The organism is bacterium (genome assembly GCA_024228115.1).
Lineage (GTDB): Bacteria > Myxococcota_A > UBA9160 > UBA9160 > UBA6930.
In genome coordinates, this window is sequence record JAAETT010000102.1 from 1 (window position 1) to 45,775 (window position 45,775).

Consider the following 45,775-nt stretch of genomic DNA (forward strand, 5'->3'; position numbering starts at 1 on the left):
CGGAGCTGGCGATCCCGAGAGAAGGCCACCTTGAAAAACACACCCACAAAGGGCTAATCACACCACACCTGTCTTGGGCGGCTCCCTATGGCCGCTTTTCAGACGTTCACGTATGGCCGGTTTTGAGGTGTTCACCGAGGGATCTGCTGATCCGGCACAGTGGAGCAAACCACAAGCGGGAGACCATCGCGTTCTCGAAGCGCCGCCAATCGGCATTGGAACGGGTCGCGGTGTTCGCGGTCTGGGTGAATTTCCAGAAGAGCCGGCACGAGAAGGCACGGGACGCGACACCCGCCCAGTGGCTCGGCCTCGTCGATCGAAAGCTCACGACGGAGGACATCCTCGCCGCTCGCCACTTCCCCAGCCGGATTCCGCTTCCGTTGCGCTGGCGGCAGTACTACGAGGGGCGAATCCCTACCCGCGCGAGGCGCTGCGCTTCGCCTCCGTCCTACCGCTTCGCCACGTGAAGCGCCTGGAACCGCCTGTTCGTTCGTTGCTTTCCCCGAGATATCAACAATTTCCGGGACACAACCCAAGGATCATCCGCTACCTCGGCGCTTCCGGGGCTTTCGAGGAGCCAACTCCGCAGCCAGGCTGAGCGCGTCCTCCCGGTTCCGCACCTTCTGATCGAGTACCGCCAGACGAATGCGCTCGAGTGCGCGGCCAACCGCAGGGCCAGTGAGGCCCATCTCGAGCAGATCCTGACCGGAGACCGGCAGGCGAACGGCTCGATCTTCGCGACGCCAGCGAAGGATGCGGCGGCGCTCTGCCGTTGCTGCCTCGGCCGCCAGAGCCTGTAACTCCTCGGCCCCGACGCCTCGTAGCAGGGCATCGGTCGGGCCGCGCCCCCGGCCCCGGCCAAGCGCGCGCAGGATCCGGGCGGCGGTCCGCGGATAGGCGACGATCCGCTCTGCAGCTCGGCCCCGCACGGCGAAGCGCCGCAGCACCCGGCGACGGAGCGGCGCGGGCAACGGCCCCAGCCACAGCATGAAGCCCGTGAGCCAAGGCTGGAGCGATGCAGAGGCATCGACCAGATCGCGACCCAAGCGACGCAAAGGGGTTCGGGAGGTCTTCGGCAAATGAAGACCCGGCTCGAGAGCGGCCAACACGTGCCACTCATCCAGCAGCCGAAGCGCCCGAGAGGGATCCAGACCGTGTACGGGATCGGCAAACAACTTCTCGAACTCGGCGTGGTAGCGCTCGCCCTTCACGCCACCGAACGCCCCATCACGCAGCGCCCCACGCAGGGCGCTGCGGCTCGGTCGGGCCAGCGCCATACCGAGCCGCGGCGCCAGGCGAGCAGCCCTTAGCGCGCGGGTCGGATCATCCTGAAAGCTACCCGCGTGGAAGACCCGCAGGAGCCCACGATCCAGATCCGCCAGCCCCTCGCCCGGATCGATCAACGCCGAGCGGCCTTTGCGTGCGGTGGCGTTGAGCGGTGCAGCCATCCCGTTCACCGTGAAGTCTCGCCGCCGGAGGTCCTCATCGAGCCCACCGGCTGCGATCGTGGGGAGCGCGCCAGGTTTTTCGTAGACCTCCGACCGGACACTGGACACGTCCAACACGACGCCGTCCAACTCGATCCGCACCGTGCCGAAGCGCGGGTGGACGACGATCCGGGCGCCTTCCAGCTGCGCAGTCTTTGCCACGGCGGCTGCAGCCGAATCCGCCTGCTTCATCGTCTCGTCGCGAGGCTCGGCCACCAGATCCACATCCCGCAGCGGCCGGTCGAGAAGGAAATCCCGCACCGGCCCGCCAACCAGATGGATGCCCACGCCGAGCGAATCCCCGGCTTTTGCGATCGCCAGGGTCGCATCCCGTGCCGGCTCCGGCAGAGCCCGCCGCAGCAGATCCAGGCCGATCCGCTTCACACGCGCCTGCGGGGGATGCTCATCGCTCGCGCCTCGGACGTCCCGAGCCTCGCGGGTGATGTTCTTCCACGAGGTCGCGCAGACGTCCGCCGCTGACGTGCGTGTAGATCTGTGTGGTCGAAAGGTCCGCGTGGCCCAACATGGTTTGAACGGCCCGCAGGTCCGCGCCCCCCTCCACGAGATCGGTCGCAAACGCATGGCGAAGCACGTGGGGCGAGACCCGCTCGGCAGGCACGCCCGCACGCAGCGCCAGGCCCCGCAGCCGTTGGAAGAAGTTCTGGCGAGTCATGGCCTGGCCGCGTCGACCCAAAAAGAGTGCATCCACGCTGCGTTGGCCCTTGCCGAGCAGGACGGGGCGCGCCTCGTCCAGGTAGCGTTGGATGGCCAGCAGGGCGGGTTCGCCGAGAGGCACGATGCGCTCCTTCCGGCCCTTGCCCACGACACGCAGCCAGCCAGCACGGGCGTCGACCGCCGCCAGGGGAAGTCCGACCAGTTCGCTGACCCGCAACCCCGCGCCATACAGCACTTCGAGCATGGCGCGGTCGCGCACGCAGAGCGGGGCGTCGCCGCTCGTCGCTATCAAGAGCGCCTCGGTCTCGTCCGGGCGGAGCACCTTCGGCAGGGGGCGCCCCGTTCGCGGAGAGCCGACGCCCTCGCTCGGATCTTTCGCAAGTCGTCCGGTCGCAACGAGATGGCGCACGAACCTGCGCACGGATACGGCCATTCTGGCCCGGCTACGAGCCGCCAGGCCTTCCCGTTCGAGCGATTCCAGGAAGCCTGTCACGTGCCGCCTCTCGATCGCCTTCGTGTCCCGAACCCCATCTTGTTCGAGCAGGTCCGCGAACCGGGCCAGATCTCGCCCATAGGCTTCGAGCGTGTTCGGGCGAAGTCCCCGTTCCACGGCCAGATGACGGAGAAAGCGGTCGATCGCTGTGGACAGTTCAAGAGCCATTTCGGGGCTCTTCCGTGGCCTGGGCCTCACCTCGAGCGGCGAGGGTCAGCTCATCCTCGAGTTCCACCAGGTCGTCCGGGTTCGTGATCTTCTTCGCGGCCGGCCCCTTGATGTAGAACGTGTCCGCCACCTGGTCGAGCACGGTCGTCGCCTTGGAAATGAAGATCTCTAGATCGTGCCCGGCCAAGGTCCGGGTCAGGTCGTAGAGCAGGCCCGGACGATCGTCCGCCGTCACATCCACGACCGTGTAGAAATCCGACACATCGTTGCGGATCTGCACGTGGGCCGGAGCACGCGAGGGGGATTGAGGGCGACCGACGGGTCGACCACGCTGCGCGATCAATGTGTCCACGAGCGCCCTGCCCTGCAACACATCCGCTACGACCTCTTCGAGCCGGTCCCAGGTGACCTGCTGCTCGGCTTCGCCACCGTCGGGAGTCGACACCCGATAGATCTCCAGGGCCAGCCCGGTGCGCGTGGTGTAGACGTTCGAACCGAGAATGTTGATGCCGACGGCCGTCAACGAGCCGGCCACATCCGAGTAGAGCCGCCGGGCATCGCGGGTACACAAGATGTATTCGCTGAAGCCACCACGCATCGTGCGCACGGCGCTGGCCTGGGCTCGCTCCGGGCCCAACGAAAGAACGACCCTTGCGTGTCGAGCGATCTGACGCGGCGTGTGGGAGATGAAGTAGCGCCGCGGCATCATTTCGAAGAACTCGTGAACGCGCGCCTCGGCAACGCCCAGGGCCTGGAGCTCCCGCGCCGCCTGGGCTCGGCGGGTCTCGACCCGCGCATCGATCTGACTCTGGGCGAAGCGCGGATCGTCCCCACCGGATTCGAGGAATTCAGAGGTGCGCTCGAACAACTCCTTCAACAACTCGTAGCGCCACTCGGTCCAGGCCGAAGTCGACGAGGCCCGCATATCGGCAAACGTCGCCAGGTAGAGATTGTGCAAGTTCTCGCGGTCACCACAGGTCTGGGCCAGGTCGACGATCACCTTCGGATCCGCCAGGTCGCGCCGCTGCGCGACATGGGACATCAGCAGGTGCCAACGCACCACGAACACGACCCGCCGCGTGCGATCGGCATCCAAGCCGAGACGCTCGCAGCATTGCTCGGCCATGTCGGCACCCTTGTTCGAATGGTCACCGCCCATGCCCTTGCCGATATCGTGGAGCAGACAGCCCAGGTACAGCGCAGGCAAGTCCGGAACATTCCGGACCAACTCCGTCAACTCGGGAAGCGCCTGCTCGTATTTCCCTCGCCACAGCCGGCGCAGCTCTTCGACCAGGAAGATCGAATGCACGTCCACGGTGTAGGTGTGGTAGATGACGTGCTGCCAGCGGCAGACGATGTGTTCCCACTCGGGCAGATAGCGACCGAGAAGTCCGACCTCGTTCATCACCATCAACGTACGCATCACGCGGGTCGGCGCGCCCAGGATCCGGAGCAGCGCTGCAGCCGCCTCTGGATCCTTCTGGAAATCCTCATCGATGAGATGGAGATGTTCGCGGATATAGCGGCGGGCCGTTCGGGAGAGCGGAACGTCGTGGTCCTGGGCAATGGCGAAAGCCGTCAACAGGCGCACGGGATTCTCGCGGAGATGAGCAGCGTGCGGAATTTCGAGATGGTCCACCGCAACCCGGAAACCATCTTCGGCCGGTTTCGTCTCCGACGTACCGCGGTTGGGCCGCGTTCGGGCGGCGCATTGCTCGAGCACGATCTCCGAGAACGTCTGGACCGCTCGCGCATGCAGGTAGTACTCGCGCATGAACCGCTCGACCGGCAGCTCACCGCCCGGGCCCGGGCCCAAACCCAGGCCCAACCTCTCGGCGAGAGACTCCTGCAACTCGAAACTCATCTGGTCCGTCTTGCGCTTGGTCGAGAGGTGGAGTTGGTTCCGAACCCGCCAGAGGAACTGCAGGCCGTTCCGATACTGGGCCATCTCCGATTCGGTGAGCAATCCGACGTGCAAGAGGTCGTCGAGCCCCTGAAAGCGGGGCTCGGTTGCGCGCACGGCCCACCAGGCCGTGTGGTAGTCCCGCAAACCGCCGGCCCCCTCCTTGATGTTCGGCTGCAGGAGATACAACGAATCGCCGAACTTCGAGTGACGGGCCTGCCAGAGCTCTTGAAGCTCCTGAACGAACGCTCCGACATCGGGAATCAGGCGATCCCGGACGGCGGTCGTGAACTCGTGAAAGAGCGTCGCATCGCCGGCCAGAAAACGCGCGCCCAGCACGGTCGTCTTGGCCGTCAAGTCCTCCTGGCCCATCGCGATGGTCTCGTCCAGGTTTCGCAGGGCCGCGCCAACCTCGAGGCCCGCGTCCCAGAGGCAATACTGGATCCACTCGGCGATCCGCGCCGCATAGGGACTGACTTCGTCGCCGTCATGCAGGAAGAGCAGATCCACGTCGGAACCGATCGCCATCTCCCGTCGTGCGAACCCCCCCACCGCAGCAATACTCACTCGAGCGTCGAACTCCCCCTCGTCCGCGTAGTAGGTGAACTCCGCAACCTCGAAGAGGCGTCGGAGCAACCGGTCAATCGCGTCGGAGTGGAGGACGTTGACCGCGTTGCCCGAATCCCCTTGGCGTTGGCGCTCCGCGAGGAAAGCGCGCAGCTCGCCCAGATAGCCTCGGGCCGCCTCTGCGGTGGCGCGGGATTCGCGTTCCTCCCCCGACGTGTAGGGCGGAATGAACTGGTCCAGGGCCGGCTCGTCGCTCATGAAGATCCGTGACTCATGAGGCGCGCCTCGCGAGCTTGGCACTCCGCTCGCTGCGATAGGATGAAAGGCCCCGGGCGATCTGCTCGGCAAGGACGGCACGGTAGAAACGGCTTGCGAGGCGTTTCGCTTCCTTCGGATGGGTGACGAAGCCGGTTTCGATCAGGATCGACGGCATTCCCGAAAGAAAGAGCACGTGGAACGGCGCCTGCTTGACACCGAGATCCTTCACCGAGCCATGGGTCTTCCGGACGCCGGTCACCATCTTCCCGTGGACGGCGCGCGCCAGCGATTGCGACTGGATCGACATCTCGGAGACCTTGAGCCCAGCGACGGCACGCTGGAGCGCATCGAGTTTGTTGGGCGGTACACCGTTTTCTCGGGCTGCCACACGGAGGGAGTGGCGCTCGTGGCCTTTGTCCAGGAAGTAGGTCTCGATCCCGTTGGCTCCGCGCCGGCGAGCCGCGTTGGCGTGAATCGAGACGAAGACATCTGCGCCCTTGCCTTCGGCAAAGGCCGTGCGCGCCTCGAGGCTCACGTTCTGGTCTCGTTCGCGAGTCAGATGCACCTGGAAGCCGCGCTCCCGCAAACGCTGCGCAAGCTCCCGGGCGAGGCGGAGGGTCACATCCTTCTCGCGGACCCCTGCCACGCCAACAGCGCCCGGATCGTCGCCTCCATGGCCCGGGTCGATCACGACCGTGTGGATCGGGCGCAAGGAGGTCCGCGGGGACGGCGTCGCCCTGGGCGACGGAGCAGCTCCACGAGGCGGCTTCGTGGAGGACGGACGGCGCGCAGTGATCGTTCCGCCGTGCGGCCCGCGATGGGCGTAGACGTCCAGAACGAGTCGATCCGGCGAAGTGAGCTGGAAGAGGCGATGGCGCTCGTAGCGGTCGAGATCGATCACCAGCCGTGAGGCCGTGGCGCGATTCTGGCCGAGACGGATGCCTCGCAGTAGACCATCGCCGACCCGAATCGGATCCGCATAACGTGTCCCCACCCAGACATTGGGGAGATCCAGGTAGATCCGCTCGGGCTTCCCGGCCTCGCGATCCGCGGCGAGGCGCTTGACTTCGCTGCGTGCGGTCGGGCCAGAGAGCTCGACGACCACACGGGTGTAGTTCTTGTACGACCAATGCCGAACGTCCCGCACATCGGAAAGCCCCGGCGGCCGCTCGGCGCCCAGCAGCAGCATGGCGCAGAGGCCCAACCAAATAATGGCCCGAGGGCGCTTCACGACGGACCTTCGCCGAGCCGCTTTCGCCAGGCCGCAACGAACTCCAGGGCCTGGCGAGGCGTCGTGTCGTCGGGATCGAGGGCGCGTAGCTCCCGCAGCACCTCTTCTTCCGTCGGATCCGGGCCTGCGGTCGAGAACAGGGCCAGCTGTCCATCCTCTTGCGGGCCGTCGGCCTGAGCGGCCAACCGAGGGCGGCCATCGGGGGAGAGCTCGTCTTCCTCGAGCCGCGCCAGGATCTCCCTGGCCCGCTCGATCACGGCGGCAGGCAGCCCTGCCAGGCGCGCCACCTGGATTCCGTAGGACCGGTTCGCCGGGCCGGGTGCCAGGCGACGCAAGAACAACACCTCTTCCTTCCACTCGCGCGCTTCGAAGTGCGCGTTCTCCACGGCTTCGCGGGTGCGGGCCAGGTCTGCCAGCTCGTGGTAGTGGGTCGCAAACAGGGTTCGCGCACGAAGGCCGGGCGTGTCATGCAGATATTCCGCAACCGCCCAGGCGATCGACAGGCCGTCGAAGGTGCTGGTTCCGCGGCCGATCTCGTCCAGGATGATCAAGCTACGCGGCGAGGCCTGGGCCAGGATCTCTGCGGTCTCTCTCATCTCCACCATGAACGTGGATTCGCCACGGGACAGCCGATCCGAAGCGCCGACCCGGGTGAAGACCCGGTCGACGACACCGATGCGTGCTGCCTCGGCGGGGAGGAAGCTGCCCATCTGGGCCAGCAACACGAGGATGGCCACCTGGCGTAGATAGGTGCTCTTGCCGGACATGTTGGGACCGGTCATCAGGAGCAGTTGTGTTTCGTGCGGGTCGAGATCGGTATCGTTGGCGACGTATTCTTCCCCGGCTCTACGCAGGAGGTGTTCCACGACCGGATGTCGACCAGCCGTCACCGAGAGGCCCGTGCCCTCATCGACGACGGGCCGCACCCAACCATCCTGGCGTGCAACCTCCGCCAGGGATTGGAGCGCGTCGAGTTCACCAACGGCAACGGCCGCCTCGCGGATCTCAGCAGCACGCGCCAGCGCCGTCTGGCGTACCTCTTCGAAGATCTCGCGCTCGAGGGCAGCCGCACGCTCGGTCGCACCGAGAACGCTCCCCTCCATTTCACGAAGCGCGGGGGTCGTGAAGCGCTCGGCGCCCTTCAGTGTTTGTTTGCGTTCGTAGTCTTCGGGGACACGATCCAGATTCGCCTTCGTGATCTCCAGGGCGTAGCCATGCACCGGATGGAAGCGAACCTTCAGCGTTGGAATTCCAGTGCGCTCCTTCTCCTCAGCCTCGAGGCCCGCGATCCATTCCCGCCCTTTGCTCGCGGCCTCTCGCACGACATCCAGTTCACTTCGAAAACCAGCCCGGACGTATCCCGTCTCGTTGGCGCCACGCGAACCCCGCGGCAGGGGCTTCGGATCGTCTACGAGTGCGTCCGTCAGCAACTCATCCAGATCCGGTAGAGGCTTCGGCATCCGAAGCGCCGTCGGCGTGGCTACGAGCAGGGAACCATCCTGGCCCGCCAGGGCTTTGCCCACCCCAGGGAGGGCTGCGAGCGAGTCCCGGAGCGCCGCGACATCTCGAGGCTCTGCCCCAGGCCGCTGGCAACGAGCGAAGATGCGCTCCAGATCGCGGACACCGCCCAGAGCCTCTCGCAAACGATGACGGCCCCGATCGTCCTCGAAGAGCAAGGCGACACCATCCTGTCGCGCACCGATCGCGCTCGGATCGATCAGGGGGTAGGCCATCCAGCGGGCGAGACAACGTGCGCCAAGCGCCGTGCGCGTATCGTCCATGCGCTCGATCAGGGTCCCGCTGCGCGAGCGATCCTCGTGGCTCTCGAAGAGTTCGAGGTGTCGGCGCGTGGCACCGTCGAGCACCATGGCATCGGCCAATCCGTAGAGGCGAAGCCGGGGTGCCTGAGCCATGGCCGCGGGTTGATGGTCGGCCAGATAGCGAAGGGCCGCGCCCGCGGCAGCCATCCGGGGATCCGCGGCATCGGCCAGGAAGCCATGGGGATGGGCCGGCGCACAGTCAGGATCGAAGTGGTCGGCATCGACGACACGCAGCACGGTCGCAGGAATCCGCGCCAACGCGAAAGGCTCGACGGCCCCGCGCCAATCGGGCCCGACCAGGAGCTCCCGCGGTGCAACGCGTTCGAGTTCGTCGCAGAGGCTGCTTGGGAGTTGCCCATCCGGCGCCGCATCTGCAGCGGTGGCCCGAAAATTTCCGGTCGAGGCATCGAGCACCGCGAGCCCGAACGCCCCACCCAACCGGGCAACGACGGCGAGAGCCACCTCCTGGGAACCCGCGAGGCCCGTCGGATCTCCTACCAGGCCGGGAGTCACCACCTCGACGACCTCGCGCCGTACCAGCTTGCGGCCCACCGCTTGCTTCGCGTCTTCCACCTGCTCGCATAACGCGACCCGGTGGCCGAGATCCGCCAGCTTGCGGATGTATCCCTCCGCACTGTGCACAGGTACACCGCACATCGGGATCGGATCGGGCTTGTTCTTGTCGCGGGTGGTGAGCGTGATCTCGAGCAACGGCGCGGCCCGCTCGGCATCTTCGAAGAAGAGTTCGTAGAAATCACCCATCCGGTAGAACAGGAAGGCGTCGGGTACCTGGGCCTTCAGCCCAAGGTACTGCCGCATCATCGGAGTTTCGCGGGCCGATTTGATCACATCAATCGCTCTCGGCTTTCGAGCAGGCCCGCCCGCGCCAGGACCTGCAGCAGCTCGTGCGCCTGCTTCAGAGCGTCGTCCTTCCTGTCGGAGCCGAGCAGGGCCTGAAGCGACGCAGCTTGGCCGGCCAAGCTGCCAGGATCTCGCTGGGTCAACTCCCGAGCTTCGGCCAAGGCCTCTTCCGCAGCGCCACGCGCCAACAGAGAGCGAATCAGCGCCAGGCGACTCGCCGCTTCACCAGGTCGATCTTCGATCAGCTTTCGCAACCAGGTCTCGTAGTCTCGTGCCTTCCCGAGCGCGGCGTAGGTGGCTTCGATCTTCGGGTATACCTGCGGCCCGCTGCGTCGATCGATTTCGGGAACGCGCTTCCAGGCTTCGAGGGCGCGCTTGTCCTTTCCGCGCTCGGCTTCGAGCTCACCGAGGGCAACCCAGGCATCGGTCGCATCTGCGTCCTTGCGCAGCGCTCGTTTCAAATCTCGACGGGCATCGTCGCTGCGCCCTTCCGCGTGAGCCACGGCCGCGGAACGAACCCACAACGCCGCCTCGTCCGCGGCCCCATCTTCGCCGGTTTGTTTCGCCAGACGCCGATTCATCTCGAGCGCGCGACCGAAATCCCGAGCGTCCGCGTGGAGCTCCCCCAGTGCCCGCAGGGCTGTCGGATCCTTCGGAGCGTTCTCGAGCACTTCCTCGAACGCGGCAATCGCCCGCTGCAGGAATCCTCCGCGCTGGAAATCTCCGGCCAATCCGGCCAGGGCTTCGTTCCGCGCTCCCCCCGGAAGCTCCGTTCGCAAGAGCAGGTTCTGATGGATCCGGATTGCCCGCCCGATCTCGCCACGGCTCCGATACAGAGCCGCCAAGGCGAGGTACGCGTCCGGGTCATCGGAATCTGCGCGCGCTGCGCGCACCAGAGCCTCTTCCGCTCCGTTCAGGTCGCGCTCGAGCAGACGCAGCAGCGCCTCCCGAAACGGATCCTCCCGGGAATGCGACGCCCTGCCCACCCCGCGGAGCGCCCTACCAATCCGACTCACCGAGCGCGGCTCATGGAGCGCCTGGAACCGGCGAGTCCTCCGCCGAGCCGTCGTTCACGGCCTCGCTGCCTGCCAGCGGCAGATTGCGAAGCTGGTGGATCTCCGACTCGAGGCCGACCACCGCTTTCCGGTAGCGCCGGGCCACCAGGCTCTTCTTGGCGAGCTGATACAGCAATCCTGCGCTCGCGCAGAGCACGCCGACCAGAAAGGCGAGACCGAGCGCGATCCACAATGCCACCGGCGGTGCCTGCCAGAACAGGAGATCCACATTCACCAGCACCGAGTTCGCATCCGGCAGCGTTCGAGAAACGTAGACGAGGCCCGCCAGGAGCACGAGCACGACCAATCGGCGAATCCATTTCACGAGCTGTGATCCTCCCCTACGAGACGCTTCGACGCCCCGAGGTCAAGGCCCCTCATTCCCGTGTATCGTCGTCGTCGGCCGATTCGTCCAGCGGCGCTGAAGAGGCGTCGACCATCTCCTTCAGCTCCTTGCCCACCTTGAAGAAGGGCGTCCGCTTGGCGGGAATATGGACTTCCTCGCCCGTCTTCGGATTGCGACCCTCGCGAGCCTCCCGGACTTTCACCTGGAAGCTCCCGAAGCCACGGATCTCGATCCGATGCCCGTGCTTCAACGCTTCCGTCATCGAATCGAAGATCGTATTGACGACGATCTCCGTGTCCTTCTTCGAGATATGCGGCGTGAGCTCTGCCACTTTCTCGATGAGTCCGCTCTTGGTCATCACTGTCTCCGCTGGTCGGTGGGGGGCCGGGCTTCTCGGCCCGACCCCCACAGAGATCGGTTGACACTGGGCGAGGAGCTAACTCTCCTCGCCACCTCCCTGCTCGAGCTTCTCTTTGAGAGCCGCGAGAGCGCCGACGTCGCCCAGTGTCGACGTCTGCGTCAACGACTGTTGGGCGGCCATCTTCTTGAGCGCATCCCGTTGATCCCTGTCCGAAACGGCCTTGATCGAAAGGGAGATCTTCTGATCCACCGGATCGACCTTGGTGACGATGGCCGTCACCGTATCGCCCTGGGACACGGCGTCCGAAGGCTTCTCGACCGGTTCCTGCGCGAGCTCCGAGCTGTAGACCAGCCCCTCGATGCCGTCCTCGAGCTTCACGAAGGCACCGAAGTCGGTCACGTTCGTGACCTCGCCGGTGATCTCGCTGCCGAGGGCGAACTTCTTGAGGATGTCGTCCCACGGGTTGGACTCGAGCTGCTTGATCCCCAGCGAGAACTTTTCGTTCTCCCGGTCGATCTTGAGCACGACGGCCTCGACGTGGTTGCCCTTCTCGAATTTCTCGCTCGGGTGCTTGATGTTCTCGGTCCACGAAATGTCCGAGACGTGCACCAGACCGTCGATCCCCTCTTCGAGGCCCACGAAGACGCCGAAGTTGGTGATGTTGCGGATCTCGCCGGAGACATGGGTACCGATCGGGTATTTCTCCTCGATCAGTGCCCACGGGTTCGGCTCGATCTGCTTCATGCCCAGTGAGATCTTGCGGTTGTACTCGTCCACATCCAGAACGACCGCCTCGACGTCGGTTCCGATCTCCACGACCTTCGACGGGTGCTTGACCCGCTTGGTCCAGGACATCTCGGATACGTGGACCAGGCCTTCGATGCCCGGCTCGAGCTCGATGAAGGCACCGTAGTCCGTCAGCGACACGCACTTGCCATTCAGGCGCTTGCCGATCGGATACCGCATCGCCGCATCGACCCAGGGATCCGGCTGGATCTGCTTCAGACCCAACGAGACCCTTTCGGTCTCTGCGTCGAAACGCAGCACCTTCACCTTGATCTCGTCACCGACCCGGAACAGCTCGCTCGGGTGATTCACCCGACCCCAGCTCATGTCGGTGACATGCAACAGACCATCGATTCCGCCGAGATCGATGAACGCACCGTAGTCGGTGATGTTCTTGATCACGCCGTCGACGATCTGGGCCTCCTGGAGAGTTTCCAGGGTGGTGGCCCGCATCTTCTCGCGCTCTTTTTCGAGCAGCGCGCGGCGAGAGAGCACGATGTTCGCACGCCGTTGGTTGAACTTGATGATCTTGAACTCGAGACGCTCGCCGAGCAGGTTCTCGAGGTTCCTGACCGGCCGCAAGTCGACCTGGGAACCGGGAAGGAACGCCTTCACGCCGATATCGACGCTGAGACCACCCTTCACCCGCGAGAGGATGCGCCCCTCGACAGGTTTGTCCGCCTCAAAGGCATCGCTGATCTCATCCCAGACCTTGACCCGATCGGCCTTGTCCTTGGAGAGCACGATGCGACCGTCGTCGTCCTCGGCCTCCTCGATCAAGACGTCGACTTCGTCGCCGACCTTGACCAGGATCTTCCCCTGTTCGTCCATGAACTCCCAGAGGTCGATGAACCCCTCGGATTTGAAACCGACATCGACCTGGACGTGGTCGTCATCGATGGAGAGGATGCGGCCCTTGGTGACCTCCCCCTCCTTCATCTTCTTCTCGGAAGCCGAGAAGAGGTCGGCGAAGGATTCGCCTGTTGTTATTTCCTGAGTCATGTGAAGTGTCTTCACTCCTTGGTGGCCGCCACTGGGGCAGCCTGAATTTCCGGGATTTCGCCCCCGGATCGGGCGTTTTCGTCGCCGTCCGTCTTCCACTCGCTACGAGCGAGCAGATCACGGGCGGCAGACAACTGAGCGGAGACTGCTTCCAGATCTCCGGCTTCGATTCTTCGGGCAAGTTCGGCCAACTGCCGGCCTGCCTCTTCGAGGGGCGCGACCAGTGCCTTGCGATTGGTCACCAGGATGTCGGCCCACATCTCGGGCTCGCTGCGCGCGACCCGCGTGAAATCGCGAAAACCAGCGCCCTTCAAGGCAGCCGCTGACGTGCCGGCCGCATCGAGTGCCCGTGCATAGGCGAAGGCCACGACATGCGGGAGATGGCTGACCCATGCCACCTCGTCATCGTGGCAAGCCGGCTCCCGGCGTTCGATCCTCGCACCGAGCTCGGACCAGAAGGCAGCAAGCCGCGCTGCATCGGCTTCGTCGTCGGGGCCGCGGGGCGTCACCACGCAAGCAGCGCCCTCGAAGAGATCGGCTCGCGCAAAGTCGAGCCCGCTCGCGTGGCTTCCCGCCATCGGGTGGGAGCCCACATAACGCACGCCCGGGGGCAGCACGCCCGGCAACGTATCCGCAAGGATCCCCTTGACGCTGCCCACGTCCGTCACCAGGCAGCCGGGGGAAAGATGGGGGCCGAGAGCGCGCAGGGTCTCTTCCATGGCAAATACCGGCGTTGCCAGAATCACCAGATCCGCGTCCCGAACACCGGCCGCCGGATCGGTACCGGCCTCGTCACAGAAGCCTCGTTCGACGGCACGCGTCGCCATTTCCGAGCGGCGGCTGAGCCCGATGACCCGACGCACACTGCGGCGCTGGCGAGCGGCCGCAGCGACCGAGCCACCCAGAAGCCCAAGACCAACGACTGCGAGGGTTTCGAAGTCGCTCACGCCTTCGTCCCCCGCCACGTCTCTACGACCTTGATCAGCTTCTCGTTCTCCTCGGCGGTCCCGATCGAGATCCGCACGCATCCGAGCAGGCCGAAACCGCCCATGGGGCGGACGATCACACCCTTGTGGAGGAGCTTTTCGTAGGCGTCGTCACCTAGCTCGGCCAGCAGGAAGTTCGCATCGGTGGGCCAGACCTTGAACCCGAGAGCCTCGAGGCCCCGGGTCAACTGCTCGCCACCTTCGGCATTCATGCGTCGGGTCGCCTCGATGTGCTCGACATCATCGAGGGCGGCCAGCGCTGCCGCTTCCGCGAGAAGATTCAGGTTGAACGGGTGCCGCGCGCGTTCCAGGTAGCCGGCAAGCTCGGGATCCGCGATGCCGTACCCCACCCGTACCCCGGCCAGGCCATTGAGCTTCGAGAAGGTGCGCGTCACCAACGTGCCAGGGCGACGAGCCACCCAGCCGAGGGCATCCGGGAAATCCGGCCGCCGCGCGTACTCGACGTACGCCTCATCCACCACGAGCACCACATCCTCAGGCAGGCTCTCCACGAAGGCATCGAAGGCGGCTGCGCCGACACTCGTACCCGTTGGATTGTTCGGATTGCAGACGATCACCACCTGGGTGCGTTCGGTGACGGCATCGGCCATCGCCGGAAGATCGTGGGCCAGATTCTCGTCCAGCGGAACCTGGATCGGCGTTCCGCCCATACCCTGGGTGACGATCGGATACATCGAGAACGACGGCCACGCGAAAACGACCTCGTCACCCGTGCTGATGAAGGCTTTCGCCAACAGCTCCAGTACCTCGGACGAACCGGAACCGAATACCAGTTGGGCGGGTGAGAGATCGAGCCGCTCGGCCAGCGCGTTCCGGAGCCGGTAGCTCGCACCATCCGGGTAGCGATGCATGTTCTGCGCCGCTTGCTGAATGGCCTTGATCGCCTTCGGTGAAGGCCCCAACGGGTTCTCGTTCGAGGCCAGCTTCGCTGCATTCGCGATTCCGAGTTCGCGCTCCAGCTCTTCGATCGGCTTGCCCGGCTGGTACGGCTCGAGGCTCGCGATATGCGGCTTCACGCGATCCGCCAGGCTCACGATCCGACCCTTTCCGCTTTGACCGGCGCGCCGACAGAAGGTCGGGCCGGATTGCGCGCTTCGGTAGCGCGCGGGAAGGAACCGAGGACCCGATGAGAATTGGAGAACGCAGCCGCGGCTTCGAAACCCGCGCGCACTTCGGGCTGTTTCAGATGCCCTTCGAGATCGATGAAGAACACGTACTCCCACGGCGTGCCCTTCAGAGGGCGAGCCTGGATGCTGGCGAGATTGACGCCGTGATCCGAGAACGGCTTGAGAAGCTTGTGAAGCGCGCCGGATTCGCCCTTACGGACGGTGTACGCCACGGAGGTCAGGTCGTGCCCACTCGGCGGGGGCGGATCGCCTCCGATGACCAGAAAGCGCGTCGTGTTGTCTCGCTGATCCTCGATCGAACCCGCCAGGATCTGGAGCCCGCATAGCTCGGCTACCAGTGAGCTTCCGATCGCCGCGACGTCGGCCTCACGGGTTGCCAGCTCGGCGGCGGCCGAGGTGCTGGGCATCTCGATCCGATCCAGGCCCGGCAGGTGGCGATCCAGCCAGATCCGGCATTGGGCGAGAGGTTGGGGATGGCTGGCCACGCGCCGCACGTCGGCCAGCTGACCGGAGGAAGACATCAAGTGGTGGGAAATGCGCAGCAGGCTCTCGCCCGAAATGGCGAGTTCCGAGGCAAGCAGCGCATCGAGCGTTGGCGTCACGATGCCCTCGGTCGTGTTCTCTACCGGGACGATTCCGTGCTCCGCTTCACCGCGCTCGACGATGGCGAAGACCTCGCCCAGGCTGGTGGCGGCCACGTACTCCGCGTGGGCTCCGAACGTGTCCCGGGCTGCCAGATGGGAAAAAGTTCCCGGCGGTCCGAGGTAGGCGATGCGCACCCGAGCTTCGAGTGAGCGGGTGGCCGAGACGATCTCTCGAAAGACCGGCCGCACGCCAGCATCGGGGAAAGGTCCCGGGTTGGCCGCTACGAGCTTGTCCGCCAGGTCCCGTTCGCGGGCGGCACTGTAGACCCCAGCGCTTCGGTCCTGTTTGAGCTGGCCCACGCGTAGGACGAGTTCGGCCCGGCGGTTCAGTTCCTCGAGGATACGCGTATCCACGGCGTCGATTTCCTGGCGCAGCTCTCCAAGCTCCGTCTCGAAGGACGAATCAGAAGCCCCTGCGGCAGGTGCGGCCGCGGGCGTGCGGGAGCCGGGATCGCTCATGCCAGTCTCGCGTTCAATGCGCTCGCTCCCAGCTCCGGTCCCGGTCCCAGTCAGATCCGGATCCCAGCCCAGATCCGGATCAAGCCGAACCAAGCGTAGAACCACGAACCGACCTGCCGGCCACGGCGATGGGCGCGAACGCGCGTAACCCCTCGAAAAGACAGGCGCAATATATCCGAGGGCCCCGGGCCGGTCAAACCGAAATCAGGAAATCCCTCGCGCTTTCGGGGAGTTACCGGCATCTACCGACAGCTCTCCACGCCCGACGCCCTGAATGCCTCCAACTTACTGGAATTTCAGACCTTTTCGGATTTCCGGGTCAAGCACATCGGGCGTTGAACCGATTCCGCCTGCGAGGAATCATGCCCGAACCCGCCGCCCCGAATGTCACTCCCGAAAGGTGGTCCCCCAGCAGCCTGGCGGGCCGGCTGCTGTTCGCGGTCCTGGGCGGAGTGATCCTGAGTGCGGTCGTGGTCTCGGGCGTAGCCGTCCACACGACGTACCATTTCCTACAGCGGGAATTGCGAGCGAGCGTGCCGGTTCGCCTGGACCAGGCAGCGCACCAGTTGGACGACGGGCTCCTCCTGGCCCAGGCGCAACTCGAGGCGCAACTGAAAGATCCCGACGGATCCGCCGAAATCGAGCCGCTGTTTCGCGCCGTGGAACCGGTTCCGGAGGTCGATGGCAAAGACGCCGAGGAGCTGAATCGCGACCGGTTGGTCCAGCCCCGCGTCCTTTGGCGGAGCGGCAAGCCGGGCCCCCAGCTGGGCGTCGTCGCGAATCACGACGGCAGGGATTTCGTCGGTTGGCTCTCGGACTCCTACCGCGCTGAAATCCTCACCCTTCCCGGCTCGCAGCGAGGGCGGGTGCGGCTCCTACCCGATCCTCCGCTCCCGGACAGTCTCGGCACTCCCCCCGGTGGCTGGCCCGACGAGCCCGTCCCCTATCGCAATCGATCGGGGGAACTGGTCGTCGGTGCGACCCTTTGGGTGGGGCCACTCGGTGCCCGGCTGATCCACGAAATCCCGTTCGAAGTGGTCTTCGAGCCCGTGCTCGCGGTTCTCCGACGGGTGGCGGGCGTGAACGCGGTGCTGCTCCTGGCCTTTGCATTCCTCGCGCGGCGGGTCACGCGTACCACGGTCGGCCCGATTCACGCGCTCTCGGAAGGAGCGCGCCGGATTTCCGAGGGCCAACTCAATGTGAAGATCCTCCCGATCCCGACGGAGGATGAACTTGCGCTGTTGACACGTACTTTCAACGAGATGGCCGAGGAACTCGTTTGCCAACGCTCCGACATTGTCCAGGCCAACGAACGCCTGCAGCAACAGAACGACGCACTCCAGGCCGCGAACGAGGTCCTCGGACAGCTCTCGATCACGGACGGCCTCACGAAGCTGCACAACCACCGCTTCTTCCAGGATTTCCTGACGCGAGAGATCAAGCGCACCGCCCGTAGCGGCGAGCCGCTCTCCATCCTGGTGATCGACATCGACGATTTCAAACGCCTGAACGATCAGCTCGGCCACGCCGCCGGAGATGAGCTGCTGGTTCGACTGGCGGAGATCCTGAATGACAACGTTCGCGAGGCGGATCTGGTCGCACGCTACGGAGGCGAGGAATTCGTGGTACTCGCGCCCAATACGGATCAGCCCGGTGCCGCCTTGTTGGCCGAGAAGATCCTCCACGGTGTCTCGTCCGCATCGTTCATCCTGGACGACACGATGCGCCTGACCAAGATGACGGTCTCGATCGGCGTCAATACCTTCTCCGGCAATCGGAAGGACTTCTTCCAGGGCGCCGACGAGGCCCTCTATCAGGCCAAGGCCGAGGGCAAGAACTGCGTGGTGGTCTACGAGCGCGGGCGTTCGACACCCGAGGGTTCGACACCCGAAGATCCGATGCCCGACGAGGGATGCGCGATCTGACGGTCGACCCGTCCCGTGTCATGCTGCTGCCATGGCGAGCGTGATGGGATTGACCGGGGGCATCGGCACGGGGAAGAGTACAGTCGCTCGCCTGCTCACGGAGCTGGGAGCGAACCTCGTCGATGCGGATGCCATCGTCCGCCAGCTGCAGGCCCCCGGCATGCCGATGCTGGCCGAAATCGCTGAAGCGTTCGGCAACGACATGCTACTCCCAGACGGTTCCCTGGATCGCAAGCGACTCGGCGCGAGGGTCTTCGGCGATCCAGCCGCCCGCACGCGCCTTGGCGGCATCACCGGCCCCCCGATCGTGGCCGAGCTCCTGAAGCAGATCGACGACGCACGGCGCGGCAACGCCCCCCTCGTCATCGTCGACATCCCGCTCCTCTTCGAAGGGCGCGGTGCCGCGCCCTACGGCCTCGACGGAGTCATCCTTGTCTATGCCAGAGAAGAACAACAGATCTCTCGCCAGATCGAGCGCGACGGCGCCACGCCGGAACACGCGCTCGAGCGCGTGCGCGCCCAGCTCCCCATCGAGGAAAAACGCGCTCTGGCCGACCACATCATCGACAACAGCGGTTCGATCGCAGAGACAGAAGCGCAGACAGAAGCCCTCTTCCACCTCCTGACCTAGCACGAACAAGTCAACCAGCGGGGACGGAGTTTACAATTGACTTGTCAAAGAGGGGCCGCTGCCCCTCTTTGACAAGTCAATTGTAAACTCCGTCCCCGCTGGTTGACTTGTTCTCTAGTCGATTTCCTCGACGTGCTCCACGACGTCCACCTGGCGAACCGCCGCGACGAAGGCGGCCATGCGGGCGGGATCCTTTCGCACGTCTCCCTCCCGTTCGACACCGGTTGCCACATCGACACCCCAGGGCAGCAGGTCACCCAGGCCTTCCAACGCATCGGCGACGTTTTCCGGGTTGAGTCCGCCCGCGAGGATCAGATCTGCGCCCTCGGCGATCAGCTCGGCAGCCTCGGTCCAGTTCCAGGTCTCGCCTTTTCCGCCGCCCTTCGTCGGGTGGTCGAGGAGTAACAAGGCTCCGGGGTATCGATCCGCCGCTTCGCGATCGGCACCGCGCACCGCCTTGATCACCGGGTAGTCCACCAGCTCGATGTCTTCCTCGGATTCGTCCCCGTGGAACTGGATTCGCTCCAGCTCGACCCGGCGGGTGACACGCTCGATCTCCGCCCACGGCGCATCCCGAAAGATGGCGACGCGCTCGACTTGTCCTTCGACCCTCCGGGCGATCGCCTCGGCATCGTCGAGGTTGAGGCAGCGCGGCGAATCCGCCACGAAGTTCAGCCCGATCAAGTCGGCCCCGGCATCGACTGCCGCTGCCGCGTCATCGGGTTGCACGATTCCACAGATCTTGATGCGTACGCTCACTGGGCTCCTCGAAGACGCAGGAGAGCGCCCTCAACGTCTGTTTCTCGCATCAGCGATTCTCCGACCAACAGGGCATCGGCCCCGGCGGCCGCGAGTCGCTTCACGTCCTCCGGCCCGAAGATACCGCTCTCAGAGACCAACACGGCATCTCTCGGAACTTTCGGTGCGAGCCTTTCCGTGGTGGCGAGATCCGTCACGAAGCGGCGCAGGTTCCGATTGTTCACTCCGATCAGGTCGGCTCCGATCGAAGCGGCCACGTCCAACTCGGCCTCATCGTGGACTTCCACCAGCACATCCATTCCAAGTTTTCCTGCATGCACGCTCAGCCGCTCCAGGGCCGAACGATCGAGTGCGCTCACGATCAACAACACCGCATCGGCGCCGGCCGCTCGGGCTTCGTCGATCTGGTAGGCGTCGATCACGAAATCCTTGCGCAGGAGCGGCAGGGCCGTAACCGCCCGCACGGCACGAAAGATGTCGAGGCTTCCGCCGAAAAAGTGTTCGTCGGTGAGGACCGAGAGCGCCGCAGCACCAGCCGCAGTGTAGGCCCGCGCGATCTCCACCGGGTCGAAATCGGCACGGATCTCTCCCTTGCTGGGCGAGCGTCGCTTGATCTCCGCGATGACCCGTGGCTTCGGCCCCTCCGTCAGGGCGCGGCGGAAGCCCCGAGCCGGCACGCTCATCTCGCTCGCGGCTCGGGCCATGTCGTCGCCCGACGTTCGCGAGCGCGCGGAGACGAGTTCCTCGCGCTTATGGGCCAGAATGTCATCCAGGATGTTCATGCCGTGCCGCGGCCTTTCGTGGCGCGAACCAGGGCCTCGAGCTTCTCCCGAGCCGCTCCCGCATCCAGACTCTTGCGCGCGAGTTCAGCTCCAGCCACCCAATCTTCCGCGGCGCCAGCGACCCACAGGGCCGCTCCCGCATTCGCCACGACGATGTCGCGTCGCGGCCCAGGCTCTCCATCGAGGATCTTCCGCGCAAGGCTCGCGTTCTCTTCCGCATCGCCACCCCGGAGGCTCTCGGGATCCGCCAGCCCGATCCCGATCTCTGCCGGGTCGAGCTCCAGCGGCCGAACGCCGCCAGAATCCACCCACGCGGCGTGGCTCGGCCCGGTCACCGTGATCTCGTCGAGGCCGTCACTACCATGGACCACCAGCGCCCTCTCGGCACCGAGTTCGAGGAGAACCTCCGCCAGGCGCTGAACCCACGCTCGACCGAACACGCCGATGAGCTGGCGCCGCGCGCCGACCGGATTGAGCAGCGGCCCCATGCAGTTCATGACGGTTCGCAGGCCGAGCTGTTGACGGACAGGAGCCACGAAACGCATCGCCGGATGCGCCCGGCGCGCAAAGAACGGCCCGATACCGACCTCGGCGAGAACCTCCGCCGCGGCTTCGATCGGGAGATCCGCTTCCACCCCCAGGGCTTCGAGCACATCGAAGCTACCGGTGCGGCTCGAGGCGGCCCGGTTGCCATGTTTGGCAACCGGCACGCCGGCACCCGCGACCACGAACGCAGCCACCGTGGAGACATTGAAGGTATCCGCACCGTCTCCACCCGTGCCGCAGGTATCCACCGTGCGCGGATCGACGAGGGCCGACGTCTCCGCCCGGCCTCGCAACACCCGGGCCAGGGTCGCGATCTCGCGCGTCGTCTCTCCCTTCGCGCGAAGGGCGATCAGGAGCGCGGTGATCTGCACCTCGCTGGCATCGCCGTCCATGATCGTGCCAAACGCAGCCTCCAGCAGCTCCGAGGGAACCTCGTGGCCGTCGAGTGCGCACTCGATGGCACCGACGAGACTCATCGGACGGTCGCCCCATGCCCGCAACGGGCGACGAAGTTTCCGAGCAGCCGCTTCCCCTCGCCGGTCAGGATCGACTCGGGATGGAACTGCACTCCTTCGATTTCGAGCTCCCGGTGGCGAACCCCCATGATCTCACCGTCCGCCGTGCGCGCCGTCACGGCCAGAACGTCTGGACAATGGTCGCCATCGATCACCAGGCTGTGGTAGCGGGTCGCCTCGAAGGGGATCGGCAGGCCGGCGAACACGCCCTCTTCTTCGTGGCGAATCTCAGACGTCTTGCCATGCATGATCTTGCGCGCGCCAACGATCCGTCCTCCGAAACACTGGCCGATCGCCTGGTGGCCAAGGCACACGCCGAGCACGGGAATGCCCGCCTCGCCGAAGGCCCGGACGGCCGGAACCGATACGCCCGCGTCTTCCGGGCGGCCAGGCCCGGGAGAGATGACCAGCCCATCGGGCCCGCGTGCAACGAGGCTCTCGACGCTCTCGTCGTCATTGCGCAGGACCTCGGTCTCCGCGCCGAGTTCGCCCAGATACTGGAAGAGGTTGTACGCGAAGGAATCGTAGTTGTCGATCATCAGCAAGCGCGGCATCAGCTTCCGTCTTCCGGCCCTTGGCACGACATTAGTCGGTTCCTTCCCGCGCCATGTCGATGGCCTGGATCATGGCGCGCGCCTTGTTGTTGCACTCGAGGAACTCGAGTTCCGGAACCGAGTCCGCCACGACACCCGCACCCGCCTGAACATGGACCTCACCGTCATGAACGAGCATGGTCCGAATCGTGATGGCCAGATCCATGTTCCCCGAATAGTCGATATACCCGGCGCAGCCACCGAAGGGCCCGCGCCGAACACACTCGAGTTCGTCGATGATCTCCATGGCCCGCACTTTCGGCGCGCCAGAAAGGGTGCCAGCGGGAAACGTCGCGCGCAGCAGATCGAGCCAGTCGCGCTCCCCGGTCAGCCGGCCCTGGACGTTCGACACGGTGTGCATGACGTGGGAGTAGCGCTCGATATTGGCGTATTCGGTCACGCGAACGCTGCCAACCTCGGCAACCCGTCCGACATCGTTGCGCCCGAGATCCACCAGCATCACGTGCTCCGCGATCTCCTTCGGATCGGTCCGCAGCTCCTCTTCCATGGCGAGGTCGTCCTTCGGATCGCGGCCACGCCGGCGGGTCCCGGCGATCGGTCGAACGTCGATCTCGTCCCCCTCGAGGCGCACCAGGATCTCCGGCGAAGAGCCGATCAGGAGCGAACCCTCCATCTGCATGTAGAACAGATACGGACTCGGGTTGATGTGGCGGAGCATCCTGTAGAGCAGGAAGGGGTCGACCTGGAGCGGCACCGAATGGCGGAAGCCCAGCACCACCTGGAAGACATCGCCTGCAACGACGTAATCCTTGGCCCGCTTCACGGCGTCCTGATACTGCTCCTGGCTCATGCTCGTGCGGACCGCCATCGGCGCGCGCACGACTTCACGCCGAGTCTCCACCGGCAGCGGTTCCCGCAACTCGTCGACGACGCGGTCGAGCGCGCGGACCTCATCGGCGTACCGCTCGGCCGGATCATCCCCATCGCGTAGATGGACGTGCCGGATGATCAGTGCGGTATGACGCACCTGATCGTAGGCAACGACGGTCTCTGGAAAATGGAACCAGAGATCCGGCAATCCAAGCTCGTCCGGGTTCTGGTCCGGAATGCGCTCGACGAAGCGCACCCAATCCCAACCGACCATGCCCACGGCACCGCCAGAGAAGCGCGGAAGCGGTTCGCCGGGCAACTCGACCGGGCGATAGGCTGCGATGCGATCTCTGAGCAGTTCCAGCGGATCGCCAGGGGCCGTTTCCCGACGTACCTCACCGTCTTCTTCCCACTCGACATCAGCACCCCGAGCACGGAAGATCGCCCGGGCCCCGGTCCCGATGAAGCTGAATCGCGCCCATTTCTCACCGCCCTCGACGGATTCGAACAGGAAAGACGTCCGACCATCGTCCAGCCGACGAAACAAGGACAGCGGCGTGTCCAGGTCCGCGAGGATCTCCCGGACCACGGGGATGAGATTGCCTTGGGCGGCAAGCCTCACGAACTCTTCGGGCTGAGGGCGGAGCACGATGCGTCCAGCCAAATGCGAGGAAGTCCCGTAGCTAGCAAAGCCCCCGGGGGAGTGCCAGCCTAGAGGGTCTCGTCTTCGTCATCGAGCAGCGGATCCCGACCACCTCGTTTGCGTCCCGAGAACGGTCGGACGGTGTCGTCCCCGAGGCCAATGATCCGGTAGCGCAAGTTGAATTCGAGGCCTGTGCTCCGATCATCCTCCACCTCGACCCGGAACGCCCAGCACTCGCATTTGGAGAGGTACTCGACGCCCACCTGGTTCGTGAGGGCGAGGGTCTGCTCGAAGGAGTACCGGAAGCGGTAGGTGACGGCCCAGTTCCGTGTGATGGCGAGGCGGGTCAGGAAATCGAATTGGTTGATCTCGAGGAAGCCCTCCTCGAATTCTTCGAAACGCTCCTCGTCGAAGCGGAAGTTCTCGAAGAAGCGAGGCACGTCCTTGACGAGGCGGTAGGAGAAGCGGAAGTCGTTGCCCGTGAGCGATCCGTACCCGATCGAGAACAACATCTCACGGAAGTCCGGATCGTCCAGGTCGAAACCCAGGTTGAAGGCGGTGCGAACGCCCTCCCAGGGATAGGCGACGCCGTCCAGGTAGAGGCTGGAGAGGTCATTGTTCGAGAAATCGTGATGCACGCCCATCGTGAAATCCGCAAACAGACGAGGCGGTCCGACTTCCCCTTCCGCCCCGAGCACTCCGGGAAGATAGAAACGGTTGCCCAACGCCATCGTGATGGCCTGGACATCGTCGATGCGATCCGAGGGATCCCGGGTCCGGGTGGTCGGCTCCAGCAGGCGCAGGCGCTCGTTCTGCACGAGCGGGCGGGGAATGAACGCGGGATTTCCCTTCTGACTGCTCCCCTCGATCATCGTGTAGACGAAGCGCGGCTCCAGCAAGTGGACGGCCGGCTGACCCTCCGCCAGCCAATTGGGCAAGCGCACCTCCCGGCGTAGCCGGGTTCGCACGTCGAGCAACGCCGTGAAGAGATTGCGGACGTCGCTGCTCTTCGCGTCCGTGTTGTAGAACGTGGCGTGCCAACCGAACTCGGGCATCACCTCGAAGGCATCCGCAATACGGAACGGGAACGCCACGCGGGGATTCAGCACGACCCGGTGGCCCCGGTCGGCGACTGGCTCGCCCTCTTGAAAGCGCCCGTCGCCCTCAGGGCCCGGAAAGTTGTCGCCACTCCCGTCACCCGTAGGCAGGATCGCCAGCGGGTCCAATGCGAGGATGTCCGCGGCGGTCGTCACTGTGCCGTCCCGGTTCAAGATCGTCCCGTCCGGAAGCACCTGGCGGCCGGCTCGGTCTCGCTCGTCGCCATCGGGGATCGCGTCGATGCCCGTATCCGCGAACAGGCCGTCCACGACCGTGGCAAAGGGGAGCACGTCCTGAACGTCGTCCTTGGCCCAGAAATGCGTGTAGCGCGTATCGAAGGAGAAGACGGCGTTCCCGAGCAGGGGCAACGGCTCCAGCACGCCCCCCAACCGCAGATCGGGGAAGCGCTGCAGCAGGAAATCGTCCCGGTCCTGGTCGTCCGGGTTCTGCTGATCCTCGGCGTAGTGGAGCGCCGCCGTCAGACCGTAGCGACCGAGCGTTCCGAAGCGCCCTTCGAGGAAGGTCAGGGACTCGATGTAGCGATCGCTCCGTACGCCTGAGATATCCCGAAAATCGAAGCCGTAGCTGTTATCCGAGACGAGCTTGCCGTCCACCTTCCAGCGCCAGCCTTCCAAGGGCCCGGGCAGGTATTGGTCGTGGATCCATTCAACCGCCCAGCGGTTCTTGCTGAAGGGCGTCGAAATGTCGTTCTCGTTGATGTTGTCGTCCTGGAGGAAGGAACCGAAGAACTCGCCGTAGGATTCGCGACCGAAGACGTAGTCCACATCGAGTTCGGGCTTGAACCCGTTGTCCGCCAGGTAGCGGGGGGTCACGACGACGTTGATGTTGTCCCGCGCCGCCCAGAAGAACGGGAGCCCGATGCCGAGGCCGTTCCGCGAACCGATGTTGAAGGTCGGAAACAGGAAGCCGGTCTGACGCTCGGTCTTGAGCGGGAACCACATGCGCGGCGTCCACAGGACCGGCACACCGAGCACGTCGAAGGTCGTGCTCTTGGTGACCGCGTAGCCGCCGAACTCGAGGTCGGCCTCCTTGGCCTTGATCGCCCAGGGCTCGACACCGCCGTCGGGACACTTGCAGGTGGTGAACACCGCGTCTTCGAAGAGGTACTCCTGATCCCCGGTGCGCTTGATGGTTTCGCCGATGGCGATGAAATCGTTGCCGCCCGCCTCGAGCTTGCCCTTGAAGACGATGCCCTGGAGATCGTCGACTTCGAAATGGAGGACGTCCGCGAGCAGCCGGTCGCCGCCCTCGGTCACGATCACGTTGCCGCTGGCAACGCCCTCCCGCGTCTGGTCGCTGAAGACCATCCAGTCCGCAGTGAGGACTCGCTTGGGCTGCTCGAGGCGCACGTTGCCGCGGGCGATGTACACCTGGCGCGTCGTGTCGAACTCGACCGTATCAGCGGTGATGTCGAAGGGATCGGCACCACCACCTTCTTCTTCATCAGCCCCGAAGATCTCCTGGGCAAGGGCGCCCTGCGCCAACAGACCCAGGACCAGCAACGCCCCGAGCCCAATGCTTCGGAAACCCAGGGCGAGCCTCGCCCCAAGCCATCGGCTCTGATCGCTCTTCACGCGCCTGTGCTCGAAGCCCCGCACGCTCCCCCTCACCCAAACCAGTCGGCGACCACGGTAACGAAGTGGAACACCGAGGGGCAATGCGCGTGATGACTCTCTGGTGAAGGTCGGGACCGAATCGAGGGCGGGAGGCCTGGAAGGCCGGCTGGGATCTAGTCCCCAGAGGCGTCTTCGGTCAATTCCAGGGCGGCCGCAAGCGTCTCGTGGTCGGGCACGAGGAGGGTGTCCTCGGCGACCTTCACGAGCTTCCGGTCGACCAGTTGGGTCAGGGCCCGATGGGTCTCGAGCATGGAGAGCCCAGCCTCACGGGCCAGATCACGCAGCGCCAACGGCACCTTGCGCAGGCCGTTCTTGCCGGTTTCGGGGCCTGCCTGGCGCAGCAGTACGCGAACGATGGGGCGTAGCAGGTCGTCGCCGCCGAGGGCCGCCAGACGTCTTTCCAGGTTCTTGGCCCGCGCAGCCAGGCGCTGGATCACACGAATCGCGATCTCGGGCTGCTCGATGCACATGGCTTCGAACGTCGCACCGTCGAGCTGAAGCACGCAGGAATCGCCGAGTGCACGTGCGGAGGCTGTCCGAAGGCTCCCCAGCAGCACGTCCATCTCACCGATCAGATCGCCCGGGCCCTTTCGTGAGATCAGTCGAGGCCCGTCGGGCCCCTCCCGCGTGAGCTCGAGGTGGCCGGCCTGCACCACGTACACCACATCACCGACATCGCCCTCGTCGAAGAGAAGGTCGTCTCGAACGAGGCGACGCTCGAAGACCTGCCGGACCGAAAATCCGGTGTCCTCGTGATGCTGGCCGGTACTACTCGCCACGGCCTCTGCTTCGACTTCCAACGGAAGCGACTTGAGGCGGCGAGGTCCCCCCGGGGCTCAGGCTCCCGCTCGCTCGAGAGCGTCCTCCAGCTCTTCCATCGTCACGATCCCTACGTGGGCCTCGACGATCTGCCCCTCGCCATCCAGCACGAAGAGCGTGGGGAAACCGATGGCGCCGTAGGCCTGGGCCAGCCGCTCATCGCCGAGCAACACCGTGTACGCCATCTCGTGTTCTTCGGCGAAGGGCGCGACGACCTCCGCGCCGCTCGTATCCACGGCAATCCCGACGACGCTCACGGCGTTGCCATGGGCGGCCTGGAGGGCGTTCAAGACCGGGATCTGGCGTATGCACGGTGCACACCAGGTCGCCCAGAAATCGATCACGGCAGGCCGGCCGGCCAGCGAATCCAGCGATACCTGGCGGCCGTCCAGGGTGGCCAGATCGAAGCCCGGCGCCCGCTCCGCGCCATCGCCCGCTTCCGGGTCGCCCACGGGACCACAGCTCACGATCGTGGAAATGAGAACCAGCCCTGCCAGGCCGCGTCCCAGAATGCTCATAGCAGCCATCCTTCGACAGTCTCCACGAAGCGGTTCAAGAAGCTGAAGTACTCGTTCAACAAGGTGAGGCGGCGTGTGACGACGAGCAAGCCCAGCGCCACGAGGAGCGCTCCCGACCCGATCTCGATTCGCCGGAAGTGGGCCTTCATGCGCTGGAGCGCCTTGAAGAAGAACTCGATGCTCCACCCGGCCAGGAAGAACGGCACACCCAGCCCAAGCGAGTAGACGGCCAGCAACGCCATCCCCTGCCACACCGTTTCCCGGGAACCCGCAATCGTAAGGATGCCGCCCAGGATCGGCCCGATGCACGGGGACCAGCCGAAGGCGAAGGCCGCGCCCACCAGGTAGGTGCCAATCCAGCTCTTGGGCTTGAAGCTGTCGTTGAAGCGCGTGTCACGGTAGAGCGCCTGGATCGGCAGCAAACCCATCAGGTGCAAGCCCATCAGGATGATCACCACACCGGCCACCTGGACGGCCGTGATTTCGACCCCGCCAACCTCCAGGCGCCAGGTGTTCAGGACGTGGCCGATCGCGGTGGCCGATGCACCGAGCAGGATGAACACGGTCGAGAAGCCGGCCACGAAACCCGCGCAACCGAGCAGCACCCGGCGCCGAAGGCCCGCGTCAGGAGCCTCCCCCTGCATCTCCTCGACCGAGATGCCGGAGATCAGCGAGAGGTAGGCAGGCATCAACGGCATCACACAAGGCGAGAGCACCGAGATGATGCCCGCGCCAAACGCTGCTCCAAACGAAGCCAGGGTGAGTCCGTCGGCCATGAAGTCTCCAGAATGACGAGCCCGAGCCATCGGGTCCACGCGCCCGAGGCCCAGGGCCCTCCACCCATCGGCGGCCCAGGCCGCCTGGCGGAGAAAGCCCCTCAGGCCTCAGCGGGTACGCCCGTCGGGAGCCTTCGGGTTCGGTGAACCTCGGGAAGTCCCCGAGGCCGAAACGTCAGAACCCCTCGGGCTCGGCGGGCGCAGCCACGTCCCAGCCCTGGTCCTGGTCTCGTGCCACCTCGTGCTGCGGCCGGCGGCCGATGAACTCGAGTTCGTCCTCTCCGGTCAGCTGATCCCTGCTCACGAAGTAGTCGCCGCGCAGCGAGGCATCCACGATCGGACGGGCCACGGCCACGTCGCCCCCTGAGAAAGCCCAGGCAATGGTCGCGACCATGCCTCCGCCCAGGGCGTAGAGCAGCTTGACCGGGCCGTACAGCAGGTTCGCACCCACCGTGGCCACACCCATGCCGAGTTCCTTGGCCGGGCTTTCCGCCTGTGCGGCCATCGGCGCCGTCATCAAGCACGCAGCCAGCAGAGCCGCCCGCCACACAGGGCGACCCATTCGATTCGTTCTTTCCACGTCATCTCCTCTCTCGGCTGGCTCGCCCGGTGCTCTGCACCGAGCGGCAGCGTCCCCATCTCGGGGGAGCATCGAAAGTGAGACGCGGGAGTGCAAGCCCCCATTCACAGGCTCTTCAGAAGCGTCTTTCGGTATCGAGCAGGATCGTGACGGGGCCCTCGTTCAACAGCTCGACATCCATGTGCGCCTGGAAGCGGCCGGTGATGACCGGCGTTCCGAGATTTCGCGCCTCCGCAATGACGGCCTCGACCAACCCTTCGGCCTGCTCCGGCGGCGCCGCATCGGAGAACGCCGGGCGTCGCCCCTTGCGCGCATCCCCCAGCAGCGTGAACTGTGAAACCACCCCGAGGCAGCCGCCCGTCTCGAGCAACGAGAGGTTCATGCGCCCCTCTGCGTCTTCGAAGATCCGAAGGTTCACGAGCTTCGCGGCCAGCTGTCGCGCATCGCTGGGGCCATCTCCGCGCGCCACCCCAACCAGCGCGAGCAGGCCTTCCTGCATCTCTCCGACGGTCTCGCCTTCAACCTCGACCCGTGCCCTGCGCACGCGCTGCGCCACCGCGCGCACGGATCAGAGCTCGTCTTGATCGAAGAAGCGCCCCGCGTAGACGGCCTCGCCCTCGGCCCGCAGCAGCACGATCTGGCAGATGCGAACGCCCGCATGCACCTCCAGGGGGTGGCCCGAGACGTTGCTGATCTCGAGCACCTGACGATTCGAAACCCCGGGCTGCACGAATGCAGAGGTAACGTGAATCATGAGACCAAGGCGTGCAAACCTGCTTCTCCCCTCGAGAAATCCGCACAGATCGGACGCCAGCGTGATGCGCTCCCGGGTGATCCCATGGATCGTGACCCCGGGCGCCAGCACGAAGGGACGATCCAGCGCCTCGAGCCGGGTGTGATCCCGGTAGTCCACATCCGCCTTCAAGGGGATCGGGGCCGCGCCCGGCTCGATCACCCGGATCCGGTCACCCAGGGTCAGATCGATCGATGCCGGACCGACCTGATCGCGATCGAAGGGCTCGATGCGGATTCGACCGGCATCGATCTCGGCCAGGATCACATCACGGGTAAGGACGGCCATCGGGCGGCGTAGGTTAACGTACGTGCGATGCCTCACCCGCGTCCCGCGTCGCATCCCTATTTCGCGCTGCCCCGGCCGCTCTTGTTCGGGCATCGCGGCGCCAGTGGCGAGCGCCCCGAGAACACCCTCCCCGCCTTCGAGCACGCCGTCCGGGAGGGTGTCGCGGCGCTCGAGACGGATGTCCATCTGACCCGGGACGGCGAGGTCGCGGTCTTCCACGACGCCCTGCTCGAGCGCACCACGAACGGCGAGGGGCCCATCGCAGAGCTCAGCCTGGCCGAATTGCGCGAGCTCGACGCGGGTTACCGGTTTTCGGCGGATGGCGGCCAGAGCTTCCCGTTCCGCGGCAAGGGAATCCAGGTTCCCACCTTGCGAGAGACCTTCGATGCCTTTCCGGATCTACGCATCAACGTGGAACTCAAGGGGAAGACCGACGACCTGATCGCCGCGACCCTCGACCTGGTCGCGCCGCGTTGCGAGCTCACGCTGCTCGCGGCGGCGGAAGACGACACCATGCGCGCACTGCGCACCGCCGTCGAGAAGCCGAGTGCTGAACGGCGTCCGGCGAACCGGGCAACTCCCGATCGAGCTCGTGCGCGCCGACCTCGAAAGCGCGCCAGGCCTACCGGTGGCCGAGGGGCGCTTCGGCTGCGTGTTGGTGTTCCGGTATCTACACCGCCCACTTGCCTCCGCGATCACGAGGGCCCTCCGGCCAGGCGGCCTGCTGGTCTATGAAACCTTCACCACTTACCAAAGCAATCGCCCGCAAGGCCCCAACAATCCTCACTTTTTGCTGGAACCAAATGAATTGCCAGCTCTCTTCCCCAGATTGAACATCGAGTACCACTGGGAAGGGGATCTGGGAGGCGACGAGATGTTCGCGGTCGCCCAGTTGGTGGCCCGCCTAGCCTAGGAGGCGATCCAAAGCCCAGCGGGCGTGCTCGGCCAGAAGTGGATCATCGCCTTCGAGGTGCCTGCGTATGGCCGGGATCAACGACGGATCCTCGCTGTTGCCCGCGGCTACCAGGCAGTTGCGGAGAAGACCTCGGAACCGGGCGCGCCGCAGGGCCGAGCGTCGGGTGACCCTCCGCCAGCTCTCCTCATCGAGATCGAGCAGCCAGGCGAGGGTCGGCCGACGCCATGCCTCTCGGGGCGCCAGCCGTGCACGCAGCCCGAGCGGGTCGCCCGGCGCCTGCCGCCCCGCGCGCGTGTTCCAGGGACAGACCGCCTGGCAGACATCGCAGCCATAGACCCGTGTGCCCTGGGTCTCGCGGTGCTCCTCGGGAATCGAACCCCGCAACTCGATCGTCGTGTACGAGAGACAGCGCGTCGCGTCGAGCACGTAGGGCTCGAGAAACGCGTCGGTCGGGCAAGCGTCCAGGCATGCCCGGCAGCTCCCACAATGGTCGGGCTCGACCTCGTCCGGGGGCAATTCGAGATCCGTCAGCAGTACCCCGAGAAAGGCGTACGACCCCTGCGCAGGATCGATCAGGCAGGTGTTCTTGCCTTGCCAACCAAGCCCCGCGCGGGCGGCCCACTCCCTCTCGAGCACGGGACCGGTATCGACATAGGCCCGGGTCCGAACAGGCTCGGGCACGAGAGCCACCAGACCGGTTTCGAAAGCTCGCAAGCGATCGCCGAGCACGTCGTGATAGTCCTCGCCCATCGCATAACGCGAGATCCTGGGATCGAGGTCGGCCAGAGGCTCCGGGCCGTAGAGGAGACGGACGGCAATCACGCTGCGCGCCCCGGGCAGTACGTGCCTGGGATCGAGGCGCTCTTGGAGGCGCGCGGCCAGGTAAGCCATCTCTCCGCTTCGGCCCCGTTCGAGCCAATCCCGAAGCGCATCCCCCCGGCGGATCGGCCCGGCCCGGGCGAAACCGACCGCGTCGAAACCCAACGCGAGGCCCAAGGCCCGCACCCGCTCGGCGGTCTCGATCAGTCTGCTTCCCAGCGCCTTAGCAGGGCCGCCACGCCGAGCATTCCGAAGCACGCGACGAGATAGGTGCTGAGCCCAAGGAAATCGTGCAGCGGCCCCTCGGTGGCGGCCCCGACGCCGTAGGCGTCGGCCAGGATCACGGTCGCTACGACCCGCGTCAGATTGCCCAGCATGGCCAGTGGAATCACCACAACGACGAGCGCCAGCTGAAGGCCCAGCCCTCGCAGGCTGTAGTAGCCGAGAACCACGGCGAGGGGCATGAGCGTGATGACGGAAGTCACCCCGCTACAGGCCTCCGCCACGAACAACGATTCACCACTCGCCAGCATCAAGACATTGCCGTCGCGAACGACCTCGAGCCCGACGGCCTGAACGATGGCGAGAGCGACGAACGAAACGAAGAGCTGAAGCTGGACGATGAGCGGTGCGATCCAGGCCGAGGGAGGTGGGACCATGAAGATCAGGTAGGCGACCGGAAAGGCCACGCTGCGCAGCCAGGCCGTTCCGCGCAGCAGCCAGACGGCCCCTGCCACCGCAAGCACCAGCGCCAGGCCTTGAAGCGAAATCACGCTGGCCGCGAGGCCCGCCAGATAGGCGAGCAATGCGGCACCCACGAGCCCAGCGCCCCAAGGATCGGCGGCCACCGGAACCTGTTCACGGAGCGGCTTCTCGCGCAGGTACGACCAGAGAGAGACCACCGGCACCAGGAAGCCATGGGACAGGTAGTCGTAGGTGAGCCACTGCTCTGCCATCCCCGCGAGGGCCGGTGCGAAGACCGCCAGCAAGGCAGCCGCGAGCAACCACTCACGGAGCGCTGCGGGTTCGGGATGGATCGCTTGTTCGCTCATGAAGCCTCGAAGGTACCATCGGCATCCCCGGGAACCCCCTAGAATCCGGCGCGATGTCTCGTCTCCGCTTCCCGGAGGGCTTCCACTGGGGAGCCACGACCACCATCCGCACGGAGGGCGCCCCGCGCGAGGCCGGACGCCGCGAATCGATCGGCGACCGCTCGGCGAGACGCGCTCCCGAGACCGGGAGCCATGGCTACCGGCGGTTCGAGGAAGACGTGGCGCTGCTGCGGCGGCTCAGCCTGATCCGTTACCGGTTTGGAATCGACTGGTGTCGGATCCAGGCTGAAGGAAGAGGTGCCCCGCTGGCGGCCGGGCTCGACCACTACGCGGCGTTGGTCGATGCACTGCTCGCTGCCGGTATCCAGCCCGCCCCCGTACTTCACGACGGAGACCTTCCTCAGCCGCTCCAAGAGGGCGGCGGCTGGGCCGCCCGCGACACGGCGGGACGGTTCTCGGATCTTGCGTCGTGCGTCGCTCGCCGCCTGGCCGACCGGGTCGAAGTCTGGCTGCCTTTCGAAACCCCTTCGGTCTTCCTTGCCGAAGGCCTCCTGCACGGGCAGCGCGCCCCGGAGCTGCGCGACCGGTTCGCCTTCCTGAGGGCCATTCATGTCGTGAACCTCGCCCAGGCCATGGCGGGCGAGGCCTTGCGGGCGGAGCAGAGCGATTTGCAGCTCGGCGCGAGCATCGTCGGGGCCGCTTGCGAACCCGGCGGCGACGAACCTGCCGATGGCCAGGCGACCGAGCGGTGGCGGGCGTTCCAGGAGGAAGTCTTCCTGGGCCCGGCTCTCGGCCTCGGCTACCCGGAGGCGTTTCAGACGGACGAGAAGCAGCGGGTGCCAGAACTCCGCGAGGAGGAAGGCGATGAAGCGCGGTGTCGGACGCAGATCGATTTCGTCGAGATCAGTTTGGCGCCGCGCTCCCGCATCATTGCCAGCGGCGACGACCGCCTTGGACGCGAGGCAACGGTCGAGGCCCTGCCCTTCGATCCCGATTCCTGGCCCGAAACCGTTTGCCAACTCCTTCTCGAACGCTCCACACAGCCCGAGTGCCCACCGCTCGAAGTCCGGGGCCTGCCCTGCCTCGATGCACCGCTGCCCGAGCCCGATGGGAGCGTCCGCGATGATTCGCGAATCCTCCAGCTCACCTGCGATCTCGAGGGTGTCGCCGCGGCCATCGAATCGGGGGCGAACATCCGTGGCTACGCAGCGCCTCACTTTCTCGATGCGCCGATGGGGCCCGGCGACAGCTTGGCCGGGTGCGGCCTGGTCGCAGTCGAAGCCGAGCACGGAGACCGGACACCGCGCGCATCTGCGGCCTGGTTCGGCAGCGTGGCCCAGGAGGGGGGCTTCGAGCGATGAGATGCCTATCTTCCCGGACCGCCGGGTTGGCCGGCCATTTCAAGATCGGCCGGGTTGGCCGGCCAGTTCAGGATCGGCCGCGTGGCAGCCGATGAATCCATTCCATGCAAGACCGGCTCGTCTTTCTGATCGGCCCGCCCCGCGGCGGAACCACCCTCACGACCCGCATGCTCGGGGCTCATTCGGCCATCTTCGCGCCGGTCGAACCGCACCTGATGCCTCCCCTCGCTCACATGGGCTTCCACGAAAAAGTCGAGAAGGCCCCTTACGACCCGACCATCACTCAGCTCGGCCTGCGTGAGCTGGTGGGCTTCCTGCCCGGCGGCGAAGCGGACTACCTGGATGCGCTGCGCGCAGCAACGGACCACCTCTACGCCAAGGCACTCGAGCCCTCGGGCCGGGAAATCTTCCTCGACAAGACCCCGGCCTACGCGTTGGTGCTCGATTTCCTGACGAAGCTCTATCCGGACGCGAAGTACCTCGTCCTCACCCGGCACCCGATGGCCGTCTGGTCGAGCATCGTCGATTCGTTCTTCGACGGCGACCATGAGGCTGCCCATCGCCACAATCCGATCCTCGAACGTTATGTCCCCGCCATCGCGCGCTTCCTGCGTGAGCCGCCCACGCAGTTGCATCACCTCCACTACGAAGAGCTGGTGCAGGCGCCGGAAGCACACATGGAGAAGGTCTGCAGCTTCCTCGAGATCCCCTTCGAGCCGACCATGATCGACTACGGCAAGCAGGAAGGCGGTGCGCAGAGTTCGGCCCGCGGCCTCGGGGATCCGACCAGCGTGGCCCAGCAGACCCGCCCCACGACCGGTTCCATCGACAAATGGGCCGGAGTGCTGGCGGAGGATCCTGCCCGCTTGAGCCAGTGCCGGGAGATCGCCGCACGCCTGACCGATCCGGATCTGGCCACCTGGGGCTACCCCGGAGGCGAGCTCCGCCAAGCCCTGGGAGCGATCGAGCCGCAGAATGCCAAGCCATCCCGGGCCAAGCTCACCCGCTACGCCCTGGAGCGCCGTCTGCTCGTCCGCCTGCGCCGGAACATCCACCACAACGCCCTGGGGCGGCTCGTCCGCCAGATCCGCGGCGCCTGCGACGTACTGCTTCGTTGAGAACGCCTGGCCCCCTGCCGGGCGCTGAACCGTGAGGCGGGCGCCCTCCATGCTGGCTCCCAGCACCCGACGTGCGGCACCCTCACGCCAAGCAGACCCGGCACCGATACAGTCAGGGCGGAGTCTCATCTCCCAAGCGCCCCAAGGCCCACCATGCTCAGGAAACTCTGGAAGAACATCCGTCTGATTCTCGGCCGCTACTTCGTGGCCGGCGTGGTCGCTTTTGCTCCGATCGGCGTCACGATCTGGGCGATCGCCTGGATCGTTCGACGCCTCGACAACCTGCTCCTCCCGAGCGTGCTGCGCTGGATCTTCCCCGGCGCCCAGGAGCCGCCGAGCGTGCCGCTCCTCGGCGCCGTATTCACGCTGCTGGTGATCCTGTTGTTCGGTGTGATCGCCCGCCATCTCTTTGGCTGGGAGCTGGTGCGCCTCTGGGAGCGGTTGCTCTCTCGCGTGCCCGTTGCCCGCAACATCTATTCCGCGGTCAAACAGCTCTTCGAGGCCATCTTCAGGAGCAGCGATGCGGCCGCGAGCTTCAACCGCGTTGCCATCATCGAGTACCCGCGCGAGGGGCTGTTTGCGCTCGCCTTCGTCACCGGGCCGGTCCGCGGCCTGGACGTCTCGGGGCTGCCCCCGAACATGGTGAATGTCTTCGTCCCGACCACGCCGAACCCAACCTCCGGCTTCTACCTCCTCGTGCCGGAGACCGGCCTGATCCCGGTGGACCTCTCCGTCGAACAAGCCTTCAAGCTGGTGATGTCGGCAGGTCTCGTCAGCCCCGATCATCAAGCGGGGGAGGCGGTTCCGGGCAGCGCGGCGGTGGCACCCGGCGAACTCGCTCCGCCGTTGCCCTCGCCGGGCGAAGCTTCCTAGCTTTCGCTCTCGCCGGGCCCGCCGTCTCCGCGCCGCTCCTGGAGCCAGGCCCGGAGGCCGAGCCCCAGACCGGCAACCGCCAGGATGCCCGCACCCCATTGGTTGAAGGCAAGGTGCTTGCTCAACGATGCGGCCGGGTCGAGCCGGTCCGGGTTGAAGAAGCCGTCGTAGCCAAACCAGAGCGCGCCGGCGAGCAGCAGTACCGGTACGAAGTAGGGGCCATCCAGCGGCGTGGGTGCGTATTCGGGAGTCTTCTTCCCCTCGGGGGCCGAGGGATCGTCTGATTCTGCCATCCCTCACTAGTCGCGAACGCGGGACGGGGACGCAATGCCGCCCGGGTGCAGTACCCGAGCTGCAGTGTCGGATGTAGGCTGCAGCAGGTTCTCGGGCCGAGCCGCGTAACCCGTTGGAATTCCTGGAGTTGGAGTTTCGGCACGACCCTTGCTCTCTCGATCAGGCATGATTCCCGAGCGGCCTCGAGCCGCCATCGAAACGGTTCCCGGCAAACCCGCCCTGAGAGGCCCATGCATGTCCCGACGGCGCGACGAACCCCGAACGGCTCACTCCCGTAGAAGCACCGAACGGCGCCGAAGGCGTCGGGAGGAACGGTTGCAGGCGCAGCGCAGCGGGCATCACGATTGGGAGGCTTGGCCCGGTGATTCGGACGCGTTCGGCGGAAACCTGCCGACGACGTCGGAGCCTGGATCCTCCACGGACGATCCCCGCGAGCGGGCCTACCGCGAAGCGCGCAAGGCGGCGAACCGGCGCATCGGTTTCATGTCCCACCTGATTCCCTATCTGGTGGTGAACGCCTTCCTGCTGTTGGTCGCCGGACCCCGAGCGGCTTTCTGGACCGCCATGCCCTGGGGCGTCGGCCTGGCCCTGCACTACTTCTTCGCCATCGTCGCACCGGATCTGCGCCAGCGTTGGGTCGACCAGGAGGTCGAGCAGCGAGTCGGCGTTGGTGTCTCCCGGGAACGCGCCAACCTCGAAGGCGCCCACTCGAAGCAGGTCGAGGAACTCTCGGCCTCGATCGCCCACGAGATCCGCAATCCGATCACGGCCGCCAAGAGCCTCGTTCAGCAGATGGGCGAGGATCCCAGAGCGAACGACAACGTCGAGTACGCCAACGTGGCCCTCGAAGAACTCGAGCGGGTGGAGCGCAGCATCTCCCATCTCCTGCGCTACGCGCGAGACGAAGACGTGGTGCTGCGCGAGGTCTCCATTGCCGAAGTCATCGATTCGGCCCTCGAAACCTTCCGCGATCGACTGCAGACCGTCGGCATCACCGTCGAGTTGGACGTTCACAACGCCGGCCCCATGCGAGGGGATTCGGAGAAGCTGCGCCGGGTGATCATCAACCTGGTCGGCAACTCCCTCGACGCCTTTTCCGACGGCCACACCGAGCATCCGATCCTCGTGGTCCAGGCCGGCGAAAACCTGGCCGGCACCGAGATCTGGCTTCGGGTGAAAGACAACGGTCCGGGCATGGAACCCGAGCGGCTGACGCGGATCTTCAGCCCCTTCTACACATCGAAGGAGAGCGGTACCGGGCTGGGCCTGGCGATCTCGAAGAAGGTCGTCGATGCCCACGGCGGTTCGATCGAGGCCCACTCCGATCCGGGCAACGGCACGGAGTTCGTCCTCACCTTTCCCAAGGAGATCCGCGAACAACCCGAGAGTGCTTCGTGAGCCGCCGGGGTCACCGGAACTGTGGCGCGGGGACGAGGCAATCGGCCCGGCGTCGGAAGCGCCGCGACGGGTCCGAGCACGCCCGCGACGCTGCGTCGCGAAGCGAGGGTGACGGGAGAGAGGATCGGTTGGCCGCAGCTCGGAAGCGTGCCCGGGCGAAGGCGAAGCTCGTCAAGGATCTGATCGGCCTGCTCCTCGTAACCACCCTCGTCGGCATCTTTGCCGGCCGCGCCGCCTTCTGGGTGATCACGATCGGCGCGTTCGTGATCGTGGGTGATTTCGTGAAGAAGGTCCTCGAACCGCAACTGCGGGAGCGTTGGATCGAGCGTGAGGTGCAGCGGGAACTGGATCACGAGGTCGCCGCCCACCGGCACCAGACCCTGGGCCAGCAATCCCGGCACATCGAGCACCTGGCGGCGGGCGTGGCCCATGAGATCCGCAACCCGATCACGGCCGCCAAGAGCCTCGTCCAGCAGATGGGCGAAGACCCGCGCGCCGAAGACAACGTAGGGTACGCCCACGTCGCGCTGGAGGAACTCGAGCGGGTAGAGAAGAGCATCTCGCACCTGCTGCGATTCGCCCGCGAAGAGGGATTCCAGGGCCAGCCGCTCGCGCTGGCGGATGTGGTTCGCTCGGCGCTCGCCACGTTCCGCGAGCGCATCGATCAGACCGGCGTGCTCGTACAACTCCAACTCGAAGACGAAGCAACGATCTACGGGGATCCCGAGAAGCTGCGCCGGGTCGTGATCAACCTGATTGCGAACGCCCTCGACGCGATGAGTGAAGCAGAACGCCATCCGGTTCTCAGCATCGAGACCGGTCAGAACCTCGCTTGCGACGAAGCCTGGCTGCGCGTGCGCGATCACGGCCCGGGCATCGAGCCTTCGGAACGAGAGGGCATCTGGAATCCGTTCGTCTCGTCCAAGGAGAGCGGAACCGGCCTCGGTCTCGCACTCACCAAGAAGATCATCGAAGCCCACGGCGGCCAGATCGAGTTGGAAAACCCCTCGACCGGCGGCGCCGCCTTCCTCGTCAGCCTGCCCACACGACACCCCGGAGCAAGCATGACTGGTCCCAGAATCCTCATCGTCGAAGACGAGCGTGCCATCCGCCTGGCCTTGTCGGGCCTGCTGAAGCGCGAGGGCTTCACGAGCGAACAAGCCGGGGACGGTCGGGCCGCCATCGCGATGCTGGAAGCGGAATCCTTCGATTTCGTGCTCACGGATCTTGCCCTGGGCGAAGGGCCGAGTGGAATGGACGTCCTGCGCGCCACCAAGGCGAACCAGCCGGAAACGCCCGTGGTGATGATCACTGCCCACGGCAATGAAAAAGTGGCGGTCGAAGCCATGAAGGCTGGCGCCGACGACTATGTCCCCAAGCCCTTCGACAACGACGAGATCCGCCTCGTGGTGCGTCGCTGCCTGGAGCGCACGCAGCTCGCGCGAGAGAACCGGCTGCTGCGCGCCCGCGTCGAAAAAGACTACGGGATGGGCAACTTGATCGGCTCCGGTGCAACCATGCGCCAGGTCTTCGAAACGATCCAGAAGGTTGCCGAGACCGATCTCACCGTGTTGATCCGCGGCGAGAGCGGTACGGGCAAAGAACTCGTCGCCCAGGCGCTTCACGAAAAGAGCGCACGGAAGGGGCGACCCTTCGTGGCCGTGAACTGCGCTGCGATCAGCCGCGAGCTGGTCGAAAGCGAACTCTTCGGCCACGAGAAAGGCGCTTTCACGGGCGCCGACGCGCGTAGGGTCGGTCGTTTTGAGGCGGCCGACGGCGGCACGATCTTCCTTGACGAGATCGGCGACATGGCGCCAGAGACCCAGGCGAAGGTACTGCGTGTCTTGCAGGAGCGTTCGTTCGAACGTGTCGGCGGCGCCCAACCGATCGCTGTCGATGTGCGCGTCGTCGCAGCCACCCACCGCGATCTGGAAAAGGATGTCGCGGACGACCGCTTCCGGGAGGATCTCTACTACCGGTTGAAGGTCGTCGAGCTCCCCCTTCCCCCGCTTCGCGAACGACGGGAAGATCTCCCGGCCCTGGCCGAACGCTTCCTCGGGCAACTTGCAGAACGTCTGGGACGTCCTGCCAAGCCACTCGCTGAGGAGGCCCTCGCCGCTCTCGCCCGCCACGCGTGGCCCGGTAATGTTCGCGAACTCCGCAATGTGATCGAGCAAGCCGCGGTCCTCGCTCCCGGCGAGCGGATCGAGCCCGGAGACCTGAACCTCGCTACGGGCGCGAGCCGGCGCAGCGCGGAAGAGCTCGTGCCCCAGGGCGACCTCCCCTTCTCCGACGCGAAGAAGGCATCCGTCGAGCGCTTCGAGCGCAGCTACCTGCTAGGCGCCCTGCGACAAAACCAAGGCAACATTTCTCGCACCGCCGAAGCCATCGGGATGGTGCGCCAGAGCTTGCAGCAGAAGATCCGCGACCTCGACCTCCGGGACGAAGATTGGAACGCGGACGAATGAAGACCCGGACAGGACCCGCTTCCAGACCCATGAGCCGCGCCCAGGCCCAGAAGGACACAACATGACACAACGACCCGGTTTCTTTGCACGATTGTTTGGTTTCATCTCCGGAATCGCCACCCATTGGATTCGCGGCCGAGAGGAGCAAAACCCCCAGGCGGTCTTCGAGAACGCCATCTCGGAGCGCGTGGGCCAATACCGCGAGCTCAAGGAAGCGGTGGCTGGCATCCTCTACATGCGCAACAAGCTGGAGGGCGATCTCGCGGATCGCCGCGGCGAACTCGCGCGCACCCTCGAAGACATTCGACGATCCGTCCAACGCGGTGACGATGATGTCGCTCTCACGTTGATCGCCCACAAGCAGGCCTTGATCGAAGACATCGAGCGGGCCGAGACCGAGTTCGAGACCCTCAAGACCGAGGCCGAGGAAGCCAAGACCAATCTGGTGCGCTTCCGTGAGGAGATCCGGGCCCTCGAACGCGAGAAGGGCCGTATCGTCGTCACCCTCGCCAATGCCAAAGCCCGGCGGCGGATCCACGAGGCGATCGACGGCCTCTCGGTCGACGCCGACATGCGAGCCCTCGAGAGCGTGCGTTCGCACGTTGCCCGGCTCTCCACGGAAGGTGAGCTCGACCGGGAACTCGGCGCGGATGACGATCTGCAAGGCCGGCTGAAGAGCATCCGACGGGAAGCGACCCACGAAGCGGCGCGTCAGGAACTCGAGCAGTTCAAGCGCCAGATGAGCTCCGCCGCCCTGCCCGCCCGCTCGGCCCGCAAGGCTCCGCCGGTGCCCGTGGTCTCGCGATGAACGCGGGCGTCCGGAATGACAGCTGGCTCATGGAAGAGGAGCCGGAATTCACCCGCATCGTTCAACGGGTGGAGGGCCAGGCGCGAGCCGAAGAGCGAGTTCGGCTCCTGGCCCTCTCCTACCTCGTCCTGCACGGGCTCGGCGCGGCCGCGGCGGCGCTCGTGTTCGTGGCGCTGGCCGGCACCGGCCTGATCAGCGGCGACCCGACCGCGACCTGGGTGCTCGGTGGAATTGGCGCAGCCGTCGCCACCGTGGTCGGGGCACTGGCAATCCCCGGCCTCGCGACCGGCGTCGGATTGTTGTTGCACCGCCCCTGGGCGCGAACCTCGGCGATCGTCGTCGGCGCACTCTCCCTTCTGTGGGTACCCCTCGGCACCCTCGTCGGCGTGCTGACCCTCTACGTATTGCTGCAGGACGACGTGCGGGAACTCTTCTCCTAGCAAACCGGAGCCAGCGAAGGGAAGTCTCCTTCTCCGCTAGGCTCCCGCCATGACAGAACCCGTTCTCCTCGTCGAAAAAAAAGACGGTCTCGCGACCGTCACGCTGAACCGGCCGGCCGCGCGCAACGCGCTCTCCGGTGCGCTGCGCCGCGCCATCGCGGCGACCTTCACCGCGCTGCCCGAGGATCCCGAGGTCGGTGCAATCGTCCTCACCGGAGCCGGGACGGCGTTCTCGGCCGGCATCGATTTGAAGGAACTCGGGGGCCAGGGGCCCGAGGACGGTGGTGCGGGCGAGCTTCCGCTCGTCGAGGACGCAATCCGTGCGATCGAGGCCTGCCCGCTTCCGATCGTCGGTGCCATCAATGGATTTGCCATCACCGGCGGATTCGAGCTGGCGTTGGCCTGCGACGTACTGATCGGTTGCCCGGAGACCCGCTTCGCCGATACCCACGCCCGAGTCGGGATTCTTCCAGGCTGGGGACTCTCCCAGAAGCTCCCGCGCCTGATCGGGATCAACCGGGCCAAGCTCGTTTCGCTTACGGGGAACTTCGTCGATGCGGAGACCGCGGAGCGCTGGGGTCTACTTGCCCAGGTCGTCGCAGGTGCCGACGAGCTTCTGCCAACCTGTCAGGCAATCGCCCACGACATGCTCTCGTGTGTGCCCGATGCGATGCGGGGCTACAAGAAAATGATCGACGAGGGCTTCGGCATGAATTACGCGGAAAGCCGCGAGTACGAAAGACGCGAGTCGTTCGAACACGTCAAGAACGTCACGGCAGATGATGTGGCAGCGCGACGCACCGGAATCCAGGAACGCGGGCGCGGGCAGAGCCGCTGACCGGTCACGGCCAGAGCCCGTGACCTCCGGCGGTCTCAGGAACGCTTCAACTTCACCCGGACGGTGAGCTCCGCGCTCTCCTCCGTATTCTCGAGTTCCTGGAGGGCCCGACGCAACGGCTCGGGAAGGCCTTCTGAAGCCAATTCCAGCTGGAGGACCAACGGCGCAGTAGCGGACTTCTCGAAGCTGACAGGCGCCAACTCGAGCTCTTTCTCGTCCAGATCCTGCTCGGCCGTCTCGATTCCGTCCTCTTCCGTAGACGAGAACGCCGTCTCGATCTGGTTCTGTCCGGCGGCCGATTCGAGAGGTTCGACTTCGGAGTTCTCGATCCCGTCGAGGACGATCGGCGGCTGCGCCTGAACGGTCATGCTGAGGGGATCCGTGTGCTCGACTTCCGGTTCCAGAACGTCCGCACCCATCTGGAGCTCGCTTCCGATCGGCTCGGACTCGAGCACGAACGTCAGCTCGAAGGTCTCGATCTGCACGATGTCGCCAACGCTCAGGATTCGCTGGTGGACGCGCTCGCCGTTCACCATCACACCATTGATGGAATCCAGGTCGCGGACCTCGTAGATCTCGTCATTGCGAACGAAGAGCGCGTGGCGGCGGGAGACCTCCCGCGCCCCCAGGAAGATCTCGCATTCGGCTCCGCGCCCTGCACACAACTCGTCCTCGTCCCAGGCCAGGACCCGATCGAGTTGTCCGGAACGCTGCACGATCAGTCCCGGGAAACTACCCGCGGGCTCCGCCTCGTCCCCGGCCGTTTCCTGGAGCTCGGTTTCAGGCTCGAACTCGATTTCGGGCTCGGACTCGATCTGGGGCTCGAACTCGGGCTCGCCGGAATCCAGAATCCCATCGGGTTCTCCGAGTCCGTCTTCGCCCAGGCCGACACCCCATAGCTCGCCGTCTTCCAGAGGCACCTCCGCCTCCGCCAGATCCTCGTCACCGATCGAAAACGGGTCCACGTCGGGCGTCTCGTGGCTACCTTCCCATGCGCCAACCGGCGCGAGCGCAGTCGAGGCTTCCACGGCCGTCGACGAAGGGGTGCCCGACTCCAAGGACTGCAAGGCCGGCTCCGCGCTCAATGGCGCTTCGACGCTGGGGGGACCCACACGCATCGTGTGCCGCCCGATCCGAAGCTCGTCCGTGGATCCGATCTCGACACGCCCCTCGATTCGTTGGCCGCCTAGCCAGATCCCATTCTGGCTGCCCAGATCTTCGACGTAGATCTGCTCGCCTACCCGTTCGAGCAGCGCGTGGGTTCGGCTGGCCGCACGATCCCTCACCACGACGTCATTTTCCTCCAGCCGACCCACCTGAAGGCGATCCGAGCTGAACGGAATCTCGGCGAGCGGCTCGCCATCAATGGAAACATGGACATGCAGGATCGTGCTCATCGGGTGTGGTTCCGTCCGGGGAGGTTGAAATGCCTGCGCGGCATCCGCGAGACACCCCATTCAAGGGTCTGCCCAGCTCATCGGCTCGACACCCGGCCCTACTTGAAGGCGTTCCCAGGCGCGCCGAAACCGGCTTTTTCCGCCCCGAATCGGCTATGATGCGCCGCGTCAAGCCCACGAGGCAGCTCCAGCCTCGTCCCGGAGACCCCATGGCCCGCTACGCGTACGACCGCCTCACCGCCCTCGACAACTCGTTCCTGCTCCTCGAAGGCCCCAACACCTTCATGCACGTCGCCTCCACCGCCCTCTACGAGAGCGGCCCGCTTCGCACGGAGCAAGGCGGCATCGACATGGCGCATATCAAGCGGGGCATCGCCTCGATCCTCCACCGCATCCCGCGCTATCGCCAGAAGCTGGCCTGGGTGCCGATCGAGCAATCGCCGGTCTGGATCGACGACGCGAATTTCAACCTCGACTACCACGTCCGCCACACCAGCCTGCCGAAGCCCGGCGACAGCGATCAGCTCAAACGATTGGCCTCGCGCATCATGGCCCAGCGCCTCGACCGCACACGGCCGATGTGGGAGATGTGGTTCATCGAGGGGCTCCAGGACGACAAATTCGCCGTCGTGAGCAAGACCCACCATTGCATGATCGACGGCGCTTCGGGCGTCGACCTGATGAACGTCCTCATGCAGGGCTCGCCTGAATTCGAGATCCTCGACGCCCCGCCCTTCGTGCCCCGACCCGCTCCCAGCGGAACAGAACTGTTCCAGGACGAAATGCTACGGCGGCTGAGCCTGCCGCTCGATCTCGTGCGCGGCGTGCGGAATCTCTGGCAAGAAGTCGGCGAGCAGCGACGCGACGTATTGAATCGGCTGCGAGCTGCGGCCACCACCCTCGGCACCACATTGCGACCCGTTTCTTCGACGCCCCTCAACCGACAGATCGGTCCTCACCGCCGCTTCGACTGGCACACGATGGAGCTGGCCGAGGTGAAGCGCGTCCGCAGACATCTTGGCGGTTCGGTCAACGACGTCGTGCTGACCATCGTCACTGGGGCCGTCCGGCGCTTCCTCGAATACCGCCGGGTCGACCCGACGGATCTCGAGTTCCGCGTCATGGCCCCGGTCAGCGTGCGCGCCGAAGGGGAAAAGGGCCAGCTCGGCAACCGGGTCTCGGCCTGGATCCTGCCGCTGCCCCTGGACACGGACAATCCGAAGGAACAGCTGGCGCGGATTTCCGAGGCCACACAGGAGCTGAAAGATTCGAAGAGCGCGGTCGGAGCCGAGGCCCTCACCCAGGTCGCGGAGTGGACACCCGCCACCCTGCTTTCGCTAGGCGCGCGCAACGCTTCGCGCCTGCTGCCCTTCAATCTCGTGGTCACCAACGTACCCGGCCCCCAGGTGCCGCTCTACATGATGGGCGCCCCGATGAACGAGATCTTCCCGCAAGTACCCCTCGTCGATCGCACGGGGCTCGGCATCGCCTTGTTCAGCTACGACGGGAAACTGTGCTGGGGCTTCAATGCAGACTACGAAGTCGTGCCCGACCTGAGCCGTTTCATTGCCTTCCTCCGCGAGAGTCAGGAAGAACTGCTCAAACTGGCTGAAGGCCCGATCGAGCTGCGACCCGAGGCGCGGGAGGAAGCTCCCTCGAACGAGGCCGGCTCCGTCGACGCGACCTGATCGGTCAACCGAGCTTCGCGGCAATTCCGTAGTCGGAGAACAGCTTCCCCACCTCGGCGAGATGCGCCGGCTCCTGAAAGCTCCCGAATTTCGCGTCGAGTGACTCCGTGATTGCCAACCCGAGGTGGGGGCGTTTCTCCAGCCAGACGGGATTGTTCGGCAAGAGGGCCATCTCCTCGACGCCTAGTCCCTTGTATCGACCAAAGGCGGAAGTGTTGTCATGCTAAGCACTGCGTCCCCCGCAGCCAATCGGTTCTCGCCGTGTCGCGGGCCGATTCATGGGGCCCGTATGTCGAAGAAGCGGTATCGGATTGACTTGAC

General features: G+C 65.6%; 42 protein-coding genes. 13 read left to right on the forward strand and 29 right to left on the reverse strand.

Features of this window, described 5'->3' with window-relative positions; all coding sequences use genetic code 11:
• Window positions 1-215 precede the first annotated feature (215 nt).
• Window positions 216-467, forward strand: a complete 252-nt coding sequence (locus GY937_05275; protein MCP5056122.1) for a hypothetical protein — start codon at window positions 216-218, stop codon at window positions 465-467.
• A 72-nt stretch (window positions 468-539) separates the two neighbouring features.
• On the opposite strand, the gene GY937_05280 is transcribed toward GY937_05275, so the two are convergent.
• The 12 genes from GY937_05280 to pheA all read right to left on the reverse strand — a co-directional run bounded on the left by GY937_05280 (window position 540) and on the right by pheA (window position 16,250).
• Entirely contained in the window at window positions 540-1,871 is a 1,332-nt protein-coding gene (locus GY937_05280) for a CCA tRNA nucleotidyltransferase (GenBank protein ID MCP5056123.1), read from the reverse strand.
• Between the two features lie 19 nt (window positions 1,872-1,890).
• Entirely contained in the window at window positions 1,891-2,811 is a 921-nt protein-coding gene (gene xerD, locus GY937_05285; protein MCP5056124.1) for a site-specific tyrosine recombinase XerD, read from the reverse strand.
• Window position 2,812: 1 nt separating this feature from the next.
• Window positions 2,813-5,551: a [protein-PII] uridylyltransferase gene (gene glnD, locus GY937_05290; GenBank protein MCP5056125.1), complete on the reverse strand. Its 2,739-nt coding sequence runs from the start codon at window positions 5,549-5,551 to the stop codon at window positions 2,813-2,815.
• A gap of 13 nt (window positions 5,552-5,564) precedes the next feature.
• A complete protein-coding gene (locus tag GY937_05295; protein MCP5056126.1) occupies window positions 5,565-6,740 on the reverse strand; it encodes an N-acetylmuramoyl-L-alanine amidase in 1,176 nt (391 codons plus the stop codon).
• A gap of 38 nt (window positions 6,741-6,778) precedes the next feature.
• Complete coding sequence (gene mutS / locus GY937_05300) at window positions 6,779-9,424, reverse strand: DNA mismatch repair protein MutS (protein ID MCP5056127.1); 2,646 nt, start codon at window positions 9,422-9,424, stop codon at window positions 6,779-6,781.
• 23 nt (window positions 9,425-9,447) lie between these two features.
• Window positions 9,448-10,479, reverse strand: coding sequence for a tetratricopeptide repeat protein (locus GY937_05305; GenBank protein MCP5056128.1), 1,032 nt, complete (start codon window positions 10,477-10,479; stop codon window positions 9,448-9,450).
• Window positions 10,480-10,489: 10 nt separating this feature from the next.
• Window positions 10,490-10,843 (reverse strand): LapA family protein, encoded by a 354-nt coding sequence (locus GY937_05310; GenBank protein ID MCP5056129.1) that lies wholly within the window; start codon window positions 10,841-10,843, stop codon window positions 10,490-10,492.
• A 52-nt stretch (window positions 10,844-10,895) separates the two neighbouring features.
• A complete protein-coding gene (locus GY937_05315) occupies window positions 10,896-11,222 on the reverse strand; it encodes an integration host factor subunit beta (GenBank protein MCP5056130.1) in 327 nt (108 codons plus the stop codon).
• Window positions 11,223-11,300: 78 nt separating this feature from the next.
• The gene (locus GY937_05320) at window positions 11,301-13,013 is read right to left on the reverse strand and encodes a 30S ribosomal protein S1 (protein MCP5056131.1); all 1,713 of its coding nucleotides are present in this window, start codon (window positions 13,011-13,013) and stop codon (window positions 11,301-11,303) included.
• Between the two features lie 11 nt (window positions 13,014-13,024).
• Window positions 13,025-13,960, reverse strand: a complete 936-nt coding sequence (locus tag GY937_05325) for a prephenate dehydrogenase/arogenate dehydrogenase family protein (GenBank protein ID MCP5056132.1) — start codon at window positions 13,958-13,960, stop codon at window positions 13,025-13,027.
• A complete protein-coding gene (locus GY937_05330) occupies window positions 13,957-15,054 on the reverse strand; it encodes a histidinol-phosphate transaminase (GenBank protein ID MCP5056133.1) in 1,098 nt (365 codons plus the stop codon). Before GY937_05330 ends, GY937_05325 begins: the two co-directional genes overlap by 4 nt.
• Window positions 15,051-16,250 carry a prephenate dehydratase gene (gene pheA, locus GY937_05335; protein ID MCP5056134.1) on the reverse strand — a complete coding sequence of 400 codons (1,200 nt, stop codon included), beginning with the start codon at window positions 16,248-16,250 and terminating at the stop codon, window positions 15,051-15,053. Before pheA ends, GY937_05330 begins: the two co-directional genes overlap by 4 nt.
• Before the next feature lie 362 nt (window positions 16,251-16,612).
• Between pheA and GY937_05340 the strand changes: the two genes are divergently transcribed.
• Together GY937_05340 and GY937_05345 are read left to right on the forward strand one after the other, a co-directional pair.
• On the forward strand, window positions 16,613-18,175 hold the full coding sequence (locus GY937_05340; protein MCP5056135.1) for a diguanylate cyclase: 1,563 nt from the start codon (window positions 16,613-16,615) through the stop codon (window positions 18,173-18,175).
• A gap of 43 nt (window positions 18,176-18,218) precedes the next feature.
• Entirely contained in the window at window positions 18,219-18,806 is a 588-nt protein-coding gene (locus GY937_05345) for a dephospho-CoA kinase (GenBank protein ID MCP5056136.1), read from the forward strand.
• 114 nt (window positions 18,807-18,920) lie between these two features.
• On the opposite strand, the gene GY937_05350 is transcribed toward GY937_05345, so the two are convergent.
• The 12 genes from GY937_05350 to dcd form a co-directional block, all read right to left on the reverse strand.
• Complete coding sequence (locus tag GY937_05350; GenBank protein ID MCP5056137.1) at window positions 18,921-19,565, reverse strand: phosphoribosylanthranilate isomerase; 645 nt, start codon at window positions 19,563-19,565, stop codon at window positions 18,921-18,923.
• Entirely contained in the window at window positions 19,562-20,347 is a 786-nt protein-coding gene (trpC, locus tag GY937_05355; GenBank protein MCP5056138.1) for an indole-3-glycerol phosphate synthase TrpC, read from the reverse strand. Before trpC ends, GY937_05350 begins: the two co-directional genes overlap by 4 nt.
• Window positions 20,344-21,369 carry an anthranilate phosphoribosyltransferase gene (gene trpD, locus GY937_05360; protein ID MCP5056139.1) on the reverse strand — a complete coding sequence of 342 codons (1,026 nt, stop codon included), beginning with the start codon at window positions 21,367-21,369 and terminating at the stop codon, window positions 20,344-20,346. The genes trpC and trpD overlap by 4 nt, the downstream gene beginning before the upstream one ends.
• Window positions 21,366-21,962, reverse strand: a complete 597-nt coding sequence (locus GY937_05365) for an aminodeoxychorismate/anthranilate synthase component II (GenBank protein ID MCP5056140.1) — start codon at window positions 21,960-21,962, stop codon at window positions 21,366-21,368. Before GY937_05365 ends, trpD begins: the two co-directional genes overlap by 4 nt.
• Before the next feature lie 31 nt (window positions 21,963-21,993).
• Window positions 21,994-23,481, reverse strand: a complete 1,488-nt coding sequence (trpE, locus tag GY937_05370; protein MCP5056141.1) for an anthranilate synthase component I — start codon at window positions 23,479-23,481, stop codon at window positions 21,994-21,996.
• 62 nt (window positions 23,482-23,543) lie between these two features.
• Entirely contained in the window at window positions 23,544-26,168 is a 2,625-nt protein-coding gene (locus GY937_05375) for an LPS-assembly protein LptD (GenBank protein MCP5056142.1), read from the reverse strand.
• A gap of 155 nt (window positions 26,169-26,323) precedes the next feature.
• The gene (locus GY937_05380) at window positions 26,324-26,989 is read right to left on the reverse strand and encodes a Crp/Fnr family transcriptional regulator (GenBank protein MCP5056143.1); all 666 of its coding nucleotides are present in this window, start codon (window positions 26,987-26,989) and stop codon (window positions 26,324-26,326) included.
• A 57-nt stretch (window positions 26,990-27,046) separates the two neighbouring features.
• Window positions 27,047-27,547, reverse strand: a complete 501-nt coding sequence (locus tag GY937_05385) for a TlpA family protein disulfide reductase (GenBank protein MCP5056144.1) — start codon at window positions 27,545-27,547, stop codon at window positions 27,047-27,049.
• Window positions 27,544-28,323 carry a cytochrome c biogenesis protein CcdA gene (locus GY937_05390; protein ID MCP5056145.1) on the reverse strand — a complete coding sequence of 260 codons (780 nt, stop codon included), beginning with the start codon at window positions 28,321-28,323 and terminating at the stop codon, window positions 27,544-27,546. Before GY937_05390 ends, GY937_05385 begins: the two co-directional genes overlap by 4 nt.
• 175 nt (window positions 28,324-28,498) lie before the next feature.
• Complete coding sequence (locus GY937_05395; GenBank protein MCP5056146.1) at window positions 28,499-28,903, reverse strand: hypothetical protein; 405 nt, start codon at window positions 28,901-28,903, stop codon at window positions 28,499-28,501.
• Window positions 28,904-29,018: 115 nt separating this feature from the next.
• A complete protein-coding gene (locus tag GY937_05400) occupies window positions 29,019-29,468 on the reverse strand; it encodes a D-tyrosyl-tRNA(Tyr) deacylase (protein ID MCP5056147.1) in 450 nt (149 codons plus the stop codon).
• A 3-nt stretch (window positions 29,469-29,471) separates the two neighbouring features.
• A complete protein-coding gene (dcd, locus tag GY937_05405) occupies window positions 29,472-29,984 on the reverse strand; it encodes a dCTP deaminase (GenBank protein MCP5056148.1) in 513 nt (170 codons plus the stop codon).
• A 27-nt stretch (window positions 29,985-30,011) separates the two neighbouring features.
• Here dcd and GY937_05410 point away from each other — a divergent pair, with 27 nt between their 5' ends.
• On the forward strand, window positions 30,012-30,719 hold the full coding sequence (locus tag GY937_05410; GenBank protein ID MCP5056149.1) for a hypothetical protein: 708 nt from the start codon (window positions 30,012-30,014) through the stop codon (window positions 30,717-30,719).
• Between the two features lie 169 nt (window positions 30,720-30,888).
• Here GY937_05410 and queG read toward each other — a convergent pair whose 3' ends face one another.
• The gene (queG, locus tag GY937_05415; GenBank protein ID MCP5056150.1) at window positions 30,889-31,977 is read right to left on the reverse strand and encodes a tRNA epoxyqueuosine(34) reductase QueG; all 1,089 of its coding nucleotides are present in this window, start codon (window positions 31,975-31,977) and stop codon (window positions 30,889-30,891) included.
• The gene (locus tag GY937_05420; GenBank protein ID MCP5056151.1) at window positions 31,923-32,771 is read right to left on the reverse strand and encodes an exosortase/archaeosortase family protein; all 849 of its coding nucleotides are present in this window, start codon (window positions 32,769-32,771) and stop codon (window positions 31,923-31,925) included. The genes queG and GY937_05420 overlap by 55 nt, the downstream gene beginning before the upstream one ends.
• A gap of 53 nt (window positions 32,772-32,824) precedes the next feature.
• Between GY937_05420 and GY937_05425 the strand changes: the two genes are divergently transcribed.
• The 3 genes from GY937_05425 (at window position 32,825) to GY937_05435 (ending at window position 36,123) form a co-directional block, all read left to right on the forward strand.
• The gene (locus tag GY937_05425; GenBank protein ID MCP5056152.1) at window positions 32,825-34,132 is read left to right on the forward strand and encodes a family 1 glycosylhydrolase; all 1,308 of its coding nucleotides are present in this window, start codon (window positions 32,825-32,827) and stop codon (window positions 34,130-34,132) included.
• A gap of 104 nt (window positions 34,133-34,236) precedes the next feature.
• Window positions 34,237-35,250 (forward strand): sulfotransferase, encoded by a 1,014-nt coding sequence (locus GY937_05430; GenBank protein MCP5056153.1) that lies wholly within the window; start codon window positions 34,237-34,239, stop codon window positions 35,248-35,250.
• Window positions 35,251-35,403: 153 nt separating this feature from the next.
• On the forward strand, window positions 35,404-36,123 hold the full coding sequence (locus tag GY937_05435) for a DUF502 domain-containing protein (protein MCP5056154.1): 720 nt from the start codon (window positions 35,404-35,406) through the stop codon (window positions 36,121-36,123).
• Here the strand turns inward: GY937_05435 and GY937_05440 are convergent.
• Window positions 36,120-36,416 (reverse strand): hypothetical protein, encoded by a 297-nt coding sequence (locus GY937_05440; protein MCP5056155.1) that lies wholly within the window; start codon window positions 36,414-36,416, stop codon window positions 36,120-36,122. The genes GY937_05435 and GY937_05440 overlap by 4 nt on opposite strands.
• Before the next feature lie 316 nt (window positions 36,417-36,732).
• Between GY937_05440 and GY937_05445 the strand changes: the two genes are divergently transcribed.
• The 5 genes from GY937_05445 to GY937_05465 all read left to right on the forward strand — a co-directional run bounded on the left by GY937_05445 (window position 36,733) and on the right by GY937_05465 (window position 42,369).
• Window positions 36,733-37,815, forward strand: coding sequence for a HAMP domain-containing histidine kinase (locus tag GY937_05445; GenBank protein ID MCP5056156.1), 1,083 nt, complete (start codon window positions 36,733-36,735; stop codon window positions 37,813-37,815).
• Window positions 37,812-40,283, forward strand: a complete 2,472-nt coding sequence (locus GY937_05450) for a response regulator (GenBank protein ID MCP5056157.1) — start codon at window positions 37,812-37,814, stop codon at window positions 40,281-40,283. The genes GY937_05445 and GY937_05450 overlap by 4 nt, the downstream gene beginning before the upstream one ends.
• A gap of 61 nt (window positions 40,284-40,344) precedes the next feature.
• Window positions 40,345-41,091 carry a hypothetical protein gene (locus tag GY937_05455; protein ID MCP5056158.1) on the forward strand — a complete coding sequence of 249 codons (747 nt, stop codon included), beginning with the start codon at window positions 40,345-40,347 and terminating at the stop codon, window positions 41,089-41,091.
• A complete protein-coding gene (locus GY937_05460; protein MCP5056159.1) occupies window positions 41,088-41,531 on the forward strand; it encodes a hypothetical protein in 444 nt (147 codons plus the stop codon). Before GY937_05455 ends, GY937_05460 begins: the two co-directional genes overlap by 4 nt.
• 49 nt (window positions 41,532-41,580) lie before the next feature.
• Complete coding sequence (locus tag GY937_05465) at window positions 41,581-42,369, forward strand: enoyl-CoA hydratase (protein MCP5056160.1); 789 nt, start codon at window positions 41,581-41,583, stop codon at window positions 42,367-42,369.
• Between the two features lie 35 nt (window positions 42,370-42,404).
• Here the strand turns inward: GY937_05465 and GY937_05470 are convergent, their stop codons facing one another.
• Entirely contained in the window at window positions 42,405-43,766 is a 1,362-nt protein-coding gene (locus tag GY937_05470; protein ID MCP5056161.1) for an FHA domain-containing protein, read from the reverse strand.
• 209 nt (window positions 43,767-43,975) lie between these two features.
• Between GY937_05470 and GY937_05475 the strand changes: the two genes are divergently transcribed.
• The gene (locus tag GY937_05475; GenBank protein ID MCP5056162.1) at window positions 43,976-45,454 is read left to right on the forward strand and encodes a wax ester/triacylglycerol synthase family O-acyltransferase; all 1,479 of its coding nucleotides are present in this window, start codon (window positions 43,976-43,978) and stop codon (window positions 45,452-45,454) included.
• A gap of 4 nt (window positions 45,455-45,458) precedes the next feature.
• On the opposite strand, the gene GY937_05480 is transcribed toward GY937_05475, so the two are convergent.
• The gene (locus tag GY937_05480) at window positions 45,459-45,617 is read right to left on the reverse strand and encodes a hypothetical protein (GenBank protein MCP5056163.1); all 159 of its coding nucleotides are present in this window, start codon (window positions 45,615-45,617) and stop codon (window positions 45,459-45,461) included.
• Between the last annotated feature and the right edge of the window lie 158 nt (window positions 45,618-45,775).

Coding starts and splice junctions, on each gene's coding strand:
- glnD (MCP5056125.1), bottom strand. CDS start 5,551: ATGAGCGACGAGCCGGCCCTGGACCAGTTCATTCCGCCCTACACGTCG.
- GY937_05295 (MCP5056126.1), bottom strand. CDS start 6,740: ATGCTGCTGCTGGGCGCCGAGCGGCCGCCGGGGCTTTCCGATGTGCGG.
- mutS (MCP5056127.1), bottom strand. CDS start 9,424: ATGATGCGGCAGTACCTTGGGCTGAAGGCCCAGGTACCCGACGCCTTC.
- GY937_05315 (MCP5056130.1), bottom strand. CDS start 11,222: ATGACCAAGAGCGGACTCATCGAGAAAGTGGCAGAGCTCACGCCGCAT.
- GY937_05320 (MCP5056131.1), bottom strand. CDS start 13,013: ATGACTCAGGAAATAACAACAGGCGAATCCTTCGCCGACCTCTTCTCG.
- pheA (MCP5056134.1), bottom strand. CDS start 16,250: ATGAGCGATCCCGGCTCCCGCACGCCCGCGGCCGCACCTGCCGCAGGG.
- GY937_05340 (MCP5056135.1), top strand. CDS start 16,613: ATGCCCGAACCCGCCGCCCCGAATGTCACTCCCGAAAGGTGGTCCCCC.
- GY937_05345 (MCP5056136.1), top strand. CDS start 18,219: ATGGGATTGACCGGGGGCATCGGCACGGGGAAGAGTACAGTCGCTCGC.
- trpC (MCP5056138.1), bottom strand. CDS start 20,347: ATGAACATCCTGGATGACATTCTGGCCCATAAGCGCGAGGAACTCGTC.
- trpD (MCP5056139.1), bottom strand. CDS start 21,369: ATGAGTCTCGTCGGTGCCATCGAGTGCGCACTCGACGGCCACGAGGTT.
- GY937_05365 (MCP5056140.1), bottom strand. CDS start 21,962: ATGCCGCGCTTGCTGATGATCGACAACTACGATTCCTTCGCGTACAAC.
- GY937_05385 (MCP5056144.1), bottom strand. CDS start 27,547: ATGAGCATTCTGGGACGCGGCCTGGCAGGGCTGGTTCTCATTTCCACG.
- GY937_05390 (MCP5056145.1), bottom strand. CDS start 28,323: ATGGCCGACGGACTCACCCTGGCTTCGTTTGGAGCAGCGTTTGGCGCG.
- dcd (MCP5056148.1), bottom strand. CDS start 29,984: ATGGCCGTCCTTACCCGTGATGTGATCCTGGCCGAGATCGATGCCGGT.
- GY937_05410 (MCP5056149.1), top strand. CDS start 30,012: ATGCCTCACCCGCGTCCCGCGTCGCATCCCTATTTCGCGCTGCCCCGG.
- GY937_05420 (MCP5056151.1), bottom strand. CDS start 32,771: ATGAGCGAACAAGCGATCCATCCCGAACCCGCAGCGCTCCGTGAGTGG.
- GY937_05425 (MCP5056152.1), top strand. CDS start 32,825: ATGTCTCGTCTCCGCTTCCCGGAGGGCTTCCACTGGGGAGCCACGACC.
- GY937_05430 (MCP5056153.1), top strand. CDS start 34,237: ATGCAAGACCGGCTCGTCTTTCTGATCGGCCCGCCCCGCGGCGGAACC.
- GY937_05435 (MCP5056154.1), top strand. CDS start 35,404: ATGCTCAGGAAACTCTGGAAGAACATCCGTCTGATTCTCGGCCGCTAC.
- GY937_05440 (MCP5056155.1), bottom strand. CDS start 36,416: ATGGCAGAATCAGACGATCCCTCGGCCCCCGAGGGGAAGAAGACTCCC.
- GY937_05455 (MCP5056158.1), top strand. CDS start 40,345: ATGACACAACGACCCGGTTTCTTTGCACGATTGTTTGGTTTCATCTCC.
- GY937_05460 (MCP5056159.1), top strand. CDS start 41,088: ATGAACGCGGGCGTCCGGAATGACAGCTGGCTCATGGAAGAGGAGCCG.
- GY937_05465 (MCP5056160.1), top strand. CDS start 41,581: ATGACAGAACCCGTTCTCCTCGTCGAAAAAAAAGACGGTCTCGCGACC.
- GY937_05470 (MCP5056161.1), bottom strand. CDS start 43,766: ATGAGCACGATCCTGCATGTCCATGTTTCCATTGATGGCGAGCCGCTC.
- GY937_05475 (MCP5056162.1), top strand. CDS start 43,976: ATGGCCCGCTACGCGTACGACCGCCTCACCGCCCTCGACAACTCGTTC.